General features: G+C 73.2%; 56 protein-coding genes (2 of these 56 running past the window's edge). 39 read left to right on the forward strand and 17 right to left on the reverse strand.

Going from position 1 to position 55,831, the window contains the following annotated elements:
- Together ABZS80_RS01405 and ABZS80_RS01410 are read left to right on the forward strand one after the other, a co-directional pair.
- On the forward strand, positions 1-239 hold the 3' end of the coding sequence (locus ABZS80_RS01405) for a hypothetical protein (RefSeq protein WP_355053894.1). It extends 823 nt beyond the left edge of the window; the window shows 239 of its 1,062 coding nt (coding positions 824-1,062); its start codon lies off the left edge, out of view; it ends in the stop codon at positions 237-239.
- 251 nt (positions 240-490) lie between these two features.
- A complete protein-coding gene (locus ABZS80_RS01410; RefSeq protein ID WP_355053895.1) occupies positions 491-1,483 on the forward strand; it encodes a winged helix-turn-helix domain-containing protein in 993 nt (330 codons plus the stop codon).
- Positions 1,484-1,491: 8 nt separating this feature from the next.
- Here the strand turns inward: ABZS80_RS01410 and ABZS80_RS01415 are convergent, their stop codons facing one another.
- Together ABZS80_RS01415 and cofD are read right to left on the reverse strand one after the other, a co-directional pair.
- Positions 1,492-2,577: a coenzyme F420-0:L-glutamate ligase gene (locus tag ABZS80_RS01415; RefSeq protein WP_355053896.1), complete on the reverse strand. Its 1,086-nt coding sequence runs from the start codon at positions 2,575-2,577 to the stop codon at positions 1,492-1,494.
- Complete coding sequence (gene cofD, locus ABZS80_RS01420; protein ID WP_355053897.1) at positions 2,574-3,521, reverse strand: 2-phospho-L-lactate transferase; 948 nt, start codon at positions 3,519-3,521, stop codon at positions 2,574-2,576. The genes ABZS80_RS01415 and cofD overlap by 4 nt, the downstream gene beginning before the upstream one ends.
- A 99-nt stretch (positions 3,522-3,620) precedes the next feature.
- Here cofD and ABZS80_RS01425 point away from each other — a divergent pair, with 99 nt between their 5' ends.
- From ABZS80_RS01425 to ABZS80_RS01450, 6 genes are all read left to right on the forward strand, one after another.
- Entirely contained in the window at positions 3,621-4,550 is a 930-nt protein-coding gene (locus ABZS80_RS01425) for a hypothetical protein (protein WP_355053898.1), read from the forward strand.
- An 81-nt stretch (positions 4,551-4,631) separates the two neighbouring features.
- Positions 4,632-7,139, forward strand: coding sequence for a bifunctional FO biosynthesis protein CofGH (locus ABZS80_RS01430; RefSeq protein WP_355053899.1), 2,508 nt, complete (start codon positions 4,632-4,634; stop codon positions 7,137-7,139).
- 153 nt (positions 7,140-7,292) lie between these two features.
- Positions 7,293-7,637 carry a hypothetical protein gene (locus ABZS80_RS01435; protein ID WP_355053900.1) on the forward strand — a complete coding sequence of 115 codons (345 nt, stop codon included), beginning with the start codon at positions 7,293-7,295 and terminating at the stop codon, positions 7,635-7,637.
- 90 nt (positions 7,638-7,727) lie between these two features.
- The gene (locus ABZS80_RS01440; protein ID WP_355053901.1) at positions 7,728-9,125 is read left to right on the forward strand and encodes a DUF4331 domain-containing protein; all 1,398 of its coding nucleotides are present in this window, start codon (positions 7,728-7,730) and stop codon (positions 9,123-9,125) included.
- A gap of 59 nt (positions 9,126-9,184) precedes the next feature.
- Positions 9,185-9,478 (forward strand): phospholipase, encoded by a 294-nt coding sequence (locus tag ABZS80_RS01445; protein ID WP_151465658.1) that lies wholly within the window; start codon positions 9,185-9,187, stop codon positions 9,476-9,478.
- A 491-nt stretch (positions 9,479-9,969) separates the two neighbouring features.
- The gene (locus ABZS80_RS01450; RefSeq protein ID WP_013284161.1) at positions 9,970-10,230 is read left to right on the forward strand and encodes a WhiB family transcriptional regulator; all 261 of its coding nucleotides are present in this window, start codon (positions 9,970-9,972) and stop codon (positions 10,228-10,230) included.
- A gap of 102 nt (positions 10,231-10,332) precedes the next feature.
- Here ABZS80_RS01450 and ABZS80_RS01455 read toward each other — a convergent pair whose 3' ends face one another.
- Positions 10,333-10,782, reverse strand: coding sequence for a metallopeptidase family protein (locus ABZS80_RS01455; RefSeq protein WP_091260118.1), 450 nt, complete (start codon positions 10,780-10,782; stop codon positions 10,333-10,335).
- A gap of 153 nt (positions 10,783-10,935) precedes the next feature.
- Between ABZS80_RS01455 and ABZS80_RS01460 the strand changes: the two genes are divergently transcribed.
- The gene (locus ABZS80_RS01460; RefSeq protein WP_355053902.1) at positions 10,936-11,307 is read left to right on the forward strand and encodes a DUF3499 domain-containing protein; all 372 of its coding nucleotides are present in this window, start codon (positions 10,936-10,938) and stop codon (positions 11,305-11,307) included.
- 235 nt (positions 11,308-11,542) lie between these two features.
- Here the strand turns inward: ABZS80_RS01460 and ABZS80_RS01465 are convergent, their stop codons facing one another.
- The 4 genes from ABZS80_RS01465 to ABZS80_RS01480 form a co-directional block, all read right to left on the reverse strand.
- Complete coding sequence (locus ABZS80_RS01465; RefSeq protein ID WP_355053903.1) at positions 11,543-12,919, reverse strand: FAD-dependent oxidoreductase; 1,377 nt, start codon at positions 12,917-12,919, stop codon at positions 11,543-11,545.
- Positions 12,919-13,653 carry a pyridoxamine 5'-phosphate oxidase family protein gene (locus ABZS80_RS01470; protein ID WP_355053904.1) on the reverse strand — a complete coding sequence of 245 codons (735 nt, stop codon included), beginning with the start codon at positions 13,651-13,653 and terminating at the stop codon, positions 12,919-12,921. Before ABZS80_RS01470 ends, ABZS80_RS01465 begins: the two co-directional genes overlap by 1 nt.
- Positions 13,638-14,984: an aspartate aminotransferase family protein gene (locus ABZS80_RS01475; RefSeq protein ID WP_355053905.1), complete on the reverse strand. Its 1,347-nt coding sequence runs from the start codon at positions 14,982-14,984 to the stop codon at positions 13,638-13,640. The genes ABZS80_RS01470 and ABZS80_RS01475 overlap by 16 nt, the downstream gene beginning before the upstream one ends.
- A 148-nt stretch (positions 14,985-15,132) precedes the next feature.
- Positions 15,133-15,645: an Lrp/AsnC family transcriptional regulator gene (locus tag ABZS80_RS01480; RefSeq protein ID WP_355053906.1), complete on the reverse strand. Its 513-nt coding sequence runs from the start codon at positions 15,643-15,645 to the stop codon at positions 15,133-15,135.
- 208 nt (positions 15,646-15,853) lie between these two features.
- On the opposite strand from ABZS80_RS01480, the gene ABZS80_RS01485 reads away from it, so the two are divergent.
- The 9 genes from ABZS80_RS01485 to ABZS80_RS01525 are packed head-to-tail and all read left to right on the forward strand — an operon-like array spanning position 15,854 to position 24,220.
- Positions 15,854-17,038 (forward strand): spermidine/putrescine ABC transporter substrate-binding protein, encoded by a 1,185-nt coding sequence (locus ABZS80_RS01485; protein ID WP_355053907.1) that lies wholly within the window; start codon positions 15,854-15,856, stop codon positions 17,036-17,038.
- Between the two features lie 5 nt (positions 17,039-17,043).
- Complete coding sequence (locus tag ABZS80_RS01490) at positions 17,044-18,213, forward strand: ABC transporter ATP-binding protein (protein ID WP_355053908.1); 1,170 nt, start codon at positions 17,044-17,046, stop codon at positions 18,211-18,213.
- Positions 18,210-19,121, forward strand: a complete 912-nt coding sequence (locus ABZS80_RS01495; RefSeq protein WP_355053909.1) for an ABC transporter permease — start codon at positions 18,210-18,212, stop codon at positions 19,119-19,121. Before ABZS80_RS01490 ends, ABZS80_RS01495 begins: the two co-directional genes overlap by 4 nt.
- A complete protein-coding gene (locus ABZS80_RS01500) occupies positions 19,121-19,957 on the forward strand; it encodes an ABC transporter permease (RefSeq protein ID WP_355053910.1) in 837 nt (278 codons plus the stop codon). Before ABZS80_RS01495 ends, ABZS80_RS01500 begins: the two co-directional genes overlap by 1 nt.
- Complete coding sequence (locus tag ABZS80_RS01505) at positions 19,954-21,375, forward strand: FAD-dependent oxidoreductase (protein ID WP_355053911.1); 1,422 nt, start codon at positions 19,954-19,956, stop codon at positions 21,373-21,375. Before ABZS80_RS01500 ends, ABZS80_RS01505 begins: the two co-directional genes overlap by 4 nt.
- Positions 21,375-22,577 (forward strand): saccharopine dehydrogenase C-terminal domain-containing protein, encoded by a 1,203-nt coding sequence (locus ABZS80_RS01510; protein ID WP_355053912.1) that lies wholly within the window; start codon positions 21,375-21,377, stop codon positions 22,575-22,577. The genes ABZS80_RS01505 and ABZS80_RS01510 overlap by 1 nt, the downstream gene beginning before the upstream one ends.
- On the forward strand, positions 22,574-23,587 hold the full coding sequence (gene speB / locus ABZS80_RS01515; protein ID WP_355053913.1) for an agmatinase: 1,014 nt from the start codon (positions 22,574-22,576) through the stop codon (positions 23,585-23,587). Before ABZS80_RS01510 ends, speB begins: the two co-directional genes overlap by 4 nt.
- A gap of 43 nt (positions 23,588-23,630) precedes the next feature.
- The gene (locus ABZS80_RS01520) at positions 23,631-23,912 is read left to right on the forward strand and encodes a type II toxin-antitoxin system RelE/ParE family toxin (protein ID WP_355053914.1); all 282 of its coding nucleotides are present in this window, start codon (positions 23,631-23,633) and stop codon (positions 23,910-23,912) included.
- Positions 23,909-24,220, forward strand: a complete 312-nt coding sequence (locus ABZS80_RS01525) for an XRE family transcriptional regulator (protein ID WP_355053915.1) — start codon at positions 23,909-23,911, stop codon at positions 24,218-24,220. The genes ABZS80_RS01520 and ABZS80_RS01525 overlap by 4 nt, the downstream gene beginning before the upstream one ends.
- 3 nt (positions 24,221-24,223) lie before the next feature.
- On the opposite strand, the gene ABZS80_RS01530 is transcribed toward ABZS80_RS01525, so the two are convergent.
- From ABZS80_RS01530 to ABZS80_RS01545, 4 genes are all read right to left on the reverse strand, one after another.
- On the reverse strand, positions 24,224-24,667 hold the full coding sequence (locus tag ABZS80_RS01530) for a hypothetical protein (protein WP_355053916.1): 444 nt from the start codon (positions 24,665-24,667) through the stop codon (positions 24,224-24,226).
- A gap of 100 nt (positions 24,668-24,767) precedes the next feature.
- Entirely contained in the window at positions 24,768-25,115 is a 348-nt protein-coding gene (locus ABZS80_RS01535) for a DUF779 domain-containing protein (RefSeq protein WP_355053917.1), read from the reverse strand.
- Positions 25,115-26,620: an aldehyde dehydrogenase gene (adh, locus tag ABZS80_RS01540; RefSeq protein WP_355053918.1), complete on the reverse strand. Its 1,506-nt coding sequence runs from the start codon at positions 26,618-26,620 to the stop codon at positions 25,115-25,117. Before adh ends, ABZS80_RS01535 begins: the two co-directional genes overlap by 1 nt.
- A 41-nt stretch (positions 26,621-26,661) precedes the next feature.
- Positions 26,662-27,945: a GAF domain-containing protein gene (locus ABZS80_RS01545; protein ID WP_355053919.1), complete on the reverse strand. Its 1,284-nt coding sequence runs from the start codon at positions 27,943-27,945 to the stop codon at positions 26,662-26,664.
- Positions 27,946-28,074: 129 nt separating this feature from the next.
- Here ABZS80_RS01545 and ABZS80_RS01550 point away from each other — a divergent pair, with 129 nt between their 5' ends.
- The 7 genes from ABZS80_RS01550 to ABZS80_RS01580 all read left to right on the forward strand — a co-directional run bounded on the left by ABZS80_RS01550 (position 28,075) and on the right by ABZS80_RS01580 (position 35,549).
- Entirely contained in the window at positions 28,075-28,935 is an 861-nt protein-coding gene (locus tag ABZS80_RS01550) for a hypothetical protein (protein WP_355053920.1), read from the forward strand.
- Positions 28,936-29,116: 181 nt separating this feature from the next.
- Positions 29,117-29,782: a response regulator transcription factor gene (locus ABZS80_RS01555; RefSeq protein WP_355053921.1), complete on the forward strand. Its 666-nt coding sequence runs from the start codon at positions 29,117-29,119 to the stop codon at positions 29,780-29,782.
- Positions 29,779-30,831, forward strand: coding sequence for a HAMP domain-containing sensor histidine kinase (locus tag ABZS80_RS01560; protein ID WP_355053922.1), 1,053 nt, complete (start codon positions 29,779-29,781; stop codon positions 30,829-30,831). The genes ABZS80_RS01555 and ABZS80_RS01560 overlap by 4 nt, the downstream gene beginning before the upstream one ends.
- 100 nt (positions 30,832-30,931) lie before the next feature.
- Positions 30,932-33,037 (forward strand): pyridoxal-phosphate dependent enzyme, encoded by a 2,106-nt coding sequence (locus ABZS80_RS01565; RefSeq protein WP_355053923.1) that lies wholly within the window; start codon positions 30,932-30,934, stop codon positions 33,035-33,037.
- Positions 33,034-34,155 (forward strand): D-alanine--D-alanine ligase family protein, encoded by a 1,122-nt coding sequence (locus ABZS80_RS01570; RefSeq protein ID WP_355053924.1) that lies wholly within the window; start codon positions 33,034-33,036, stop codon positions 34,153-34,155. The genes ABZS80_RS01565 and ABZS80_RS01570 overlap by 4 nt, the downstream gene beginning before the upstream one ends.
- Positions 34,152-34,787, forward strand: a complete 636-nt coding sequence (locus ABZS80_RS01575) for a M15 family metallopeptidase (RefSeq protein ID WP_355053925.1) — start codon at positions 34,152-34,154, stop codon at positions 34,785-34,787. Before ABZS80_RS01570 ends, ABZS80_RS01575 begins: the two co-directional genes overlap by 4 nt.
- Positions 34,788-34,868: 81 nt before the next feature.
- A complete protein-coding gene (locus tag ABZS80_RS01580; protein WP_355053926.1) occupies positions 34,869-35,549 on the forward strand; it encodes a hypothetical protein in 681 nt (226 codons plus the stop codon).
- A 50-nt stretch (positions 35,550-35,599) separates the two neighbouring features.
- Here ABZS80_RS01580 and ABZS80_RS01585 read toward each other — a convergent pair whose 3' ends face one another.
- Genes ABZS80_RS01585 through ABZS80_RS01595 form a run of 3 tightly spaced genes read right to left on the reverse strand, consistent with a single transcriptional unit; the run spans position 35,600 to position 37,904 of the window.
- Positions 35,600-36,589, reverse strand: a complete 990-nt coding sequence (locus tag ABZS80_RS01585) for a transporter (protein ID WP_355053927.1) — start codon at positions 36,587-36,589, stop codon at positions 35,600-35,602.
- Complete coding sequence (locus ABZS80_RS01590) at positions 36,586-37,476, reverse strand: ABC transporter ATP-binding protein (protein WP_355054187.1); 891 nt, start codon at positions 37,474-37,476, stop codon at positions 36,586-36,588. The genes ABZS80_RS01585 and ABZS80_RS01590 overlap by 4 nt, the downstream gene beginning before the upstream one ends.
- A gap of 11 nt (positions 37,477-37,487) precedes the next feature.
- Positions 37,488-37,904: a GntR family transcriptional regulator gene (locus tag ABZS80_RS01595; protein ID WP_151465217.1), complete on the reverse strand. Its 417-nt coding sequence runs from the start codon at positions 37,902-37,904 to the stop codon at positions 37,488-37,490.
- A 105-nt stretch (positions 37,905-38,009) separates the two neighbouring features.
- Between ABZS80_RS01595 and ABZS80_RS01600 the strand changes: the two genes are divergently transcribed.
- Complete coding sequence (locus ABZS80_RS01600; RefSeq protein WP_355053928.1) at positions 38,010-38,447, forward strand: hypothetical protein; 438 nt, start codon at positions 38,010-38,012, stop codon at positions 38,445-38,447.
- An 81-nt stretch (positions 38,448-38,528) separates the two neighbouring features.
- On the opposite strand, the gene gabT is transcribed toward ABZS80_RS01600, so the two are convergent.
- Complete coding sequence (gene gabT, locus ABZS80_RS01605) at positions 38,529-39,797, reverse strand: 4-aminobutyrate--2-oxoglutarate transaminase (RefSeq protein WP_355053929.1); 1,269 nt, start codon at positions 39,795-39,797, stop codon at positions 38,529-38,531.
- 63 nt (positions 39,798-39,860) lie between these two features.
- Positions 39,861-41,297, reverse strand: coding sequence for a gamma-aminobutyraldehyde dehydrogenase (locus tag ABZS80_RS01610; RefSeq protein ID WP_355053930.1), 1,437 nt, complete (start codon positions 41,295-41,297; stop codon positions 39,861-39,863).
- Positions 41,298-41,438: 141 nt separating this feature from the next.
- Here ABZS80_RS01610 and ABZS80_RS01615 point away from each other — a divergent pair, with 141 nt between their 5' ends.
- A complete protein-coding gene (locus ABZS80_RS01615; RefSeq protein ID WP_355053931.1) occupies positions 41,439-42,878 on the forward strand; it encodes an aldehyde dehydrogenase family protein in 1,440 nt (479 codons plus the stop codon).
- A 6-nt stretch (positions 42,879-42,884) separates the two neighbouring features.
- Here ABZS80_RS01615 and ABZS80_RS01620 read toward each other — a convergent pair whose 3' ends face one another.
- Positions 42,885-44,117 carry an SUKH-3 domain-containing protein gene (locus tag ABZS80_RS01620; RefSeq protein WP_355053932.1) on the reverse strand — a complete coding sequence of 411 codons (1,233 nt, stop codon included), beginning with the start codon at positions 44,115-44,117 and terminating at the stop codon, positions 42,885-42,887.
- Between the two features lie 80 nt (positions 44,118-44,197).
- Between ABZS80_RS01620 and ABZS80_RS01625 the strand changes: the two genes are divergently transcribed.
- The 12 genes from ABZS80_RS01625 to manA form a co-directional block, all read left to right on the forward strand.
- Complete coding sequence (locus ABZS80_RS01625; protein ID WP_355053933.1) at positions 44,198-44,611, forward strand: YbaB/EbfC family nucleoid-associated protein; 414 nt, start codon at positions 44,198-44,200, stop codon at positions 44,609-44,611.
- Positions 44,612-44,615: 4 nt separating this feature from the next.
- Positions 44,616-44,972 carry a hypothetical protein gene (locus tag ABZS80_RS01630; protein WP_355053934.1) on the forward strand — a complete coding sequence of 119 codons (357 nt, stop codon included), beginning with the start codon at positions 44,616-44,618 and terminating at the stop codon, positions 44,970-44,972.
- Positions 44,973-44,996: 24 nt separating this feature from the next.
- Complete coding sequence (locus ABZS80_RS01635; RefSeq protein WP_355054188.1) at positions 44,997-49,295, forward strand: toxin glutamine deamidase domain-containing protein; 4,299 nt, start codon at positions 44,997-44,999, stop codon at positions 49,293-49,295.
- A gap of 1 nt (position 49,296) precedes the next feature.
- Positions 49,297-49,731, forward strand: a complete 435-nt coding sequence (locus ABZS80_RS01640; RefSeq protein ID WP_355054189.1) for a hypothetical protein — start codon at positions 49,297-49,299, stop codon at positions 49,729-49,731.
- A 52-nt stretch (positions 49,732-49,783) separates the two neighbouring features.
- Positions 49,784-50,368 carry a DinB family protein gene (locus ABZS80_RS01645; protein WP_355053935.1) on the forward strand — a complete coding sequence of 195 codons (585 nt, stop codon included), beginning with the start codon at positions 49,784-49,786 and terminating at the stop codon, positions 50,366-50,368.
- A 28-nt stretch (positions 50,369-50,396) separates the two neighbouring features.
- Complete coding sequence (locus ABZS80_RS01650) at positions 50,397-50,738, forward strand: hypothetical protein (RefSeq protein WP_355053936.1); 342 nt, start codon at positions 50,397-50,399, stop codon at positions 50,736-50,738.
- Positions 50,735-51,406, forward strand: a complete 672-nt coding sequence (gene nfi, locus ABZS80_RS01655) for a deoxyribonuclease V (protein WP_355053937.1) — start codon at positions 50,735-50,737, stop codon at positions 51,404-51,406. The genes ABZS80_RS01650 and nfi overlap by 4 nt, the downstream gene beginning before the upstream one ends.
- 268 nt (positions 51,407-51,674) lie before the next feature.
- Positions 51,675-52,652, forward strand: coding sequence for a hypothetical protein (locus ABZS80_RS01660; protein WP_355053938.1), 978 nt, complete (start codon positions 51,675-51,677; stop codon positions 52,650-52,652).
- Positions 52,653-52,837: 185 nt separating this feature from the next.
- Positions 52,838-53,050 (forward strand): Trm112 family protein, encoded by a 213-nt coding sequence (locus ABZS80_RS01665; protein WP_151465048.1) that lies wholly within the window; start codon positions 52,838-52,840, stop codon positions 53,048-53,050.
- Positions 53,047-54,243: an SIS domain-containing protein gene (locus tag ABZS80_RS01670; protein WP_355053939.1), complete on the forward strand. Its 1,197-nt coding sequence runs from the start codon at positions 53,047-53,049 to the stop codon at positions 54,241-54,243. Before ABZS80_RS01665 ends, ABZS80_RS01670 begins: the two co-directional genes overlap by 4 nt.
- Before the next feature lie 28 nt (positions 54,244-54,271).
- Positions 54,272-55,285 carry a cation diffusion facilitator family transporter gene (locus tag ABZS80_RS01675; RefSeq protein WP_355053940.1) on the forward strand — a complete coding sequence of 338 codons (1,014 nt, stop codon included), beginning with the start codon at positions 54,272-54,274 and terminating at the stop codon, positions 55,283-55,285.
- Between the two features lie 2 nt (positions 55,286-55,287).
- Positions 55,288-55,831, forward strand: the 5' end (the start) of a protein-coding gene (gene manA / locus ABZS80_RS01680) for a mannose-6-phosphate isomerase, class I (RefSeq protein ID WP_355053941.1). Its footprint extends 608 nt past the window's final position; 544 of the gene's 1,152 nt are visible here — the first part of the coding sequence; it begins with the start codon at positions 55,288-55,290; the stop codon falls past the right edge of the window.

Here is a 55,831-nt window from a genome sequence, read left to right on the forward strand (position 1 = left end):
TCGGCTCGATCGACGCGGTCGGCAAGGGCTCGGTGCTGCTGGACGACCACCCGCACGGCGGCCCGGTGACCTCGCGGCACGTCCGGTTCCGGCACGACGTCGGCCCGGACGCCCGGGTGGCGGGGAAGCTGGTGGCCGAGCTGGCGCCGTTCCACCACGTGGAGGGGCTGGCCGAGCTGGACGGGCGCTGCTGGTACGTCACCGACGAGGACCACCGGGTGGCGCTCTGGGTCGGCTGAGCGGTCGCCGGACGACACCTCTACGGAGAAGAGCCGCAGACCCTCGTGGTGCCGTCCGGCCGGCCGGCGCGCCCGCTGACCGACAGCCGGTTCGGCGATGCCGTGCCCCGGCTGGGTGGGCAAGAGGAAGTCTGCCAACCCGGCCGGGCACCGTCGAGGTTTTTCATCCCACGCTTAAAGATGGAGATAAGTACCGGCGGGTACAGTGCTCCACGTGGCGGGCACTCTCTCTGTCCGCCCGGGAGAGCTCCATGCTGAAGGTCATTTTCTCCCGCGAGGACATCCTCCGGACCAGGGTGGCCCCTGCCGCGGACCCGGTCTGGGAACTGGTCCTCAGCCTGCACCTGCTCCGAGGGCGCGGGCGTGACCCGCTCCTGACCGAGTGGCGACGCACCGTGGCCCGCGGGCTGCGGACGGACACCACCGCCGAACGCTACCGCCTGCTGCTCGCGCTCAACCCGCCCCGCGGCTACTTCCCCGACTTCCTCACCCCGTACGCCAGCAAGGACGGCCTGGACGCCGGGCTGGAGGCGGTCCGCGGCACCCCGGCCGACCTGCTCCGCCGCGACCTCACCCGCCTCGCCGAGGAGAACGCGCCGCCGGCGTCGGCGAGCGCCCTGGCCCGCGGCGAGCCCGAGGTGCTGACCCACCTGACCGACTCGATGGTCCGGTACCAGTCGCTGGCCGTCACGCCGTACTGGTCGCGGATCCAGGCGGCCGTGGAGGCGGACCGGGCCCGCCGCGCCCGGGCCATGCTCGACGGCGGCGCCGAGGGGCTGCTGACCAGCCTGCGGCCGAGCATGCGCTGGGCCGACGGGGTGCTCGAGGTCCTCGACTACCCGGACAGCCGCGAGCTGCATCTCGACGGCCGGGGGCTGCTGCTCGTCCCCTCGTTCTTCTGCGCGCGCACCCCGGTCGCCCTCCTCGACCCGAGCCTGCCACCGGTGCTGGTCTATCCCGTCGACCGGCTCGGCGGCCTCATGCCGGAGGCGGGCGGGGACGCCGACGCCGCGCAGCGGGAGGCGCTGGCCGCCCTGCTGGGCCGGACCCGGGCGGCCGTGCTGGAAGCCGCCGACGAGGGCTGCACCACCGGCGAGGTCGCCCGCCGGCTGCGCATCTCGGCCGCCGCGGCCAGCCAGCACACCAGCGTGCTCCGCAACGCCGGGCTGCTGGTCAGCCACCGCGAACGCAACACGGTCCTGCACACGCTGACCCCGCTGGGCCGGGCCGTCCTCGACGCCTGAGTGCGAGGTCAGACGGCCAGGACGGCGCTGGCCGCGCTTCCCGGCGGCGGGGGGAGCAGCGCCGATGGGACGCCCTCGGCGGCCAGCGCCGTGCGCAGCCGTTGCAGGTCGGCGCCGAAACGGACCAGGTCCGCCGGATCGACCGGGGCCGGCGGCGTGCCGAGGACCAGGCCGGTGGCCCGCGCCGGCCAGCCGGGCACGGTGGCGACCAGTCCGGCGCGTACCTCGTCGTCGGTGACGTGGGTGAGGACGGTGCCGGGCGCGACCACGTCGGCGACGGCGGCGATCGCCCGGTCGACGGCGGCCGGGTCGGCCGGGGCCGGGCCGGGGCCGTCGGCCAGGGTGGCCGCCTCCCGCAGGCCGGCGGCGCGCGCCTCGGCGGTGCCGAGGGAGAACAGGTCCAGCGAGGCGTCCCGGACCAGCGCCCCGGCCCCCTCGTCGTCGTCCCGGGTCTCGCCCAGGTAGCCGCGGATCACCGCGACCGGCACCTGGTCGCACTTGCCCTTGATCAGCTCGCCGGCCGCGGCCAGCTCGTCCACGACGGCCATCTGGGTGAGCTGGAGTTCGTTGCCGTAGGGGTCGATCTCGCCCCGGTGGTCGCGGATCGCCGGCATGCCGGCCACCCCGAGCGCCACGTCGGTGAGCCCGTTGCGCCACGGCCGGCCCATGGTGTCGCTGACGATGACCGCCACGTCGAGGTCGTAGCGCTCGCGCAGCGTGGTGCGCAGCGCACGGGCGGAGGCGTCCGGGTCCTCGGGCAGCAGCACGAGCCGGGTCTTGTCCACGTTGGACGCGTCGATGCCGGCGGACGCCATGACGAACCCGTGGTGGGTCTGCACGATCCGGGTGGTGCCGCGGGTGGCCACCACACGGGCGGTCTCCCCGGCCAGCACCTCGTCCCGCGCGGCGAGCCGGTCGGGCCCGTCGGCCGGCACGTCGACCAGCCGACCCTCCGCCTTCGACACGACCTTGCTGGTCACCACGAGCACGTCGCCGTCGCGCAGCCAGGGCGCGGCGGTGGCGATCAGCGCCGCCAGGTCGTCGCCCTCGGTCACGTCGCCGATGCCGAGCACCGGCAGGATCTCCAGCCTCACATCAGCTCCAACGCGGCTCGGACCATCGCCACCGTCGCGGCCTCGTCGGTCATCCGCAGCGGCGCGGGGCGCACCGTCACCTCCGGCACCGCGGTGCCCTCGTCCTCGGGCGCGACCAGCCAGCCGTCGAGCAGGCCGCCGGCCGAGCGGGCGCCGTAGAGGCCGCCCACCCCGGCCGCGCTGCACTCGACGCCGAGTACGGACAGGCAGCGGTCGGCCATGCCGCGGACCGGCGCGCCGCCGATGATCGGGGACACCCCGACGACCGGGGCCGGCCCTTCGGCGATCGCGTCGCGCAGCCCCGGCACGGCCAGGATCGGCGCGATGCTCACCACCGGGTTGCTGGGCGCGACGAGCACCACGTCGGCGGCCCCGATCGCCTCCAGGACGCCGGGCGCCGGCTTCGCCGCCTCCGCCCCGACGAAGACGAACCGGTGCGTCGGCACGTCCGCCCGGTGGCGGACCCACCACTCCTGGAAGTGGATCGCCCGCTGGCCGCCGTCGAGATCGATCACCACATGCGTCTCCAGCCGGTCGTCCGTGGCCGGCAGCAGGCGTACGCCGGGCTGCCAGCGGGTGGCCAGCGCCTCGGTGACCTCGGACAGCGGGTAACCGGCGTTGAGCATGGTGGTGCGCACCAGATGGGTGGCGAGATCCTTGTCGCCCAGGCCGAACCAGGCCGGCTCGGCGCCGTACGCGGCCAGCTCGGACTTGACCGTCCACGTCTCGCCGACCCGGCCCCAGCCCCGTTCCGGGTCGGCGCCCCCGCCCAGCGTGTACATGACGCTGTCCAGGTCGGGGCAGACCTTCAGCCCGTGCAGCAGCAGGTCGTCGCCGACGTTGACCACGGCGGTCACCTCGGCCCCCACCTCCCGGGCGTACGCCCGGACGCCGAGCAGGAACCGGGCGCCCCCGATGCCGCCGGTCAGAACCACGATGCGCATGACGTCCATCCTTGCGCACGCGCCGCCGTCGATCGCCCGGTGGCCGGAGAGACTACGCTCACTCCGGCAACTGTCCGTTTTCGTCCCCAGGGGGAGTCCGTGACCAGCCCCGCCGAGCCCGCGTCCGGCGACACCACGCAGGCCAGCCAGTTGACCAAGCCACTGCGCGAACTGGCCGCGCTCGTCCTGCTCGGCGCGAACGCCGTGCTCCTCTTCGTCGGCCTGCTGCGCCTGCTGGTGCCGGTCGACGACTACAGCACGTTCAGCGGCCGGGCCGGGAGCACCTTCTTCGCCTTCGTCGGCCTGGAGTCCACCGTCCTGCCGGTGCTGGCCGTGCTGCTCGCCACCCACGTCCGCCCGGTGCTGCCGAGGGCCAAGCTGATCACCCAGGTGGCGCTGGTCGAGTACGCCGTCGCCGCGGTGTTCGGCGCGCTGACCCTCCTGATCTGGCTGGTCGGCCGGCTCGCCGACGGCAAGGTGCTGGACGCCTTCCTCGGCCTGCTCACCCGGGTGGCCTGGCTGGCCGTCTTCGCGGTCGCCGCGTTCGTGGTCTTCAAAATCTGGCGCACCCTCTACTACGTGGCGAAGCCGAAGCCGCAGCCCGGCGTCTACGGCCAGGCGCAGCCCGGCTGGCCGCAGCAGCCCGGCGGCTACCCCGCCCCGGGCGGGTACCCCGGCGCGCCGCAGCAGCAGGGTGGCTACCCGCAGCAGCCCGGCGCGTACGGCCCGGCCCAGCCGGCGCCGCCGTTCAACACCGCCCCGCCGCACGCGCCACAGTCGAGCCCGCCCTTCGGCGCCCCGCAGTCGATCCCACCGTTCGGCGCCCCGCAGTCGGGCCCGCCCCTCGCCGGCCCGCAGTCCGCGCCCCCGTACGGCGGTGCCCCGCACGTGGCGCCCCCGTTCGGCCAGCCGCCGTCGGCCGACCCGACGCAGGCGATCCCGCGCCAGCCGGCCGACCCCGGCCAGCCGGCCCCGCCGGACGACCGTACCCAGCGCTTCGACCGGGAGGACCCGAACTTCCCGCGCTGAGCCGCTGTCTTTCGCGGCCGCCCGCCCGTCTCCTCGTCGGGGGCGGGCGGGCGCCGACCGCCCAGCGCATAGGCTGGGCGGATGGTTGATCGCAGCGAGCCCGTGCCGACCGAGGCGAGCGTCCGGCGGGCCCTGGGCCGGGCCGCCACCGGCCGGGCGGTGGACGTGGCCGAGGCGAGCGCGCTGCTCACGGCGCGCGGCACGGCGCTGGACGAACTGCTCCGTATCGCGGGCGAGATCCGCGACGCCGGGCTGCGGGAGGCCGGCCGCCCGGGTGTCGTCACCTTCTCCAAGAAGGTGTTCATCCCGCTGACCCGGCTCTGCCGGGACCGCTGCCACTACTGCACCTTCGCCACGGTGCCGCACCGGCTGCCCGCCGCCTACCTGGAGAAGGACGAGGTCCTCGCCATCGCCCGGGAGGGCGCCGCGCAGGGCTGCAAGGAGGCGCTGTTCACCCTGGGTGATCGCCCCGAGGAGCGCTGGCCGGCGGCCCGGCGGTGGCTGGACGAGCGGGGCTACGACTCCACCCTCGACTACCTGCGCGCCTGCGCCGTGGCCGTGCTGGAGGAGACCGGCCTGCTGCCGCACCTCAACCCGGGCGTGCTGTCCTGGTCGGAGCTGCAACGGCTCAAGCCGGTCGCGCCGAGCATGGGCATGATGCTGGAGACCACCGCGACCCGGCTCTGGTCCGAGCCGGGCGGCCCGCACTACGGCTCGCCGGACAAGGAGCCGGCGGTGCGCCTGCGGGTGCTCGACGACGCCGGCCGGGTGGGCGTGCCGTTCACCACCGGGCTGCTGATCGGCATCGGGGAGACCCTGGCGGAGCGGGTCGACGCGCTCTTCGCCATCCGGCGCGCGCACCGGGAGTACGGCCACCTCCAGGAGGTGATCGTGCAGAACTTCCGCGCCAAGCCGGACACCGCGATGCGGGGGATGCCCGACGCGGAGCTGCACGACCTGGCGGCCACGGTGGCGGTGGCCCGGGTGCTGCTCGGCCCGAAGGCCCGGATCCAGGCCCCGCCGAACCTCATCGAGGGCGAGTACGACCTGCTGCTGCGCGCCGGCATCGACGACTGGGGTGGCGTCTCGCCGGTCACCCCGGACCACGTCAACCCGGAGCGCCCCTGGCCGCACCTGGACGAGCTGGCCCGGCGTACCGGGCAGGCCGGCTTCACCCTGCGCGAGCGGCTGACCGTCTACCCGGAGTACGTCCGGGCCGGCGATCCGTGGCTCGACCCGCGCCTGCTGCCGCACGTCACCGCCCTGGCCGACCCGGAGACCGGGCTGGCCGTCGAGGCGGCCCGCCCGGTGGGCCGGCCGTGGCAGGAGCCGGAGGAGGTGTTCGGCGGGCGGACCGACCTGCACGTCACCATCGACACCACGGGGCGGACCGGGGACCGGCGGGGCGACTTCGACGACGTCTACGGCGACTGGTCGGAGGTGGCCGCGAAGGTCACCGTGCCGGCGGCCGTGGCGAGCGACCCTGATCTGCGCGCCGGCCTGCGGCTGGCGGCCGAGGATCCGGCCGCGCTGCTGGACCCGGCGCACGAGGCGAAGGCGCTGGCGCTGTTCGGTGCGGACGGCCCGGCGCTGGACGAGCTGTGCCGGATCGCCGACGACGCGCGGCGGGACGCGGTCGGCGACGACGTCACCTACGTGGTCAACCGCAACATCAACTTCACCAACGTCTGCTACGTGGGCTGCCGGTTCTGCGCCTTCGCGCAGCGGGAGAGCGACGCCGACGCGTTCCGGCTCTCCGTTGCGCAGGTCGCCGACCGGGCCGAGGAGGCGTGGGCGGCCGGCGCCACCGAGGTCTGCCTCCAGGGCGGCATCGACCCGAAGCTGCCGGTCACCGGCTACGCCGACATCGTCCGGGCGATCAAGGCGCGGGTGCCGGGGATGCACGTGCACGCGTTCTCCCCCATGGAGATCGTCACCGCGGCCGCGAAGGCGGGCGTGCCGGTGCGGGAATGGCTGCTCCAGCTCCGCGAGGCCGGCCTGGACACCATCCCGGGCACCGCCGCGGAGATCCTCGACGACGACGTGCGCTGGGTGCTCACCAAGGGCAAGCTGCCGGCCGCCGCCTGGGTCGAGGTGGTCGGCACGGCCCACGAGCTGGGCATCCGGTCCAGCTCCACCATGATGTACGGCCACGTCGACCACCCCGGCCAGTGGCTGGCCCACTTCCGGGTGCTGGCCGGCCTGCAGGACCGCACGGGCGGCTTCACCGAGTTCGTGGCGCTGCCGTTCGTGCACACCAACGCGCCGATCTACCTGGCCGGCATCGCCCGGCCCGGCCCGACGTGGCGGGAGAACCGGGTCGTGCACGCGATGGCGCGGCTGCTGCTGCACGGCCGCATCGCCAACATCCAGTGCTCCTGGGTGAAGCTCGGCGACGCCGGCACCGTCGAAATGCTCCAGGGTGGCTGCAACGACCTGGGCGGCACCCTCATGGAGGAGACCATCTCCCGGATGGCCGGCTCGGGCAACGGCTCGGCGCGCACCGAGGAGCAGCTCCGGGGGATCGCGGCCGCGGCGGGCCGGCCGGTCCGCAAGCGGACGACCGCGTACGGTCACGTCGGCGCGTAGCGTCGAACCTTTCCCCGCCGCCGGCCGTACCAGTGGATGCCGGCGGCGGTTGCGGCGAGGACCGCCGCCGGCATCCCCAAGCCCGGGGCACCCGGCGGCGTCCGGGCCCCGGCCCAGTGTGGGCGCTGCGGCGCCGGCCCGGAAAGGTTGCCCATGACCAGTGATGAGCCGAAGCGGGACATTGATGAGCCGCAGTGGGCCATTGACGAGCCGCAGCCGGCCGCTGATGAGCCGAAGCGGCGGCCCTGGCCGCGACTGACCCGCCGGCAGACGTTGACCGCCGCCGCGAGCGCCACCCTGGGCGCCGCCGCACTCACCGTGCCGGGCCTGTCCGCCGCGCAGAACGCCCCCTCCGCGGCCCGGCGCGACGAGCCGATCGTGGTCCACCTCCGCGACGCGGCCTCCGGCGCCATGGACGTCTTCGTCGGCACGACCCGGATCCAGGTACGCGACCGCGGCCTGGCCGACCGCCTGGTCCGCGCCGCCGCCCGGCGCTGACCGCCCCCGCGCCACCGGCGCGGCTCTCCCGGCGCGCGGCTCCCGGCGCCGGTCCCGACTTCCGCTACCCCGACGAAGGTGTGGTCCGCCATGTCCTCTCACCGCGAGGCCCCGGAGATAGCCAAGGATCCGGTCGCCGACAGCTCCGACCTGTACGCGTTCGTCAGCCCGAGCCAGCCCGACACCGTCACGTTGATCGCCAACTACGTGCCGGTGCAGCTCCCCTCCGGCGGCCCCAACTTCTTCGAGTTCGGCGACGACGTCCGCTACGAGATTCACGTCGACAACGACGGCGACGGTAATCCGGATGTCACCTATCGTTTCGAATTCACCACGGAGATCACGAATCCGAACAGCTTTCTTTACAACACCGGGCCGATCGACTCGCTGGACAGCAAGAACTGGAACCGGCGCCAGTTCTACCGGTTGACCCGGATCGCCGACGGCCGGGAGCGGGTGCTGGCGCACAAGCTGCCGTGCCCGCCGTGCAACGTGGGGCCGCTGTCCACGCCCAAATACCAGGACCTGGTGCGGCAGGCGACGTTCCGGCTGTCGACCGGGGAGAAGGTCTTCGCCGGCCAGCGGGCCGACGGCTTCTTCGTCGACCTGGGCGCCATCTTCGACCTCGGCACGCTGCGCCCGTTCCAGCAACTGCACGTGGCCGGCAAGAAGCTGTTCAAGACCGAGGGCGAGCCGGTCAACGCGCTGGACCGGTTGAACGTGCACAGCATCGCCGTGCAGGTCCCGCTCGCCAAGGTCCGGCGCAAGGCCGGCCGGTACGGCTACGCCGACCGCGCCTCGACGATCGGCGTCTGGACGACGGCCTCCCGCCAGCAGGTCCGCGTCCTCGGCGACCGGGTGGCCGCGGACACGGCCGCCGGCCCCTTCACCCAGGTCTCCCGGCTCGGCAACCCGCTGTTCAACGAGGTCGTCGTGCCCATGTCCAGGAAGGACCTGTGGAACACGCTGCCGCCCACCGAGGACAAGCGGTTTGCCCAGTTCGTCGAGCAACCCGAGCTGGCCGCGCTGCTGCCCGCGCTCTACCCGGGCGTGTTCCCCAACCTGGACGCGCTGAACAAGTCGAAGAAGCCGCGGGCCGACCTGGTGGCGATCCTGCTCACCGGCGTGCCGGCCGGCCTGATCGACGGCTTCGCCAACACCACGGGCGACCTGCAGGCCGACATGCTGCGGCTGAACACGGCCATCCGGCCCAACCGCAAGCCGGACCGGTTCGGCGTGCTCGGCGGCGACCTGGCGGGCTTCCCGAACGGCCGCCGGGTGGGTGACGACGTGGTGACCATCGCGCTGCGCGCGATCGCCGGGGTGACCGTGCCGCTGGTCGACAAGACGTTCAAGCCGGACGCGGCGGCGACCGCGGTGACCCCGGGGCTGAGCGCCGCCGACGTGACCGCGCCCTTCCTGGGTGACTTCCCGTTCCTCGGCACGCCGTACGACGGGTTCAACAACCCGCCGGCGAAGAAGTCCTGAGCGGAGGGTCCGTGCACGACCATCACCACGCCCTCGGCCCCTCGCAGAGCGGCAGCGTCATGCTCGACCTGGGCGGCGAATCCGGTGCGCTGATCATCCATACCGGACGCGACCTGCACGGCCGCGAGATCGAGATCAGCCGGGCCGATCGGGACGAGCCCCGGACCCACTCGGCCGTACGCGAGCGGCACGTCCACGGCGGTGTCGTCCACTGCGCCGTCTACCCGGACCTGGCCGCCGGTCTCTATACCGTCTGGTGGGACAGCGCCACGCCGGCCGGCGCGATCTCCGTCACCGGCGGCGCGATCGCCGAATTCGTGTGGCCGGCCGGCTCACCTCCGGGCGCTGACTGACCGCTCAGCCCGCCGCACCGCCGCGCCCCGTCCACATGTTGGACGGGGCGCCGTCGGCGTTTCCGGGCTCGACGGGCGGTACCGCGCGGGTCGGGTTAACCTTGCGCCCACCAATGCTGATCTTGGACGGTGTCACGACGACCGCCCGGGTGCGGTCCGCCGGAAGCCTCCACCGGGGGCCGCCGGCGGTGTCCACACCGGTGCGCCACGGCAGAAAACTTGGGGCAACTCGCCGGGGAGGGCGTTACTCGTCCGGGGTCTGAATCGATAGGGCAGGTTGCGAGGGTCGGGCGGCCACCACGGCCGTCCGGACGTGTCGGGAGGGCGACTCCATTATCAAGTTTGGCTTGACGGAGCACGCATTACACGCGTGTAATTTGAATGGGGTTGTTCGCGCGGAACGCAACAAATTGTGACCGGACGAACAAGCACGCCTTTCGCGTGGGGGGTTGCAGCGGCGATGACGCCGGTGCGCGACAAGGAGGCAACGGATGGACGGCCAGCTCGAGGTGGCCGACCTGCTCGGAAACGCGCCGGAGTGGCAGGAGCGGGCGCTGTGCTCGCAGACCGACCCGGAGGCGTTTTTTCCCGAGAAGGGCGGCTCGACCCGCGAGGCGAAGCGCATCTGCTCGCGGTGTGAAGTGAAGACGGAGTGTCTCGAATACGCGCTCGGCCACGACGAGCGGTTCGGGATCTGGGGTGGGCTCTCCGAGCGGGAGCGGCGCAAGCTCAAGCGGCGCGTCGCCGCCTGACACGCGTACCGGACCGGGTGGTGGGGGCCGCCCGGGGTCCGGGGCCGACGACCCGGCCGGCGGGGGCCGGCCGGGACGCGGTAGCGGTCGGGCGGTGCCGGCTCAGGCCAGTTCGTCGGGGTCGACGCCGAGCAGGTTCGCCACCTGCTCGATGATCACGTCGTGCACCAGGTCCGCGAGGTCCTCACGGTCCATGGCGCGGAACTCCAGCGGCCGCCGGTAGAGCACGATCCGCGGCGGCACCTCCTGCCGGCCCGGGCGCCCGGGCAGCAGCCGGGCGAGCGGCACCTCGCCGTCCTCCAGCACGTCCGAGTCGTAGACGTTCAGATCCGGCGGGACGTCCTCGACGGCGAACTCGACCCCCGCCAGCTCCTTGGCGAAGCGGCGTTCGAGCGTCTCCACCGTGTCCAGCACCAGGTCGTCGAAGACCTCGGCCTTGGTCCGGGCCAGCGGCACGGTGGCCGGCACCAGCCGCCCCCGCAGTCCCCGCCCGTGGCGGTCGCGGTGGGTGCGCCGGCCGGAGCCGGGGCGGCGGTTTTCCGGGCTCGTCATGACGCACAGGGTAGCCCGCGCACCCGGGCCGCCCGCTGTGGCGCCGTCGGCCCGGCGCGCCGAGCCGCCGATCCGACGAATGTGATCACCACGACGGGCGTGTCGCAACGCGAAGCGGTGCGCCGCACCCGGTAATGGGGATACCCTGCCGCGGTGAGGTCACCACGGCGCTGCTCCCGTAACGGCTGCCCCCGGCAAGCGGTCGCCACATTGACCTATGTCTACAACGAGTCCACGGCCGTGGTGGGCCCCCTCGCCGCGTTCGCCGAGCCGCACACGTACGACCTGTGCGAGCCGCACGCCCGCAACCTGACCGCCCCGCGCGGCTGGGACGTGGTGCGCCACGAGGGCGAGTTCGAGCCGCCGCCGCCCACCACGGACGACCTGGTCGCCCTGGCCGAGGCCGTCCGCGAGGCCGCCCGCCCGGCACCGCCGCGCCCCCCGTCGAACGACGACCACGCGCCTCCCCAGGCCCCCCAACAGGGCCGCCGAGGCCACCTCCGCGTAATCCCCCCAAACCACTAACCCCCACCGCCCGGCCCAGGCCCGCCCCCGCGCGCGCGTCCGCCCCGCCCGGGTCTGCCCCCGGTGATCATGAAGTTATTGCCCCACGCCTCGGCGTGTCGTGGCAATAACTTCATGATCAACGCTCCGGGCCGCCCCGGCGCGTGGTTGATCAAGAGGTTTGCGTCAGGAATCGGGCTCGGGATGACCGAAACTTCTTGATCAACAGGGTGGGGCGGGGTGGCGGGGTGGGGGGTCAGTGGCCCAGGAGGTGGGTGAAGGCTTGGGCTCGGCGTGAGGGGCGGTTCTTGCGGGACTCCGCCTCGTCCGCCGAGAACATGACCTTCAGGCCGGCGTTGACGGCTAGCCAGCGCAGGGGTTCCGGTTCCCACTTCGGGGAGCGGTGGTTGACCCAGGGGAGGATGGTCAGGTCGGTCTGCTCGCCGCGGATCAGATCGGCCAGGGTACGGCCGGCCAGGTTGCTGGTGCCCACGCCGTCGCCGACGTAGCCGCCGGCCCAGGCCAGCCCGGTCGACCGGTCCAGGCCCACCGAGGCGGCCCAGTCCCGGGCCACGCCGAGCGGCCCGCCCCAGGTGTGCGTCACGGGCACGTCCGGCCCGAGCGCCGGGAAGAGTTCGCCGAGCACCCGGCGCAGCGCCGCGAAGACGCGGGGCTCCCGGTCGAAGTCGGGGCGGACCCGGGAGCCGTAGTGGTAGGGAGCGCCCCGCCCGCCGAACGCGAGCCGGCCGTCGGCGGTGCGCTGGCCGTAGATGATGACGTGCCGGTAGTCGGAGAACGTTTCCCGCTCGGCCAGCCCGATCTCCGCCCAGGTCGCCTCGGGCAGCGGCGCGGTGGCCACCATGAGCGAGTAGACCGGCGCCACGGCCCGCCGCTGGCCGGGCAGGGCCGGGGTGAAGCCCTCGGTGGCCCGGACCACCACGGGTGCGCGGACCACGCCGGCCGGGGTCACCGCTGCCCCGGGGCGCAGGGCGGTCACCGGGGTGCGCTCGAAGACGCGTACGCCCCGGCGCTCCACCGCCGCGGCCAGGCCCCGGACCAGCTTCGCCGGGTGCACGGCGGCGCAGTGCGGGGTGTACGTGCCGCCGCGTACCCCGTCGGCGTAGCAGCGGGCGGCGGCCTCGGCGGCGTCGAGCAGCACCAGGTCGGCGGCGTCGAGCCCGTGTTCGCGGGCTTCCGCCACGGCGGACCGGGCCCGGCCGAGCTGCACGTCGGTCCGGGCCAGCACCACCGTGCCGCCGGCCGTCCAGTCGCAGTCGATGCCCTCGGCGGCGACCACCCGGCCGACCTCGCGGACCGTCTCGTGCATGGCCCGCTGCATGGCGAGCGCCCGGTCCCGGCCGTGCCGGCGGGCCAGCGCCGGCAGGGAGGTGGGGAAGAGGGCGGAGCACCAGCCGCCGTTGCGGCCGGAGGCGCCGTAGCCGGCGATCTCCTTCTCCAGCACGACGATCCGCAGCGTCGGATCGGCCGCGGCTAGGTAGTAGGCCGTCCACAGCCCGGTGTAGCCGGCGCCGACGATCACCACGTCGGCGTCGGTGTCGCCGGGCAGGCCGGGGCGCGGGGTCAGCGGCCCGTCCACGCTGGACAGCCAGTACGACAGGTCCTGGTAGCGCATCACCACTCCGGTGGGGGCAGGTCGTGGCGCAGCCGCGGGTCGGGCTGCGGGGTCCCGTACGTCTCGACGACCGGCACCACCCCGGCCCACACCGGCCGGTGGAGGTCGTCCTCGGGGTCGTCGGGTGGGCCGGCGCTGATCTTCACCGAGCACTCGTCCAGCGGCAGGGCGAGGACCAGCGTGGCGGCCAGCTCCCTGGCCGAGGGCGGCCGGATCTCCGCCCAGCGGCCGGGGAGCAGGTGCTCGGATAGGCGGTGCAGCGCGGCCGCCTTCGCCTCGCCGGTGAGTGTCGTGAGGGTGCCGAGCACCATGGCGCAGCGGTAGTTCATCGAGGACTCGAAGGCGCTGCGGGCCAGCACCAGCCCGTCGAGCAGGGTGACGGTGAGGCAGGCCGGCGCGCCGGCGGCGAGGTGCCGGAACAGCCGGCTGCCGGTCGAGCCGTGCACCAGCACCCGCTCGCCGTCCCGGGCGTACGCGACCGGCAGGGCGTACGGCTGGCCGCCTTCGGTGACGGCCAGGTGCGCGACGCGGCCGGCGTCGAGGACGGCGTGCAGCGCCGCCCGGTCGTGGACGGCGAGGTCGGGCAGCCGGCGTACCCGGGTCCGCTCGGTGCCGCCGACGGCGGTCGCGGGTCCGGCGGCGGTGGGCGCGGTCCGGTCCCCGACGGTGCGGGGCCGGTCCCCGGTGTCCCGGGAACCGGCCCCGTCCGGGCCGCCGGTCAGAGGCGCGACCATGCCTCGGTCAGCACGGCGCGCAGGATCTGCTCGATCTCGTCGAACTGCTGCTGCTGGGCGATCAGCGGCGGGGCGAGCTGGATCACGGGGTCGCCCCGGTCGTCGGCGCGGCAGTAGAGCCCGGCCTGGAAGAGCGCGGTGGAGAGGAAGCCGCGCAGCAGCCGCTCCGACTCGGCGTCGTCGAAGGTCTCCCGGGTCGTCTTGTCCTTGACGAGTTCGATGCCGTAGAAGTAGCCGTCGCCCCGGACGTCGCCGACGATGGGCAGGTCGTTGAGCTTCTCCAGGGTGGACCGGAAGGCGCCCTCGTTGGCCCGGACGTGGCCGACCAGGTCCTCCCGGGCGAAGACCTCCAGGTTGGCCAGGGCGACCGCGCAGGAGACCGGGTGCCCGCCGAAGGTCACCCCGTGGGCGAACATGCCGGTCTCGGTGAGGAACGGCTCCATGAGGCGCTCGCTGGCGATCATCGCGCCGAGCGGGGCGTAGCCGGACGTGATGCCCTTGGCGGTGGTGATGATGTCCGGCTGGTAGCCGTAGCGGACGGCGCCGAAGTACTCGCCGAGCCGGCCCCAGGAGCAGATCACCTCGTCGCTGACCAGCAGCACGTCGTACGCGTCGCAGATCTCCCGGACGCGCTCGAAGTAGCCGGGCGGCGGCGGGAAGCAGCCGCCGGAGTTCTGCACCGGCTCCAGGAAGACGGCGGCGACGGTGTCCGGTCCCTCCCGCTCGATGGCCCGGCCGATCTCCTCGGCGGCCCAGCGACCGAACGCCTCGGGGTCGTCGCCGTGCTCGGGGGCGCGGTAGAAGTTGGTGTTCGGCACCTTGATGCCGCCGGGCACCAGCGGCTCGAAGTCGCTCTTGATGCTGGGCAGGCCGGTGATCGACAGCGCGCCCATGGAGGTGCCGTGGTAGGCGATGTAGCGGCTGACCACCTTGTACTTGTTCGGCTGGCCGGTGCGCTTGAAGTAGGCCCGGGCCAGCTTCCACGCGGCCTCGACGGCCTCGGAGCCGCCGGTGGTGAAGAAGACCCGGTTCAGGTCGCCCGGTGCCAGCGCGGCGATCTTCTCGGCCAGCTCGACGGCCTTCGGGTGGGCGTACGACCACAGTGGGAAGTAGGCCAGTTCGCCGGCCTGCTTGGCGGCCGCCTCGGCCAGTTCGGTCCGGCCGTGGCCGGCGTTGACGACGAAGAGCCCGGCGAGTCCGTCCAGGTAGCGGCGGCCCTGCGAGTCCCAGACGTACGCGCCTTCGCCGCGCACGATGGTCGGGACCTCGCCGGCCGAGTAGCTGGCCATCCGGGTGAAGTGCATCCAGAGGTGGTCGGTGGCGTTGGCCATGTCAGCCCCATCGGGTCTCGGGCCGGTCAGGGGTGACACCGGCCGCTCTGCCCACGGTTATCCCACAACCAATGCCGATCACGCAAGCATCAGGGGCGAACGACAACGGATTCAGCGCGCCGTGTTTGTCACGGCAACGGAATCCGTATCAGGCCGTTCCCCAGCTGTAGGTCTGCTTGCGCAGCTTGAGGTAGACGAACGCCTCCGTGGAGACCACGCCCGGCACCCCGCGCAGCCTCTGGAGGATCTCCAGCAGGTGCTCGTCGTTGCGGCAGACCACCTCGGCCAGCAGGTCGAACGACCCCGCGGTGATCACCACGTAGTCGATCTCCTCGAACTCGGCCAGCCGGTCGGCCACGCTCTCCAGGTCGCCGTCGGTCCGCAGGCCGATCATGGCCTGGCGGGGGAAGCCGAGCTGGAGCGGATCGGTCACCGCCACGATCTGCATGACCCCGGCGTCGAGCAGGCGCTGCACCCGCTGCCGCACCGCCGCCTCGGAGAGGCCGACCGCCTTGCCGATGGTCGCGTACGGGCGCCGCCCGTCCTCCTGGAGCTGCTCGATGATCTGCTTGGCCACGTCGTCGAGCAGAGCGTGACTCGCGCCTTCACGCACGGTCACGCGACGGCTGCCGTTGCCGTTCTCCAGTTGCCGATTGGCCATCGTCCGCTCCCCATGTCCGAATCCTCGTCCTGAGCGTAGTGCCCCGGCGCAGTCTGGCGTATTTCGTGGTCCATAGCTATTCCCGCAACGGAATCCCTTGTAAGGGAGGTCACCTCATGTCAGGATCAGTCGTCCATCGCCACTGACCCTCCCGCCGGCGCGCCACCCCCGTCCCGCCGCCGACGATGACCCCCCGAGGAGTCGTCACATGCGTAGTCCCCTCCGGCACCTCACCCGGCGCGGTCTGCTCACCGGGACCCTGGGCTCGGCCGCGTTGCTCGCCACGGCGGGCACCATGGCCGCCTGCGGGACCAAGGGCGCACAGCAGACCGAGGCCGGTTGCAAGAGCGACGACCTTTCCGCCACGGAGAAGAAGCTGGCCTTCTCGAACTGGCCGCAGTACATGGACGTGGACGAGAAGGACGAGTCCAAGCGTCCCACCCTGGACGCGTTCATCGCGAAGTCCGGCATCCAGGTGACGTACACCGAGGACGTCAACGACAACAACGAGTTCTTCGGCAAGGTGCAGAACCAGCTCGCCGGTTGTCAGACGACCGGACGCGACCTCATGGTCCTCACCGACTGGATGGCGGCCCGGATGATCCGGCTCGGCTGGATCCAGAAGCTGGACAAGGCGAAGCTGCCCAACGTCGAGGCGAACCTGCTGCCCTCGCTGCGCGGCCGCTCCTTCGACAAGGACAACCAGCTCGCCATCCCGTGGCAGTCCGGCCTGGCGGGGCTCGCGTACAACGCCAAGGTGGCCAAGGAGATCCGCACGGTCGACGAGCTGCTCACCCGCCCGGACCTGAAGGGCAAGGTGACCGCGCTGTCGGAGATGCGGGACACCATGGGCCTGCTGCTCCAGTCGAACGGGCACGACCCGGCCAACTTCACCCCGGCGCAGTTCGACGACGCGCTGAACAAGCTGAAGAAGGCCGTGGACTCCAAGCAGATCCGCAAGTTCACCGGCAACGACTACGCCCCCGACCTGGCCAAGGGCGACATCGCCGCCTGCATCGGCTGGTCCGGTGACGTGGTCCAGCTCGGCTTCGAGGACGAGAAGATCAAGTTCGTGGTGCCCGAGTCCGGCGTGATGCTCTGGTCGGACAACATGCTGGTGCCGAACAAGGCCGGCCACAAGGCCAACGCCGAAGAGCTGATCAACTACTACTACGACCCGGCGGTCGCCGCGAAGCTCGCCGCCTACGTCAACTACATCTGCCCGGTCCAGGGGGCGCAGGCCGAGATGGAGAAGATCGACCCGGATCTGGCCGCCAACCCGCTCATCTTCCCGGACGACGCGATGCTGTCGAAGTCCAAGGTCTTCATGGCCCTGGACGAGAAACAGGAGAAGGAGTACGAGGCCAAGTTCCAGCAGGTCATCGGGGCGTGAGAGATATGGCCACGAAAGCGCGGGAGCGCGAGACACCGGCCGGCGACCTGCGGCTGGCCAACCTGACCAAGCGCTTCGGCATCTTCACCGCGGTGGACGACCTCAGTCTCACCATCCCGCAGGGCTCGTTCTTCGCCCTGCTCGGAGCGTCCGGCTGCGGCAAGACCACCACCCTGCGGATGATCGCCGGGCTGGAGGAACCGACCAGCGGGCAGGTGCTGCTCGGTGACCGGGACATCGCCGGGCTGCGGCCGTACAAGCGGCCGGTGAACACGGTGTTCCAGAGCTACGCGCTCTTCCCGCACCTCGACATCCACGAGAACGTGGCCTTCGGCCTGCGGCGGCGCGGCATCCGCGCGGTGACCGACCAGGTCGAGCGGATGCTCGCCCTGGTGCAGCTCGAAGGGTACGGCCGGCGCAAGCCGGCCCAGCTCTCCGGCGGCCAGCAGCAGCGCGTGGCGCTGGCCCGGGCGCTCATCAACCACCCGCAGGTGCTGCTGCTGGACGAGCCGCTCGGCGCGCTCGACCTCAAGCTGCGCCGGCAGATGCAGATCGAGCTGAAGCGGATCCAGACCGAGGTCGGCATCACCTTCGTGCACGTCACCCACGACCAGGAGGAGGCCATGACCATGGCCGACACCGTCGCGGTGATGAACGCCGGCCGGATCGAGCAGCTCGGCGCCCCCGCCGACCTCTACGAGTACCCGGCCACCGCGTTCGTGGCGAACTTCCTCGGCCAGTCCAACCTGCTGGCCGGCGAGGCCGCCGGCCGCAGCGGCGAGGACGTGGCGGTCACCGCCCACGGCGCGCGCTTCTCGGTGCCCGCCGGGCGGGCCCGGACCGACCAGGGAACGGTCTTCCTCGGGGTACGTCCCGAGAAGCTGCACCTGGCCGGCAGCCCCGACGAGGTGCCCGCCGGCCACCAGCACGTCGGCGGGGTGGTCACCGACGCCTCGTACGTCGGGGTGAGCACCCAGTACCTGGTACGCACGGCGTGGGGCAGCGAGCTGTCCGCGTTCGCCGCGAACAGCGGGGCCGGCGGACGGCTGCCCGTCGGCGCCCCGGTGACCGCGCACTGGGACCCGCGGCACGCCTTCCTGCTGCCCCGGGCCGCCGGGGAGGACGACCAGACCAGCCCGGTGCTCGACGAGCCGCCGGTGGGTGCGCTGTCATGAGCGCCCTGGCCCACGTACCGACCCCGGCCGGGCAACCGGCCGCGCCGCCGGGGGTCCGCCGGGGGCGGCGCAGGCTGCTGCCGTACCTGCTGCTGCTGCCCGGCGCCGCCTGGCTGCTGGTCTTCTTCGTCCTGCCGCTGCTCCAGCTCGCCGCCGCGAGCCTCTACGACCCGAGCGGATCCTTGGCCACCGGCTACGCCATGACGGGCGAGGTCGGCAACTACTGGGACGCGCTGAGCGCGTACTGGCCGCAGTTCGCGCGGTCGTTCGCCTACTCGGCGATCGCGCTGGTGCTGGCCCTGCTCATGGGCTACCCGCTGGCGTACGCGATCGCGCAGAAGGCCGGCCGGTGGAAGAACCTGCTGCTGGTCGCCGTGGTCGCGCCGATGTTCACCAGCTTCCTGGTCCGCACCCTGGCCTGGAAGACCATCCTGTCCGACAACGGCGCTCTGGTCGGCCTGCTGCGCGACGTGCACCTGCTCGGGGCCGACGGCCGGCTGCTGGCCACCCCGTTCGCGGTGGTGCTCGGCCTGACGTACAACTTCCTGCCGTTCCTGGTGCTGCCGCTGTACGCGAGCCTGGAGCGGCTCGACCCCCGGCTGCTGGAGGCGGCGAGCGACCTGTACGCGAGCCCGCTGCGCGCCTTCCGCCGGGTCACCCTGCCGCTGTCGATGCCCGGGCTGATCGCCGGCACGCTGCTCTTCTTCATCCCGGCCACCGGCGACTACATCAACGCCGAGCTGCTCGGCACCCCGAACGAATACATGATCGGCAACGTCATCGACTCGGCGTTCCTGGTCCGGCTGGACTACCCGCAGGGCGCGGCGCTGTCGTTCCTGCTCATGGCGGCGATCCTGGCGATCGTCTTCGTCTACCTGCGCAAGGCCGGCACGGAGGAGGTGCTCTGATGAGGCGTTGGCTCGCCGACCGGTGGGTGATGGGCGTGGCGCTGCTCGTCCTCGGCTACCTGTCGCTGCCGATCATCGTGGTCGCCGGGCTCTCCTTCAACCGGCCGTCGAGCCGGCTGTCCTACGACTTCAACGAGTTCACCCTCGACAACTGGACCCACCCCTGCGCCACGTCCGACATGTGCGACGCCGTGGTGCGCAGCATGGAGATCGGCCTGATCGCCACGGTCGTCTCCACCGTCCTCGGCACGCTCATGGCGTTCGCCCTGGTCCGGCACGGCTTCCGCGGGCGGTCCGGGATCAACGGCCTGATCTTCCTGCCGATGGCCACCCCCGAGCTGGTGATGGGCACCTCGCTGCTCGCCCTCTTCGTGGCCGCCGGGGTGCCCCAGGGCTTCTGGACCATCGTCATCGCGCACGTGATGTTCTGCGTGTCGTTCGTGGTGGTGACCGTGAAGGCCCGGCTCGCCGGCATGGACCGGCGGCTGGAGGAGGCCGCCATGGACCTCTACGCCAGCGAGTGGCAGACCTTCCGCCGGATCACGCTGCCCCTGGTGCTGCCCGGCATCGTGGCCGCCGCGCTGCTGGCCTTCTCGCTCAGCTTCGACGACTTCATCATCACGAACTTCAACGCCGGCACCACGGTCACGTTCCCCATGTACGTCTGGGGCGCCGCCCAGCGGGGCATCCCGCCGCAGGTCAACGTCATCGGCACGGCGATGTTCGCGATCGCGCTGCTGCTGGTCGGTGCCAGCTCGCTGCGCGGCCGGCGGGCCCGGCGCGCCGCTCTCGCGGCACCCGTCGCCGCCGTCGGCGCTCCCAAGAGCGCGTCATGACACTTCCGCATACCGGCCGGGCGCTGGCCGACGCCGCGCCCGTCCCGTACTGGCTCGACCGGCCGGACCGCCCGGATCCGCTGCCGCCGCTGACCGGCGCCCACGACACCGACCTGCTGGTGGTCGGCGGCGGGTACTCCGGGCTCTGGACCGCGCTGCTGGCCAAGGAGGCCCACCCCGACCGGGACGTGCTCCTGGTCGACGCGGGCACCTGCGGCTGGGCGGCGTCCGGGCGCAACGGCGGGTTCTGCGCCGCCTCGCTCACCCATGGCCTCGCCAACGGGGCCGAGCGGTGGCCCGACGAGATCGCCGAGCTGGAACGGCTCGGCCGGGAGAACCTGGACGCCATCGCCGCCACGGTGGCGAAGCACGACATCGACTGCGACTTCGAGCGCACCGGGGAGCTGGCGGTCGCCGTCGAGCCGTACCAGCTCGCCGGTCTCGCCGAGGATGCCGACCTGGCCCGCCGGTACGGCCACGACGTCCGGCTGCTCGACCGGGACGAGGTGCGCGCCGAGGTGGCCTCGCCGACGTACCTCGGCGGGATGTGGGACCGGGACCGGGTGGCCCTGCTCGACCCGGCGAAGCTCGCCTGGGGGCTGCGCCGCGCCGCCCTCGACCTGGGGGTCCGCATCCACGAGCACACCCGGGTCACCGGGCTGGCCCGCGACGGCGGCGCGCTGCGCGCCGCCACGGCCGGCGGCCCGGACGCCGCACCCGGGGCGGTGCGGGCCCGGCAGGTGGTGCTGGCCACCAACGCGTTCCCGCCGCTGCTGCGGCGGCTGCGCGCCTGGCTGGTGCCGGTCTACGACTACGCGCTGATGACCGAGCCGCTGAGGCCCGCCCAGCGGGAGGCCATCGGCTGGCGCAACCGGCAGGGGCTGGCCGACACGGGCAACCAGTTCCACTACTACCGGATCACCGCCGACGGCCGGATCCTGTTCGGCGGCTACGACGCGGTCTACCACTACGGCAACCGGATGGCCCCCGAGCTGGAGCAGCGCGAGGCCACCTTCACGGCCCTGGCGTCGCACTTCTTCACCACCTTCCCCCAGTTGGAAGGGCTGCGGTTCAGCCACCGCTGGGGCGGCGTCATCGACACCTGCACCCGGTTCTGCGCGTTCTTCGGCACCGCCTATGAGGGGCGCCTGGCGTACGCGGCCGGGTTCACCGGGCTCGGCGTCGGGGCGACCCGGTTCGGCGCCCGGGTGATGCTCGACCTGCTCGGCGGGGAGGAGACCCCGCTCACCCGGCTCGACCTGGTCCGCCGCAAGCCGCTGCCGTTCCCGCCGGAGCCCATCCGGGCCACCGGCATCCATCTCACCCGCTGGTCGCTCGCCCGCGCCGACGCGCGGGAGGGGCGGCGCAACCTCTGGCTCCGTACTCTCGATCGTCTTGGACTGGGGTTCGACTCCTGATGCGTATCCTCCTCGTCGGCGCCGGTGGCGTCGGCTCCGCCGCCGTCGCCATCGCCGCCCGCCGTTCCTTCTTCGAGACCATGGTGGTCGCCGACCACGACCCCGCGCGCTCCGCGCGGGCGGTCGCCGGCCACGGCGACCGGTTCGTCGCCGCGACCGTCGACGCCTCCTCGGCCGAGGCCGTCGCCGCGCTCTGCCGGGAGCACCGGATCACCCACGTGCTGAACGCGGTCGACCCACGCTTCGTCATGCCGATCTTCGACGGCGCGTTCGCCGCCGGGGCGGACTACCTGGACATGGCGATGTCGCTGTCCCGCCCGCACCCGGACGCGCCGCACGCCGAGACCGGGGTGAAGCTCGGCGACGAGCAGTTCGCGGTGGCCGCCGCCTGGGCGGAGGCCGGCCGGCTGGCGCTCTGCGGCATCGGCGTCGAACCCGGCCTCTCCGACGTCTTCGCCCGCTACGCCGCCGACGAACTGTTCACCGAGATCGACGAGATCGGGGTACGCGACGGCGCGAACCTCACCGTCGACGGCTACGACTTCGCCCCCTCGTTCTCCATCTGGACCACCATCGAGGAGTGCCTGAACCCGCCGGTCGTCTGGGAGGCCGACCGGGGCTGGTTCACCACCCCGCCGTTCTCCGAGCCCGAGGTGTTCGAGTTCCCCGAGGGGATCGGCCCGGTCGAGTGCGTCAACGTGGAGCACGAGGAGGTGCTGCTCATCCCGCGCTGGGTGAAGGCGAAGCGGGTCACCTTCAAGTACGGCCTCGGCGACGAGTTCATCGAGGTGCTGAAGACCCTGCACAAGCTGGGCCTGGACTCGACCCGCCCGGTGCGCGTCCGCGGCGTCGAGGTGTCGCCGCGCGACGTGGTGGCCGCCTGCCTGCCCGACCCGGCCACCCTGGGCGACCGGATGCGCGGCAAGACCTGCGCCGGCACCTACGTGACCGGCACCGGGCCGGACGGCCGGCCGCGGCGGGTCTACCTCTACCACGTGGTCGACAACGAGTGGTCGATGGCCGAGTACGGCCACCAGGCCGTGGTCTGGCAGACCGCGGTCAACCCGGTCGTGGCCCTGGAGCTGCTGGCCACCGGGGCCTGGTCCGGCACCGGCGTGCTCGGCCCCGAGGCGCTGCCCCCGCGGCCCTTCCTCGACCTGCTCACCGGCTACGGCTCGCCGTGGGGAATGGAGGAGCGGTGACCCGCTACGGCCCGATGTACGGCCCCGACGTGACGTTCCTCGGCGTGCCGCCGTGCACCCTCGAAGAGCCGGTGACGTACGCCGACGCCGACGTCGTGATCGTCGGCGCGCCCTTCGACGGCGGCACCTCGCACCGGCCGGGCACCCGCTTCGGCCCGTCCGCCATCCGCCAGGCCTGCTACCTGCCGCACGACGGCTCCCGCCCGTCCCTGGCCCTGCGGGTGGACGCGCTGCGGGACCTGTGCGTCTACGACGCCGGCGACGTCGAGATGTTCTCCGGCGACATCGAGCGCTCGCTGGCCGCGCTGGAGACCGCCGTGCACGCGGTCGCCGCCGCCGGGGCGATTCCCATCGTGCTCGGCGGCGACCACTCGATCGCGCTGCCGGACGCCACCGGGGTGGCCCGGCACCACGGGCTCGGCCGGGTGTCCCTCGTGCACTTCGACGCGCACGCCGACACCGGGGACATCGAGTTCGGCTCGCTGCACGGGCACGGCCAGCCGATGCGCCGGCTCATCGAGTCCGGCGCGGTACGCGGTGACCGCTTCCTCCAGATCGGCCTGCGCGGCTACTGGCCGGGCCCCGAGACGCTGTCCTGGATGGCCGACCAGCGGATGCGCTCGTACGAGATGACCGAGGTGGTGGCACGCGGCCTCGACGAGTGCCTTTCGGAGGCGTTCGTGATCGCCACCGACGAGTGCGAGGGCGTCTTCCTCTCCGTCGACGTGGACGTCGTCGACCCGGGCATGGCACCCGGCACCGGCACCCCCGAGCCGGGCGGGTTCACCTCCCGGCAGCTCCTCGACGCCGTCCGCCGGGTCTGCTACGAGCTGCCGGTGGTCGGCGTGGACCTGGTCGAGGTCGCCCCGCCCTACGACCACGCCGACATCACCGCGTACCTCGGCAACCGGGTGGTGCTGGAGGCCCTGTCGGCGATCGCCCGCCGCCGCCGCGACGCCGCCGGCGGCGACCCCTGGAACCCGAGCCAGCCCCTCCTCGACGCCCGCTGACGCTCCTCCCCGCTGTTTAGTTCGGGCTATAGTTAGGGTGTGGGTGCTGACGCGGGACGCTGGTCGGTCGGTCCGGGTCACGGGCGAGGTCCGCCAATGGCTGCGTGATCTCCGGCGGAATGATCCCGCGCTTCGCCCCCGGTCAGGCCGGGACGTGGCGATCCGGGTGTTGTTCGTCTTCGACCCGTGGTCGCAGGCGGTGCTCCTGATCGCGGGCAACAAGGCCGGCAACTGGAGCCGCTGGTACCAGCAGAACATCCCGATGGCGGAGGTTGCGTACAAGGCTTGGCTCGACAATGAGCGCGAGCGAAGGGGGGAGTCGTGACGGAGTTCTACGACTGGGATGAGGTCCGTGCCGAACTCGGCGGCGACGACGCGGCCTACGAGGCGGAGCGGGCCCGGACCGAGGCCTGGGTGAGCGCCTTCCACCTGGCGGAGGAACGCAAGCGGCTGGGGCTCACCCAGCGACAGGTCGCCGAGCTCATGGGGGTCACGCCGGGCCGGGTCAGCCAGATCGAGAACGGCGACCTCGACGTGAACGAGGTGGCGACCTTGAGCCGCTACGCGACGGCCCTCGGCGCGAAGCTGCGCATCATCTTCGACTACGGGGACGATCTCCGCCAGATCGCCTGACCGTCAGCGCCGGGGGCAGCGTTGGACGAGGCGGAGCGGTTCGGTGGTCTGGGTGAGCGAGTTGGGCTCGACGACGAGGCGGGCCGTGGCCGTGGCGGGCCCGCCGCGGAAGGCGCCCCGGTCGGCCGGGATCGTCGCTGTCCAGGTGCCGGAGGTCCGGTCGTCGGTGCACGCCCCGATCACGCCGAACCCGAAGCCGGTGATCGAACCCCGGCGGGCCCGCTGGTCGAGGTGGACCTCGATGTACGCGAGGCCCCGCTCGGCGCCGCAGGCGTACCGGCCGCCGATGGTGGCGGTGTGCGCGGGGACGTCGGCGGCGCCGTACCAGTTGACGGAGATCCTCGGTGCCGGGGCGGCGACGGCGGCGCCCGGCGCGAGGCCGAGCGTGGCGGCCGTGGCGAGGGTGGCGAGGCCGGCGGCGAGCAGGGGCTGTCGGACCGGGCGCATGCTCGGGCTCCTGTCTGGCGGTGGTGGGATACTGCTCCGACGTGGACCGGCGTCAGCATCCCACCGGCGCGACGCCCGCGAGCTGGAAGATCTCGGACAGTCAGCGGGCCAGCTGGGAGCGGATGAGGAAGCGGACGCCCTCCGGGGCCTCCAGGGAGAAGCCGCTGCCCCGGCCGGGCACCACGTCGACCGTGAGCCGGGTGTGTTTCCACAGCTCCCACTGGGCGGTGGACATCCAGAACTCGACCGGCTCGGGTACCCCCTCGACCTCCAGCGCGGCGAGCAGCACGTCCGAGCCGCCGGTGCGGAACTCGCCGGCCGGATAGCACATCGGGGCGCTGCCGTCGCAGCAGCCGCCGGACTGGTGGAACATGATCGGCCCGTGGGCCGCCCGCAGCGACCGGATGAGACCGGCCGCCGCGGGCGTCAGGCTGACGGGGTCGCCCATCAGAAGAAGCCCAGCTTCTTGGGGGAGTAGCTGACCAGCAGGTTCTTGGTCTGCTGGTAGTGCTCCAGCATCATCTTGTGGTTCTCCCGGCCGATGCCGGACTGCTTGTACCCGCCGAACGCGGCGTGCGCCGGGTAGGCGTGGTAACAGTTGGTCCAGACCCGGCCGGCCTGGATGGCCCGCCCGGCCCGGTAGGCGGTGTTGATGTCCCGGGTCCAGACGCCGGCACCCAGGCCGTAGAGGGTGTCGTTGGCGGTCTTCACGGCGTCGTCCAGGTCGGCGAAGGAGGTCACCGAGACCACCGGACCGAAGATCTCCTCCTGGAAGATCCGCATCGAGTTGTCGCCCTCGAAGATCGTGGGCTGCACGTAGTACCCGCCGGAGAGTTCGCCGCCCAGGTCGGCCCGCTCGCCGCCGGTCAGCACCTTCGCGCCCTCCTGGCGGCCGATGTCCAGGTAGGACAGGATCTTCTCGAGCTGGTCGTTGGACGCCTGCGCCCCGATCATCGTGTCGGTGTCCAGCGGGTGGCCCTGCGTGACCTGCTGGGTCCGCGAGACCGCCGCGGCCAGGAAGTCCGAGTAGTGGCCCTGCTGGATGAGCGCCCGCGACGGGCAGGTGCAGACCTCGCCCTGGTTGAGCGCGAACATGGTGAAGCCTTCGAGCGCCTTGTCGAAGAAGTCGTCGCGGGACGCGCTGACGTCGTCGAAGAAGATGTTCGGGCTCTTGCCGCCCAGTTCCAGGGTGACGGGTTTGATGTTCTCGCTGGCGTACTGCATGATCAGCCGCCCCGTGGTGGTCTCACCGGTGAACGCCACCTTCGCGACCCGGGCCGAGGAGGCGAGCGGCTTGCCCGCCTCGACGCCGAAGCCGTTGACCACGTTGACCACGCCGGGCGGGAGCAGGTCGGCGACCAGCGAGAGCAGGTGGTGGATCGAGGCGGGGGTCTGCTCGGCCGGCTTGAGCACCACGGCGTTGCCGGCGGCGAGCGCCGGGGCGAGCTTCCAGACCGCCATGAGGATCGGGAAGTTCCACGGGATGATCTGCCCGACCACGCCGAGCGGCTCGTGGAAGTGGTACGCCACCGTGTCGTCGTCGAGCTCGCCGAGCGAGCCCTCCTGGGCCCGGATCGCCCCGGCGAAGTAGCGGAAGTGGTCGATGGCCAGGGGGATGTCGGCGGCCAGGGTCTCGCGTACCGGCTTGCCGTTCTCCCAGGTCTCGGCGATGGCGAGGGATTCCAGGTTCTCTTCCATGCGGTCGGCGATCCGGTTGAGGATGAGCGACCGTTCGGCGACCGAGGTGCGGCCCCAGGCGTCGGCGGCGCCGTGCGCCGCGTCGAGCGCCTTCTCCACGTCCTCGGCGGTGCCCCGGGCCACCTCGCAGAAGGTCTGCCCGGTCACCGGGGTGGGATTCTCGAAGTACCGGCCGCCGTGCGGCTTCACGTACTCGCCGCCGATGAAGTGGTCGTAGCGGGACTGCCAGTGGGTGGGGGCGTCGTAGCGCGTCACGGGTACCTCCGCCGTCCGTGGGGGGTGGATGGCGGAGGACGTTAGTTCCCGCGACGTTGCAGCAACGTTGCGCGCGGCAGGTCGTACTCCTCGGCGAGCTGGCGGGCCCGGGCCAGGGCGAGCGGCCGGCGCGGCGCGCCCGGCGGCAACGCCCGCGCCAGGGCCTGCCAGGCGACGAGGTCGTCGGCGCCGGTGGGCGTCGCGGTCCAGGCCGCGAGCAGCGCCGGGTCCGCGGCGGCCAGCACGGCCGCGCGGAGCTGGCCGTCGACCAGCCGCCGCAGTCGCGCCACTCCCGGCGCGTCCGACCCGGGCAGCAGGGGCCCGGGGTACGCCCGCAGCGCCCCCGCCGCGTCGCCGCGTTCGAGTAGTTCGGTGACGGTACGGAAGTCGGCGCGCACGGTCGGCCGCAGCCGGTAGGGGCGGGAGTCGAGCAGTTCGTCGCCGAGGGCCCGGCGCAGCCGGGACAGTTCGGCGCGCAGGGTGACCGGGTGCAGCCGGTCGTCGCCGTAGAGGTCGAGGCCGAGCTGTTCGCCGGTGCGGCCCTCGGGGTGGTCGAGGAGCAGCACCAGCAGCTCGCTGTGCCGCCGGCCGAGCCGGATCCGCCGGCCGCCGACGCGCAGTTCCGCCTCGTCCCGGCCGAGCGCGGCGACGTGCGCCACGCCGGGTTCGGCGGGGGCGGCGCCGGCCAGGAACGCCTCGGCGGCGCGGGCGGTGGCCCGGACCAGGGCCAGGCTCTGCGGGGTGGCCAGGTGGTCCCCGCCGGTGATGTCGACGGCGCCGAGCAGCCGGCCGGTGGTGGGGTCGTGGATCGGTGCGGCGGCGCAGGTCCAGCGCTGCACCGGCCGGACGAAGTGCTCGGTGGCGAAGATCTGCACGCTGTGGTCGACGGCCAGGGCGGTGCCGGGCGCGTTGGTGCCGGCGTGGGCCTCGTCCCAGCGGGCGCCGGGCACGAAGTTCATCCGCTCGGCGTGCCGGAGCACGCCGGGGTGGCCCTCCACCCAGAGCAGCCGGCCGTCGGCGTCGCAGACCGCCATGAGGTGCGCGCCGTCGAGCGCGATGCCGCCGAGCAGGTCGCGGAAGAGGGGGAGCACGCGGTTCAGGGGGTGGGCGGCGCGGTAGCTTGCCAGCGCGTCGTCGGTGAGGTCGACCGGGGCGGTGGTCTCCGGGTCGAGCAGCGCGGACCGTTCCCACGACCGGCGGACCACGTCGCGGACCCGGCCCGTGGTGGTGCCGGCGGTGAGGAACGCTTCGTGGGCGGCGCCGACCTGCGCGATCCGCTCGGCCGGATCGGCGCCGAATTCCAGGGCGAGCCACGGGTCAGCCATCGGCGACCTCCTCGCGCCCATGGTGACCCAGCTCACCGCCGATCGCCAAGCCGCCGCCTAACTTGTCATTGACAAGTTCTGCGGCGGCACTCAAACTTGACATCGACAAGATACGATCGGGAGGTCGGGATGGAACTCGCGACGGTCCGCAGGATGTGGCAGCTCATCGAACCCGTGCACGCGCTGGTCTACTACGCGCCCGAGCTGACCGAGGAGGCCGCCGGGCTCGGCCTGGCCACCGACGAGCGCTGGCCCGGCTACTTCGCGCTGCGCAGCGCCCCGCTCGGCGCGGCCGGCCCGAACCTGGTCGCCGCCACCTACTACAGCTTCAGCCCCCGGATGGTCGCCGGGTACGTGCCGGCCGTCTGGGCCGCAGCCGACCCCGCGAAGGTGCTCGCCGCCCGGCTGTCCGGCGTGGACCGTGCGCTGCGCGCCCTGCTCGGCGACCGGGTCGACTCGCCCGAGCTGGCCGAGGCCGCCACCCTGGCCCGCCGCGCGGTGCGCGCCGCCGACCTGGGCGGCCGTCCGCTGGCCGCCGCCAACGCCGACCTGCCCTGGCCGGACGCGCCGCACCTGGCGCTCTGGCAGGCGGCCACGATCCTGCGCGAGCACCGGGGCGACGGCCACATCGCCGCGCTGCGGACCGCCGGGCTGGACCCGGCCGAGTCACTGGTCTCCTTCGCCGCGGTCGGCGCCGCCCCCGTGGAGGTCTTCGCCAGCCGGCGGTGGACCGCCGACGAGTGGGCCGCCGCCCGCGACCGGCTGGCCGCCCGGGGTCTGGTCGACGGCGACGGGGTGGCCACCGAAGCTGGCCGCCGGCTCCGCGACGAGGTGGAGCGGCGGACCGACGAGCTGGCCGCCGCGCCGTGGCGGGCGCTCGGACCGGCCGTCGGCCGGTTCGCCCAGCTCGTCGCCCCGGTCACCCAGGCCGTGGTGGCCACCGGCCTGCTGCCGGCACAGAGCACCCTGGGGATCGCGCGCCCGCAGTGATCCGGCTCACACCGCAGCCGCGGGGGACCCCTCCGGCCCGGACGAACGCCCCAGACGGCACGACGGGCACCGCCCCCGGCCCGCCGGCGTGGAGGATTGCTCCGGCGGCGCTTACGGAACCCTTATCTCCTGCCTGGGACCGTATGCGGGACGGACGAGGAGCACAGGGGAGCGGACAGCGGTGCGGGTGTTGGTGGCGGACGACGAGCGGTTGCTGGCGGACACGGTCGCCGAGGGGCTGCGTCGGTTCTCGATGGCGGTCGACGTCTGCTACGACGGCGACGGCGCGCTGGAGCGGATCGGGGTCAACCGGTACGACGTGGCCGTGCTGGACCGGGACATGCCCGGTGCCACCGGCGACGAGGTGTGCCGCAGCCTGGCCGGCTCCGACGCGGGCACCCGCGTGCTGCTGCTCACCGCCGCCGCCGGCATCCGCGACCGGGTGGCGGGCCTCGGGCTGGGCGCCGACGACTACCTGACCAAGCCGTTCGCCTTCGCCGAGCTGGTGGCCCGGGTGCAGGCGCTGGGCCGGCGGTCCGCCCCGGCGGTGCCGCCCGTGCTGGAACGGCACGGGGTGGTGCTCGACGTGGCCCGGCACACGGTCACCCGGGACGGGCGACCGCTCGGCCTGAGCCCCAAGGAGTTCGCCGTCCTGCACGTGCTCATGCGCGCCGGCGGCCGCGTGGTCAGCGCCGAGGACCTGCTCGAACAGGCCTGGGACGAGTTCGCCGACCCGTTCACCAACGCGGTCCGGGTGACCGTGATGACCCTGCGCAAGAAGCTCGGCCAGCCGTCGGTCATCCACACCGTGCCGAAGGCCGGCTACCGGATCGGCGAGCCGGAATGAGCCCCCGCCGTCGTTTCCTCCTGGTCGGGGTGCTCGCCCTGCTCGTCGGCTACTGGCTGCCCGGCCTGGGCAAGTGGCTGCTCGGCCAGGTGTGGTGGCGGACCCAGCAGTTCTGCGACGTGCCGACGGTCGGCGTGGTCTGCGAGCCGGCCCGTCCGTTCGTCCCGCTGCTTCCCGGGCTGGCCGAGTTCGTGGTGCTGCTGGCCGGTGGCGTCGCGGTCTGGGGCGCCGCCCGGTGGTGCCTGCGCCCGGTGCGCGACCTCGCCGACCCGATCGCCGACCTCGGGCCGCAGAACCTCGGGCACCGGATCCGCCGCGGCGGCCGCGACGAGCTGGCCCGGCTGGCCCGCGCCATCGACGACATGATGGACCGGGTCACGGCCGGCTACGAGGGGCAGCGGCGGTTCGCCGCGAACGCCTCCCACGAGCTGCGTACGCCGCTGGCGGTGCAGCGGACGCTCATCGAGGTCGGCATGGCCCAGACGCTCACCGGCGAGCAGCTCGACCTGCTCACCGCCCAACTGCTGGCCACCAACGAGCGCAACGAGCGGCTCATCGAGGGCCTGCTCGCGCTCAGCGAGAGCGACCAGGGGTTGCGCTCCTCCACCCCGCAGCGCCTCGACGAGATCGTCACCACGGTGCTGGCCGCGTACGCGGACCGGGCGGCCGAGGCCGGGGTGACGGTGGAGAGCCGGCTGGCGCCCCGGGTCGTGCCGGGCGAGCGGGTGCTGCTGGAACGCCTGGTCAGCAACCTGGTGGAGAACGGCATCAAGTACAACCGGCCGGACGGCCGGCTCACCGTGACCGTCGGCGGTGACCCGGCGCTGACCGTCACCAACTCCGGCCAGGCCGTGCCGGGCGAGGCGGTCGCCGGCCTCTTCGAGCCCTTCCGGCGCCTGGCCCGGGACCGGACCAACCAGGGCGGCGGCGCCGGGCTCGGCCTGGCCATCGCCCGCTCGATCACCCAGGCGCACGACGGCATCATCGCCGCCCGGCCCGGCGAGGACGGCGGCCTGCGGGTCGACGTCCAGCTACCCGCCGTGCGCTGACCCACCCTTCCGACCTCCGGGAGCCGCCCTCACGGCATCCCGCGATGCCACCTGCCCGAAAAACGACCGACGGCGTGCGACGCCGGGAGAGGAGACCGCTGTGCCGACGCGTACCGAACGGGCCGCGACGCCGGCCGGCCGGGTGGTCTGGGCCGACGTGGCCAAGGGCGCCTGCATCATCCTCGTGGTGCTCTGGCACGTCATCGTCAAGCACTACCTGCTGATCGACTGGCGGATCGACCTGCCCGTGCCGGGCGCCTGGGGGTTGCTCGGCGAGCAACTGCTCCCGCTGCGGATGCCGCTCTTCTTCACCCTCTCCGGGATCTTCGCGGCGAACGCCGTCGCCCGGCCGTGGCACGTCGCCGGCCGCCCCCGGATCGCCCGGAACCTCCACCTCTACGCCACCTGGCTGCTGATCCACACCGCCCTGCTGGCCCTCGTGCCGGGCTTCCCGACCGACCGGGCCACCAGCCTCGGCGGCCTGCTCGCCCAGCTCACCGTCACGCCCTCCAACCTCTGGTACCTGTACGCGCTGGCGCTCTACTTCGCGCTGGCCAAGGCGCTGCGCCGGGTCCACCCGGCGGTGCTGCTGGCGGTCTCGGGCGCGCTCTCCGCCGTGGCGGCCACCGGCCTGCTGGACAGTCCCGGCAACCGGGGGCAGGTCTACCAGAACTTGGTGTTCTTCCTGGCCGGCGTGCACCTGCGGCCGCACCTCCAGCGCTGGGCGGCCGGCGCGAGCGCCCGCCGCCTGGCCGGGACCGCGACGGCGTACGCCGTCGCGCTGGCCGCCATGGCGCTGGCCGGCGCCGAGGGCTGGCCCGGCGTCCGGCTGCTGGTGTCGGTCGTCGCGGTGGCGTTCGGCGTCACGGCCGCGGCCCGGGCGGCCCGGCTGCGGGTGGTCGGCGGGGCGCTCGCCCGGCTCGGCCGCCGGACGCTGCCGATCTACGTGATCCACATGCCGGTGCTGGCCCTGCTGCACCGGCTCCTCGCCGGCCCGGTCGCCGACCTGAACCGACCGGGGCGGGCGCTGCTGGTGGCCGGCTACCCGGTGCTGCTCACCGCCGTGGTGCTGGCGCTCAGCCTCGCCGTCCACCGCGGACTCACGGCGGCCGGCGCGCGCTGGCTGTTCGACCTGCCGCGCCGCGCCGGCACCGACCACAACCGAGAAGGAGAGACCATGTCCCCCAGCCACGCTCCGGCCCTGCCGGACCGGGCCCGCGTCGAGGAGGCCGCCTGGTGGCTGTCCGGCCGGGTGGTGCGTACACCCGTGCTGAACTGCCCGGCGATCGACCGGCTGGCCGGCGCCCGGATCCTGCTCAAGGCCGAGAACCTCCAGACCGGAGGCTCCTACAAGATGCGCGGCGCGATGCTGGCGGTGGGCCGGCTCGCCGCGGACGGCCACACCGGCGTGGTCGCGCAGAGCACCGGCAACCACGCGGTGGCGGTGGCCCTCGCCGCCCGCCGGCACGGGCTGGCCGCGACCGTGGTGCTGCCGGTCGACGCGGCGCCGGTCAAGGTGGCCCGGGCCCGCGCCGCCGGGGCGCGGGTGGTCCTCGCCGGCACCACCGTCGAGGAGCGGCTGGCCGTCGCCCGGCAGGTCGCGGACGCCGACGGTCACCCGCTGGTCGACGCGTACGACCATCCGGACGTGGTGGCCGGGCAGGGCAGCGCCAGCCTGGAGCTGATCGAGGAGGCGGAGCGCGCCGGCACCCCGCTGGACGCGCTGGTGGTGCCCGTGGGCGGTGGCGGCGGCGTCGCGGGGGCCTGCCTGGCCGCCGCCGGGACCCCGATCGAGGTGTACGGCGTCGAGCCGGTCGGCTGCGACTCGCTGGCCCGCAGCCTCGCCGCCGGCCGGCCCACCCCGGTCGTCCCGGCCCCCACCATCGCCGACGGGCTCCGCCCGAGCTGCGTCGGCGACCTGCCGTTCGCGGTGGCGCGGGACGCCGTCCGGGGCGTCGTCCGGGTCGACGACGACGCCATCGCCGACGCGTTCCGGCTGCTCCTGCTGGAGCTGAAGGTGCTCGTCGAGCCGTCCGGAGCGGCCGGACTCGCCGGCGCGCTGCGGCTCGCCGGCGGCCCGGAGGACGGGCGGTACCGGACGGTCGGCGTGGTGCTGACCGGCGGCAATGTCGAGGCGGAACTGGTGGCCCGGCTGGCGGGGGGACCCGTCGCCGACCTGGCCCGGATGGAAGGGGTGGCGGCGTGAGAGCTGCGACGCGGATCGGTGTCCTGTTCGGTGGCCCGTCGGCGGAGCACGAGGTCTCCTGCGCCTCGGCGCTCGGTGTGGCCCGGGCCCTGGCGCAGCGGGGCCACCAGGTGGTCGCGCTCGGGATCACCCGCGCCGGCGGGTTGCGACTGGTGCCGGAGCCGGTGCTGGCCGAGCGCTGCGCGAGCGTGGGCGCCGGCCGGGCCATCGACGACCGGCTGCCGGTGACCGGCCCGGCCGTCGAGCTGCGGGCCGGGGCGCGCGCCGGCACGGTGGCGGTCACCGCGGCCGACGCGCCCGGAGCGGTGCATGCCGAGCTGGACGTGGTCTTCCCGGTGCTGCACGGCCCGTACGGCGAGGACGGCGTCGTGCAGGGGCTGCTCGAATCGCTCGGCGTGCCGTACGTCGGGTGCGGGATCCTCGCCTCCGCCGTCGGGATGGACAAGGTCGCGATGAAGCGGGCGCTGCGGGCCGAAGGGGTGCCGACCACCCCGCACGTCTGGTTCGACGCGCCGACCTGGCGGGCCGCGGAGGACCCGGAGAAGCTGGTCGTCGGGCTGCGCCGGCCGCTGTTCGTCAAGCCGGCACGGATGGGCTCGTCCATCGGGATCTCCCGGGTGGCCGAGGGCGACGACCTCGTGGCGGCCGTCGAGGAGGCGCTCCGGCACGACCACGTGGTGCTGGTCGAGCAGGGCGTGACTGGCCGAGAGCTGGAGTGCGGGGTGCTCGGCGGCTGGCAGCCGGAGGCGTCGGCGGTCGGCGAGGTCCGGGTCGAGGGCGGCTGGTTCGACTACCGGCAGAAGTACTTCGGCGACGCCGACCCGATGACCGTCCCGGCGCCGCTGCCCGACGAGGTCACCGAGCGGATCCGGGAGCTGTCCGTGCGGGCGTTCACGGCGATCGGCGGCTGGGGACTGGCCCGCGTCGACTTCCTCTACGACGAGGCGACCGGCGAGGTGTTCGTCAACGAGCTGAACACCCTGCCCGGCTTCACGGCGCACTCGATGTACCCGAAGGTGTGGGCCGAGTCCGGCGTCGCCTACCCCGAGGTGGTGGACCGGCTGGTGGCGCTCGCCTTCACCCGGCACGAGGCCCGGCCCCGGGGCGGTGGGGCATGATCCTGCTCTCCGATCCCCGGGTCGCCGCCGTGTCCAGCCGGGACGACGGCGATCCCCTGATCGACCTGCGGGGACTGCCGGAGCTGCGGCTGGACACCCGGGCCGCGGACCCCGCCGGGGCGTACGCCCGGGTGCGGCGCGGGGTCGCGGACCGGTTGCTGGCCGCGCAGCGCGCGCTGCCGGCCGGCCTGCGCCTCCTGGTGGTCGAGGGGTACCGGCCGTACCGGGCGCAGCTCGACATCTTCACCGGCTACCGGGACGAGCTGCGCCGGCGTTACCCGGACTGGCCGGCGGACCGGCTGCACCGGGAGACCACGAAGTTCGTCTCGCCGGTCGAGGTGGCGCCGCACAGCACCGGCGGGGCGGTCGACCTCACCCTGTGCGACGCCGACGGGGTCGAGCTGGAGATGGGCACCGCCCTCGACGCCACCCCGGAGGAGAGCGCCGACGCCTGCTTCACGGCGGCCCGGCACATCCCGGTGAGCGCGTGGCGCAACCGGCAGGTCCTGGTGGCCGCGCTCAGCGGGGCGGGGCTGGTGAACTATCCCACCGAGTGGTGGCACTGGTCCTACGGCGACCGCTACTGGGCGCTGCTCACCGCAGCGCCACACACCCGTTACGGTCCGTTGTGATCTGCCGTCCCGACTGAACGGTCCGGCCCTCCCGTCCGTACCACGCGTCGAACGAGACCACCGGACGACGGGAGAGACAACGTGAAGGTGCAGCGCAAGCACGTGCTGGCGGCGACCGTGGCACTGGCCGCCTCGGCGGTCGTCGCGGTGGGCACGGGGATGGGGTTCGCGGAGACCACCCCGACCGGCCAGTCGGCCTGTGCGGGGTCGGTGACCTTCTCGGCCGAGGGTGGGGCGCCGGCGGCCACCAGCGACCGCTTCCCCGTGGGCACCCGGTTGCGGGTGACCAACCTGGACAACCGCAAGGTCGCGACCGTCACGGTGACCGGCCCGTCGGGCAGTTGCGTCCTGCTCAACGCGGCGGCCATGGACCTGGTCCGCGAGCCGGGCAAGAACGTCATCCGCCGCAACCTGGTCGAACGCCTCGACGGCGGCGCCCCGGCGACCGGCGCGGCCGGGCCGGGTGGCGCCCCGGTCGGCGAGGCCCGGCCGGGCAACGCCCAGCCCGGCGGCGCGCCCGCCAGCGTCTGCAGCGGGGCGATCACCTTCTCCGCCGAGGGCGGGGCGCCGGCCGCCACCAGCGGGCAGTTCCCGGTGGGCACCCGGCTGCGGGTGACCAACCTGGACAACGGCAGGGCCGCGACCGTGACGGTCACCGGGCCGTCCGGGAGCTGCGTGCTGCTCAACGCGGCGGCCATGGACCTGATCCGGGAGCCGGGCAAGAACCTGGTCCGCCGCAACGTGGTGGAACTGCTGCGCTGAGCCGGCCCGGCAGGGTGGGTGGTGGCGTCCCACCCACCCTGCCCCAGGGCTCAGGCGATCCGGCGGATCCGACGTACGGCGAGGTAGAGCAACAGGGCGGCGAGGGCGACGAAGATGCCGGTCTCGATCCACTGGAACAGCCAGAACCGGTCCGCCGGCTGGTACAGCTCCCAGTTGTAGGCGCCGGGTCCGGCGCCGAGTTCCTCCCCGCAGCGGCGGCCATCCGGTCCCTGGCCGCCCGGCGGGCACATGATCCGGGTGTCGGCCGCCACCATCTTCCCGTCGGCGTTGCGCACCCCGTTGGCGAGGACCCAGTTGCCCCGGGACTCCTGCAGCGGTTCGGCTCCCTCGATCGGGAAGGTGAGGGTGCGGGCGGGCTGGTAGTGCGGTCTGGCCAGGATCGCCACCGCCGCCCGAACCCCGATGAACGCGGCCAGGGTGACGCCCATCGCGGGCAGCATCCGGCGCCAGAGGGTGCCGGCGAAGATGCCGAGTGCCACCGCGAAGAGGGTGTAGCCGATCGGGGCGATGCCCTGCAGGTCGAAGACGATGAAGCCGAGGCGGCCCTCGTGCGCGGCCTGGGTCAGCGGGCTGACCCACCAGGCCATGCCCAGTCCGTAGCCGATCGCCAGGGTCACCGTGACCACGACGACCAGGCCGAACTTCACCAGGGCCCACCGCGTCCGGCCGACGCCCTGCGTCCAGGCGAACCGGTGCGTGCCGTGCTCCACCTCCCGGGCGACCAGCGGGGCACCCCAGAACAGACCGACGAGCACCGGCAGGACGACGAGCAGGACCGCCACCAGGTTCAAACTCTGGTACCGGTTGGTGAACTGACGGAACGCCGAATCACAGCCGTTCGCCGTGGCCCGCTCGACCTCCGAACGCGCGAGCTGACTGACGCAGTCCGGCAGCCCGAGTTCGGTGAAGCTGTGCCGCATCGACACGCCGATCGGGATCATGAGGGCCGCCAGCGCGGCGAAGCCGAGGAGGGTGAAGAGCAGCTGCTTGCGGTGCTGCCGCCAGGCCAGCCAGATCATGCCGGCACCTCCCAGGCCGCGTGGCTCGTGGTGGTCTCGCCCTCGGCGAGGTAGGCCAGCACGAGGTCCTCCAGCGTCACGTCGTGCACGGTCCACTCCGGAGAGAGGACCTCGCCGCTCGTACGGACCAGCAGCGTCGACTGCCGGGCGGTGTGACTCGCCCGGACCACGGCCTCGACCCCGTCGATCGGTTCGCCGCCGTGCCGGGGCCCGACCAGCTGCCGGTGTGCGGCGACCAGGTCGTCGACCGCGCCCACCAGGTGCACCCGGGCGGCCTGCAGCACGACCAGGTAGTCGCAGACCCGTTCGAGGTCGGCCAGCAGGTGCGAGGAGAGCAGCACGGTCGTCTCGGAATCGGCGACGCTGCCCATCAGCGACTGCAGGAACTCCCGGCGCGCCAGCGGATCGAGGCTGGCGACCGGTTCGTCGAGGAGCAGCAGCCGGGGTCGCTTCGCGAGTGCGAGTGCGAGCGCGACCTGCGCCCGCTGGCCGCCGGACAGCTTGCCGACAGGCAGCTTCGGCGGGATGCCGAGCTGGGCCAGCCGGTTGCGGGCGAGCGCCCCGTCCCAGCGTTTGTTCATCCGGCGGCCCAGCTCCACCAGCTCGGCCGCGGTGAAGTCCCGGTAGAGCGGGGTGTCCTGAGCGACGAAACCGATCTCGGGCAGCACCGACGGGTTGGCGTACGGCGTTTCGCCGAAGATCCGCACCGCGCCGGCGTCCGGCCGCAGCAGGCCGACCGCGAGGTGCAGCAGGGTGCTCTTGCCGGCACCGTTGGGGCCGACGAGGGCGGCGATCCGCCCGGCGGGCAGGCGCAGCGAGCAGTCCCGCAGCGCCCAGGTTCTTCCGTACCGTTTGCCGAGCTGCTCGGCCTCCAGCGCGATCTCCATCAGCTGTCCTCTCATCCTGCTGAGGCGGGTTCGGCGCGCGTCGTGCCGGCGACGAGTGCGGCCCGCATGGTGGTCTCGACCAGGGCGGTGACGTCTTCCGGGGTGAGCCCTGCGGCGCGGGCGCGGTGCAGCCAGGCCACCAGCTCCTCGCGAAGCTCGGTCTGATCGGCCAGCGACGAGCCGGCGACGGTGTTGCGGACGAAGGTGCCGACGCCGGGGCGTCCCTCGACCAGACCTTCGATCTCCAGCTCGCGATACGCCTTCAGCACCGTGTTCGGGTTGATGGCCAGCGACTGCGCGACGTCGCGGACCTTCGGCAACTGGTCGCCAGCCGTCAGCAGCCCCACCCGCAGGGCCTGCTTGACCTGCTGGATCAGCTGCACATAGGTGTTCACCTTGGACCGGCCGTCCAGTACGAACTCGATCACGCGACGCCCTTCTATTGTCCTACGACAGTAGGACTATAGGACAGGACCCGCCGCCGTGGGGTCCCCTCGCCGGGAGTGTCGGAGGCGAGGCCTAGCGTGCCGGGCGTGGGCATCCTGACCGAATACTTCGCGGCCACCCCCGAGCGGGCGCGGGCCGCCGCCGGGACCGGGCCGGGCGACGACCTGGCGCCGCTGCGGTGCAAGAACGTCGAGCCGTTCGTGCTGGGCGGCGCGCTGTGGGAGGTGATCCGCGCGGACCGGCTCGGGTCGCCGCGCGCCGGGCTGCACGCCGGCGGGGAGCGGATCGACGGCCACGACGACGAGGGGCCGTACCTGGTCCGGCTGGTGCCGGACTTCGTCGCCGAGATGGCGGCGCTGCCGGACGAGCGCCTGCGGCCGGTGGCCGCCGAGTGGCGCACCGCCGAGGAGTGGATGGGCGAGCCGGAGATAGACCTGCTGGCCGAGCTGGTGACCGAGCTGCGCCGGGTGGCGCGGGCGGCGGGCGCGGAGGGGCTCGACGCCTACTGCCGGATGTGTCTGTAGGGCGGGGGAGGGTGGAACACCACGGGCGGCACCTGGGGGGGTCGACGCCCGTGGTGTTCCACGATCGAGGGCTGACCTCGGTCAGCCGAAGGCGGCCTCCAGGATGGCCAGGCCGCGGGCCAGCTCGTCGTCCGAGATGACGAGCGGCGGCAGGAAACGCAGCACGTTGCCGTAGGTGCCGCAGGTGAGGGTGAGCAGCCCGGCCGCGTGGCAGGCCGCCGAGATCGCCGCCGTGGCGGCCGGATCCGGGGTCAGCGAGCCCGGCTGGACGATCTCCACGGCGAGCATCGCGCCACGGCCGCGCACCTCGGCGACGCGCGGATCGCGGGCGGCGATGGCTCCCAGCCGGTCGGCCATGACGCTGCCGATCCGCCGGGCGGCAGCGGCCAGGTCCAGCTCGTGCATGGTCTCGATGGCCGCGAGCGCGGCCGCGCAGGCGATCGGGTTGCCCCCGTACGTCCCGCCGAGGCCGCCCACGTGTACCGCGTCCATCAGCTCGGCCCGCCCGGTGACGGCGGCGAGCGGCAACCCGCCGGCGATGCCCTTGGCCAGCGTGACCAGGTCCGGCTCGACGCCCTCGTGCTGGCAGGCGAACCAGTCGCCGGTCCGGCAGAACCCGGTCTGGATCTCGTCGGCCACGAACACCACCCCGGCGGCGGTCGCCCACTCGCGCAGCGCCGGCAGGAAACCCTCGGCCGGCACCACGAAACCGCCCTCGCCCTGGATCGGCTCGATCAGCAGCGCCGCCACGTTCTCGGCGCCGACCTGCTTCTCCACCATCTCGACGGCCCGCGCCGCCGCGGTCGCCCCGTCGAGGCCGCCGTCCCGCAGCGGATACGACATCGGCACCCGGTAGACCTCACCGGCGAACGGCCCGAACCGGTGCTTGTACGGCATGTTCTTCGCGGTCAGCGCCATGGTCAGGTTGGTCCGGCCGTGGTAGGCGTGGTCGAAGACCACCACCGCCGGTCGCCCCGTGGCGTGCCGGGCGATCTTCACGGCGTTCTCCACCGCCTCGGCGCCCGAGTTGAACAGCGCCGAGCGCTTCTCGAAGTCGCCCGGGGTCAGCGCGTTGAGCTGCTCGCAGACCGCCACGTACGACTCGTAGGGCGCGACCATGAAGCAGGTGTGCGTGAAGCGCTCGGCCTGCGCCCGGACCGCCTCGACCACCCTCGGCGCCGAGTTGCCCACGTTCGCCACCGCGATGCCGGCCGCGAAGTCGATCCACTCCCGCCCGTCGACGTCGGTGATCGTGCCGCCGCCCGCGCGGTCGACGTAGGAGGTGATCGTGCTCCCGACACCCCGGGCCACGGCCGCCCCACGCCGCTTGTGCAGTTCCTCGCTCGACACAGCTCAACCCTCCGTTCGCGACTGCGGGGCTCGCAAACCCGGCTCACTCCTCGCGCTCACCGATCAGCCCTCGATGTTGTGCATGACGTGCTTGATCCGGGTGTAGTCCTCCAGGCTGTAGACCGAGAGGTCCTTGCCGTGCCCGGAGTGCTTGAAGCCGCCGTGCGGCATCTCCGAGACGAACGGGATGTGGGTGTTCACCCAGACGCAGCCGAAGTCCAGCCGGCGGGTCATCCGCATGGCCCGGCCGTGGTCCCTCGTCCACACCGAGGCGGAGAGGCCGTAGTCCACGCCGTTCGCCCAGCCCACCGCCTCGTCCTCGTCGGAGAAACGCTGCACGGTGATGACCGGACCGAACACCTCGTCCTGGATGATCTCGTCGGCCTGGCGGACCCCGGAGACCACGGTCGGCGCGTAGAAGTAACCGCGCTCGCCGACCTGGGAGCCGCCGGTCTCCAGGTTCGCGTGATCCGGCAGCCGGTCCACGAACCCGCGTACCCGGCCGAGCTGGTTGGCGTTGTTCAGCGGGCCGTAGAGCACGTCCTCGTCGTCCGGCGCGCCGGTCTTCGTGTTGCGGGCCTGCTCGGCGAGGGCCGCCACGAAGTCGTCGTGGATGCCCGGCCCGGCGAGAACCCGCGTGGCGGCGGTGCAGTCCTGGCCGGCGTTGAAGTAGCCGCCCACCGCGATGGCCTCGGCCGCCGCCGCCACGTCCGCGTCGTCGAAGATCACCACCGGTGCCTTGCCGCCCAGCTCCAGGTGGGTCCGCTTGAGGTCCGGCGCGGCCGCCGCGGCGACCTCCATGCCGGCCCGCGTCGAACCCGTGATCGAGACGAACTGCGGGGTCGGGTGCGACACCAGCGCCCGGCCGGTGTCCCGGTCGCCGCAGACCACGTTGAACACGCCCGGCGGCAGGAACTCCGACGCGATCTCGGCCAGCAGCAGCGTCGACACCGGGGTGGTGTCGGAGGGCTTCAACACCACCGTGTTGCCCGCCGCCAGGGCCGGGGCGATCTTCCAGACCGCCATCATGAGCGGGTAGTTCCAGGGCGTGACCTGAGCGCAGACGCCGATCGGCTCCCGCCGCACGTACGAGGTGTGCCCGGCCATGTACTCACCGGCCGAGCGCCCCTCCAGCAGCCGGGCGGCGCCCGCGAAGAACCGGAACTGGTCCACCGCCGGCGGCAGCTCCTCGTCGGCGGTGAGCTGACGGGGCTTGCCCGTGTTGCGGACCTCGGCGTCGACCAGCTCGGCCGCCCGGGACTCGACGGCGTCGGCGAGCTTCAGCAGGGCCTTCTGCCGCTCGCCCGGGGTGGCGTCCCGCCAGGTCTCGAACGCGGCGGCGGCCGCCTTCATGGCCGCGTCCACGTCCGCCGCACCGGAGACCGGCGCCTGGGCGAAGACCTCTCCCGTGCACGGGTCGATCAGGTCGGCGAAGCCGCCGTCCACCGGGTCGACGTACTCGCCGTTGACGAAGTTGCGCAGCTGTTGCTGATCGCTCATCAGGTGTCTCCGAGGGGTGGCCGGGAGGAAGGTCAGCGGAGGTTATCGCAATCTGACTGCCATCTTGGCTACTGAATCCGAGGCAGACAAGGGTTTGGGCAACTGTTTCCGCGCGGCCTTGCGTGGTCTACGCTGCCGAGCGTGGAGCCGAGAGCCTTCTATGTCGCCGGCCGCCCCGCCCACGGCGAGGGTGAGCTGACCGTCACCCACCCCTACGACGGCCGCACAATCGGGCGTACCACCCTCGCCACGCCCGACCAGGTCGAAGCCGCCGTCGCGGCAGCCGCCGAGGTGGCCGCGGCGGCCGCGGCCCTGCCCGCGCACGCCCGCGCGGCCGCCCTCGACCACGTCTCCCGCCGGCTGGCCGACCGGGCCGACGAGGTCGCCGCCCTGATCACCGCCGAGAACGGCAAGCCGGTGAAGTGGGCGAAGGCCGAGGTGGGACGCGCGGTCTCCACCTTCCGCTGGGCCGCCGAGGAGGCCCGGCGCTTCTCCGGCGAGCTGCAACGCCTCGACACCGACCCGGCGGCCACCGGCCGCATCGCGCTGGTCCGGCGGGTGCCCCGAGGCCCCGTCCTGGGGATCGCGCCGTTCAACTTCCCGCTCAACCTCGTCGCGCACAAGGTCGCCCCGGCCATCGCCGTCGGCGCCCCCATCGTGGTCAAGCCGGCTCCGGCCACCCCGCTCTCCGCGCTGCTGCTCGGCGAGATCCTGGCCGAGACCGACCTGCCCGAGGGCATGTTCTCGGTGCTGCCGCTGCCCAACGAGCGCGCCGCCGAGCTGGTCGCCGACCCCCGGCTGCCCGTCGTGTCGTTCACCGGCTCCGGGCCGGTCGGCGCGGCCATCCGCCGGGCCGCCCCCGACAAGCACGTCACCCTCGAACTCGGCGGCAACGCCGCGGCGGTGATCTGCGAGGACTGGTCGTCCGACGGGGACCTGACCTTCGCCGCGCACCGCATCGCCACCTTCTCCAACTACCAGGCCGGGCAGTCCTGCATCGCCGTGCAGCGGGTGTACGTGCACGAATGGCTCTACGACGGCTTCCTGCCCCGGCTCGTCGCGGCCGTCGAGGAGTTGCGCACCGGCGACCCGACCTCCGAACTGACCGACGTGGGGCCGCTGGTGTCCGTCGAAGCCGCCGAACGCGTCGAGGCGTGGGTCGACGAGGCGGTCGCCGCCGGGGCCACCATCGAGGTCGGCGGGCGCCGGGACGGCGCCACCTACCCGCCCACCGTGCTCAGCGGGGTGCCGTCGTCGGCGAAGGTCTGCACCGAGGAGGTGTTCGGGCCGGTGCTGGTGGTCGCCCCGGTCACCGACGCCCAGGCCGCGTTCACCGCGGTCAACGACTCGGCGTACGGGCTGCAGGCGGGCGTGTTCACCCACAACCTGCAGACCGCGTTCCTCGCGGCCCGGACCCTGGAGGTCGGCGGGGTGATCGTCGGGGACGTGCCGTCGTACCGGGCCGACCAGATGCCGTACGGCGGGGTGAAGGGCTCGGGCGTGGGGCGGGAAGGGCTGCGCAGCGCCATGGACGACTACACCGAACCGCGGGTCATGGTGCTGACCGGGGTGAAGCTGTAGCGCCGCTCACCAGGTGCCGTCGTCGCGGACCCGGGCGGGAGCGCGACCGAGCAGCAGGGTGGTGAGGGCGGTGTCGATGTCGAGGCCGAGGAACCACTCGCCGGCCTGATCGAGCGCGAAGATCCGGCCGTGCTCGTCGACGGCGAGGATGCTCTCCTGCCGCTCGCTGCCGAGCGGGAACAGCCGGACGCCGAGCACCGCGCCGAAATCGCTGAGGGTGTCGGCGGTGTGGGCGCCGCGCAGCGGATTCGTGGTGAACCGGCTGATCCACACGTCCTCGCCCGGCCCCCGCCTGCGGCTGAGAATCGCCGGGAAGGCGGTGAGCGCCTGTTCGGCGGCCGGGAACGCCTCGTGACGGCGGTGCCGTCCGGCGATCTCGCGGGTCTCGGCCATGGCACCCATCGCGAGTGCCTCGTTGAACGCGCTGATCTGCCAGCCCGCATCCACGAGTGCATGCTGCACCGCGTCCGGGAAGCGGCCGGGCTGGATGACCTGCCGCGGCTCCGGGCGCCACTCCTCGGTGAATGCCAGATCGGACCACGGGAGGACGTTGAAGCGCACCAGGAAGGTGGTGCAGGAGTCGCAAGGAAGCTCCGCCGGGCCGCCGGCGGGATCTCCTGGTTCGCGGATGCGGAAGACCTCGAACCGGCTTGTGCCGAGGATCGTCCGGGCCTCGTCCAGTGTCAGCGGCGGAAGGTTCTCGGCGGCACGGAGATGGTCCCGCTCGTGCAGGACGTCGGAGACGACGATCATCTCGGCGTGCCGCTCGCCACCCCGGACCAGGTGGCCGGCGGGCAGCTCGTCCAGATAGGCCTGGACCAGCGGATGATGGCGCAGCTCGACGTCGCCCTTGGCGCCCTGCGCGACGTGCGTGCGACCGTCGACGCTGAGGTGGGCCGCCGCGCCGGGCGTGGGCAGCCTGGTGATCTCCCGGAGCAGTTGACCGGCCGGGTCGACGGTGCGCGGTGCGCGCGGCGCGGCGGGCCGGCGCTGCCGGAACATCTGCTCGACGTCGGCGACCGGCACGCGTGGCCAGGTTGACAGCTCGCCCGTCTCCTTGTCGATGACCGTGGTCGGCAGATCACCGGGAAGGGCCCGGGCCTGGGCGGCCACAGTGGACGTGACCAGGTAACCCAGGTCGAACTCCGCGACGAACGGCGTGCACGGGAATCCCAGGCGCTCGGAATCCCGTCGAGCCCAGACGGCGGCAAGTTGCTCGGCCTGCTGTCGTTCGATCACAGCCTGAAGTTACCGGACCCCACGGATTCCGTGGCGCCCGGTATGGTCGGCCCTACTGACGGTGACGGAAGGGGAGCGGCGTGGCCGAGAGCGCTGACCGGGACGCGAACCGCGCGCTGCGTGCGCGGTTCGACGAGGTGTACGGCCAGTACCAGCGACTTCGGTCCGGTTTGGACGAACTGCAGATTCGGCTCGCGGAGCTGCGGGTGACCGAGCGCTCCGACGACGGCCAGGTGACGGCGGTCGTGGGCGCCCGCGGCGAGCTGATCAGCGTCGAGGTCGCTCCCTCGGTGTTCCGCGACCGGGACGCCGGCGCGCTGAGCCGGAAGATCACCGACACCGTGCTGCGGGCGTCCCGCGCCGCGGTCACCGCGACCCGTGAGCTGGTCGCCGACTACCTGCCGCCCGGCTCGCCGTCGGTGGAATTCCTGCGTACCCATGACTTCGGGGCACTGCTGGGCCGTGCCGACGCCGTCCTGTCCCGCGGCGAGTGACGGCATGTCCCATGGGGAGATCTGGCTGGATCCTGTCCGGGCCCGGCGCGGGGGCGCCGACCTGGCCCTGGCCGGGGAGGCCGTCACCACCTCCCGCCGGGAGACGGGCGACCCGATCGCGGCGGCCGGCGGCCAGCGTCCGTGGGGCCGGGACGACATCGGTGCCGCCTTCGACAAGCACTACCAGGGCTACGCGGAAACCCTGCTGCGCGCCTGGGAGATTCTCGGCCGCTCACTCGAGGGGCTGGGCACCGACGTGGTGCGTTCCGTCGTCGCCACGGTCGAGACCGACCTGACCAACGCCCGCCAGATCGGCGAGGTCCCGCACCAGCAGCACAACCCGCACCGGCCCTGGCGCTGACCACCGGAGGATCCGCGCGTGAGCATGCTGCCCAGCCCGATCCCGCACCCGCTCGACCACTGCCCCTGGGACGTGCCCGGCTGGATCTACGAGGCGCTCGACTGGGTCGTCGGCGTGGAGTGGCCGGAGGGCAACGAACGGGCCGTCTGGGACCTGGCCGACCAGTGGTACGGCGTAGCAGACGTCCTGGCCGGCCCGCGGAACGACGCCACCACCGCTGCCGGTGAGGTCCGCAGCGGATACGGCGGCGTCGGCCTGGTGGCGCAGGCGTTCGACATCGCGTGGGGCAAGGTCGCCGAGGGCGAGGACGCGCCGCTGCACGTCCTCGTGACGGCGACCGGCGAGCTGGGCAAGCTGGTCGACTCGTGCGGCTGCGACATCGAGGGCGCCAAGCTCGAAGCCTGGATCGAGCTGGGCATCCTGGTCGTCGAGTTGCTCTCGCTCGCGGTGGCCACCGTGCTGACCATGGGCGCCGCGTCGCCGGCGGCCGGGGCTGCGATCACGGCCAGCCGCGTCGCGGTGCAGCAGATCTTCGAGCGGCTGGTGGCCCAGTTGGCCCGCAAGGCCGTCAAGGAGGGGCTGAAGGAGGCCGGCGAACGGGCCGCCAAGGAGGTCGTGAAGAGCGGTGCCCGCGGGCTCGCCCGCCGGGCCGCACTGGGCGGACTGGTGGAGGCGGGGCAGGAGGCCGGCACCAGCCTGGCGACCCAGGCGTACCAGAACTCCACGGGCCGGCGTGACGGCCTGGACCTGACCGACGTGGGCACGTCGGGGCTGGGTGGCTTCGCCGGTGGTGCGGCCGCGCCGCTGGCCGGCCTCGGGCGGCACGCGCACGGGCGGTTCGCCCAGGTTGGGGAGCGCCTCGGGCGGGAGATGGCCGGCGAGACCCTGGCCGAGAGCGCGGCGGGGCTCGCCACCGGTCAGGACCTGTCGCTGGAGGACATCGCCCGGGCGGCGGCCTCCGGCGCCAGCGGCTCCGCCACCGGACAGGCCGACAGCGCGCTGCACCACCGGCTCGACGAGAAGCTGTCCGGTCTTCCCGCGCAGCCGCTGGACCTGGGGCTCTCGCCGTCCACCGGCCTCATTCCCTCCCAGCGGATGCCGGAACCGGTCACGCTCCTCGGGGATCCCGCACCGGTGACCCATCCCGGGGCGGCCGACTCGGCGCCGGCGTCGAACCTTCCGTCGTCCCTCGTCGGCGGCGGGCCTCCGGCGCAGCCCCCGTCCGTCCAGGTGGCGGCAGGTGTCGGTGCTTCACCGGTTCATCCGGTGGACGTGGAGGTGACGACCGACGCTCCGAACGCGGCGGTGACGACGAACCCAGCCCGGCTGGAGACCACAGCGAGCCTGACGCTCTCGGCCGTGGCCGTCGAAGCGCCCGTTGCGGGAGCGCCCGGTGCCGACACCGCCGAGCCGAAGTCCGGTCCGGTCAAGACCCCTGGGCTGCCCGACTTCGGCACGCCGAACCACATGGCGCCGATGCAGGCGGCGGCCTCGCCGGGCATGGTGGATGCGTCTGCCACCGCTGCCCCACACGGGCTGGTATCGGTGCCATCGGACCAAACCGGGGTGAGCGCCACGACCGGGCGCACCGGGTCGCTGGCCACCCCGTCGGCGCCCCCGCACACCCCACCGGCCAACGACCCAGGACCGGGGTCGTCGGTCAGCGGACCAGACCCCCGGCCCGCGCCGAACCCCCGTTTCCCTCTACTGGAGGCGCTGGCTCCACAGCGCCCCGCGGCCGACCCTCCGTCGACGCTGCCCGGCCCCTTTGACCCGCTGCCGCCGCATGGGACGACGTCCCAGGAACGGGCCGCGCGACTCGCGGCGGACCGGGAAGCCCTCGACCGGCGCCGCTATCGGGGCTACCTCCAACACCAGCGAAAGCTGTATGAGGAGAACAGGCGGCAGGGCCAGCTCAGGGAACTGCGCGACCTGGCCGAGCAGCATTATGAAGCCGCGCGCTGGCTTCTCAGGCGGGCGCACGAGCTGCGCGAGGCGGGGCGACAAGACCTCGCCGACCAGCACGTCCGCGAGGGGCGGCGCAGGGAGCGGCTCCACTACCGAGCGGTCGACGCGGCTGAGGCAGTGCGTGCCGGCGAGCTGCTGCCCGCCGAGGTGATGGTCGAGGACGACCTCGACTTCTACCGGATCAACGACGATGTCGCCGACCTCGCGCTCGGTGCCGTGGAGACCGTGGACCACTCGGCGCTCACCGGCCACGGCCATCCACCGCCCATCGACCGCTCGCGCCGGTACGGCATCCGGGGCGGCCTCCGGCCACCGCTCGCGCTGCACCAGACCGACCTGGAGCGCCAGATGCCGCGCCACCCCGACGGCAGTGTGGTGCGGACCGCCGATCCCCGCCAGGGCGGGTGGTTCCAGCTGGCGAACGACGGTGGACCCGCCGCGGACGCCACCCGGGGCATCAACTGCCTGGACTGCACGTTGTCGCTCTTCGAGACCTGGATGCACGGCCGGCCGCGGGTCTCCGCTCCGCGTACCTTCGACGGCTACCTCCTCGGGGATGTCCGTCAGCCCGTGGGCGGCGAGGCGGACGGGCCTCGCCGGGTCGAGGAGACCACCGGCGGACGGTTCCAGAACCTCTGTCCGACCGCGCTGCCGGGAGCCCGCGACCGCGAGACGCGCGAGGTGATCGAGGGCGGTTACCGCGACCTGCACGGGCAGCTCCTGGCGGGTGGCCACGGCAGCTACGCGTTCCTCATCACCACCTACGAGGGCGGTGGGTCACACGCCTGGGTGGCGCTGAACCAGAACGGCATGATCCTCTACCTCGACCCGCAGGCCGGCCGGGTGGGGACACATCCGCTCTACACGCACAGCGGCATCCGCAACCCCCACAACGTGGTGGCGGTCGATGCCCTGGTGCTCGGTCCCGACGGTCGTCCGATGCCGCTGGTGGGCCGGCCACCGGGTGACTTCAACGTGCTGCCCGACCCGGTGGAACCACCGGCCCCGCCCCGACCGCTCGAACCGCCACCGCCGGCCGACGACGGCGATGCCCCGGACTTCAACCACGTCCACCTGCTCGGCGAATCCACCACCCTCCACCACCGGCCGGACGGCACCTCGTTCCCCGGCAGCGCTCCGGACGCGGAGCCGGAGGCGGCCCAGCTGCGGAACGCGCACCGTGACGCGCACGCCGACCGGATCGCCGCCGGGCTGTACGTGCGGGATGCGCTGGCCGCGAGCGGGAGCCTGGACGAGGTCTTCGCAGCCGGGGTGACACCGGTCGAGCTGGCACAACACGCCGACGTGCCGACGCTGCAACGGCTGGTGCCGGAGCTGGATGCGACGGCGGCCGCTGACCTGACGCGACTGCTCGCCGACCCACGCGCCAGGCAGATGCTCGACCACACGTGGGAGGCGCCACCCCGAGGCGAGGAGCTGCTGGCCGAAACCCTGGTACGGCAGCTCGCGCAACGCCCCGACCTGGTCCGGATGATCCTCTCGACACCGGAACTCGCCAACTCGCTGACCGCCCGCCCGGTCACCCTGCACCACCTGGCCACCCACCAGAAGGCGATCGACGTCCTCGGTGCGGCATTGAATGACATCGCGGAGCGGGGGCCAGTGGTGGTAGCACGAGAGGCTTCAATTAAGGCTGCGGCTACTCCTCTAACCGAGGAACAACGCCAAGTCAGTGCGTCGTGTGAGGTGGGAGGACGCGATCCGGTTCAACCCGGCTTCGACCAGGCCCGCCGCAACGACCCGGCATATCGTGGACAGTATCTTGATCAGCTCTACCGAGATGCAGCTCTCGTGCAGCCAGAAGTAACGAGTCTCGCGCGAAGCCTGGCATTGCGCTCGGCTGGGAAAGCGGAAGCGAAACCGAGGCCGGGGCCGAAGGACAGGCGGCGTGCCGAGGACAAGGTGGTGAAGTACGGCGGGGACGTGTCGTCGCTGACTGACCTGGCTGCCGCCAGTGTTTCCTTCAACGACCTGGCTGACTTGTACAGCGCTCTCGGGTCGCTTCATCGAGAACTGGGAAATGACATCGTCTATTTTGAAGACCGCCTAGTTGTGCCGCAGCAGAGCGGGTATCGCGACATCCTCATGATGTTGCGCACGTCGACCGGGCACATTGCCGAATTTCGTCTGCAGTTGAAAGCGCTTGATCGGGTAGCCGAGTGGGAACACGCGCTGTACGAGGTTGGGCGTGATCTGAAGGCGGTTGCCGGACACGAGGGTCGTAGCATGTCGACCATGGAGCGCGCGCTGCGGGGCGGTCTTCTCCACCAAGCCCGGCATTACTTCTGGGAAGCGTTGCAGATATCGATGGCGAGGGATCGCACGCGTGACTGACATGCCCGACCTGGAGCTGCCTGCCTACTTCAGCTACTACAGGTCCCCCGTGAAGATGGTGCCGACGACTGAGGGTGGCCTCATGGCCTGGCGGCTGTCGATCGACAGCGGCGGGTGGGAGCCGGCAACGGATCTCGTCGACGAGATCCTGTTCGCCGTTGGTGGAGAGGTCAGCGTCCTGACTGCGGATCAGTTCGTCCAGCGGACGGAGTACCAACGAGGTCGATACCTCAGGGGTGAGGGGCCCGTCTTCGCGCTCTACGAGACAGTGAAAGCCATCGCGGACGCCGCCGATGCGGAACGCCGACGGCCGACGGTCGAGGAGGCGGCGTTGATCAAGGGCATACATCGGCGGACGTTCGTGATGTTCGAGGAGCAGCTTCAGCAGGCCGGGGATCCCGGCGCCGACCCCACCATCGCCACTGCCGCGCCCTGACCCGCCTGCAAAATGCCTTGCAACCGCCGTCCCACGGCGAGAAGGTCCGGGCATGTCTGACGCGGGTACCAGCACCGACACTGATCGGCCCACTCCTCAGTTCGCCTGGTCGAACATGTTCGTCAGACCGGAGGACGACCCCCGTTCGGAGGGCGGGTTCGACGACGAGGTGAGCGTCCTGGTCAACTACCTGCGGGACCAGCGCCTCACCCTCGAACTCAAGTGCGCCGGCCTCGACGCCGAGCAGTTGGCTCGGCGCTCGGTCCCCCCGTCGCCCATGTCGCTGCTGGGGTTGGTCCGGCACATGGCGGAGGTGGAGCGGGGTTGGTTCCGCCGCACCATGGCCGGCGAGGACGCACCGCGGATCTGGCGGACCCCGGCGGACCCGGACGCCGACTTCCGCGGCGCGGTGGGCGACCCCGCCGTGGTCGAGGACGCCTGGGCGGCCTGGCGGGAGGAGGTCGCGTACGCGGAGCGGTTCGTCGCCGAGGCCCCGAACCTGGACGTCAAGGGGCGGCACGGCGACGGGGAGATCTCGCTGCGGGAGCTGCTGGTGCACATGATCGAGGAGTACGCCCGGCACAACGGCCACGCCGACCTGCTGCGCGAGCTGATCGACGGCCGCGTCGGCCAGTGACCCGGACAGGGTTGGCTACGGTGGGGCGATGACGGGTTCGCCGCGACGGCAGGCCGCCTCCTGGGCCGCGGGCCTGCTGATCGGGCTGGTGATCGGCCTGCTCACGATCGGCGGCGCCGCAGGCGCGGCCTTCGGGATCGGCATCGGCGTGGCCTTCGCGATCGCGCTGATCAACGCCCCTGCCCGCAAGCCCGGCCAGAATTCTGACCGGACCGCGGGGCCGCATGCCGAGGTGGCCCGCGTCTCGTACCGAGATCAGAGCATCGAGCCTGATGCCGACCGGCATCCCCGCCAGTCCGGTGGGCCGAAGCCGGGCCAGGGCGGTCCCGATGGTCCCCGCGATGCTGACGGGGAGGTCGGTCGGCCGTGACGGGCGGCGGAGTGCCGTACCGCCCGCCGGCCGACGTGGCGGAGGCGCTGCGCGTGCAGGAGGAGTTGCGGTCGAAGGTCGATCTGGTCGGGCCGGGGCCGACGGCGCCCGCGACGGTCGCCGGGCTGGACGTCGCCTACGCCGAGAGCGGTGACCGGCTCGCGGCGGCCGTCACGGTGCTGGACGCGACCACCCTCGCCGTGGTGGACGAGGCGGTGAGTGTGGGCCGGCCGGCGTTCGACTATGTGCCGGGGCTGTTCGCCTTCCGTGAGCTGCCCGCGTTGCTGGCGGCCCTGGACCGGTTGACCGTCCGGCCGGACCTGCTGGTCTGCGACGGGCACGGGTTGGCGCATCCGCGCCGGTTCGGGCTGGCCTGCCATCTCGGGCTGGTGACCGGGCTGCCCGCGATCGGGGTGGGGAAGACGCCGCTGGTCGGGGTCTGGGACGAGCCGGGGCGGGAGCGGGGCGCCTGGACGCCGCTGCGCGACGGCGGCGAGGTGGTGGGCCGGGTGCTGCGGACCCGCGACGGCGTGAAGCCGGTCTTCGTCAGCGTCGGGCACCGGATGAGTCTGGACAACGCGGCCGACCGGGTGCTGGCGTTGACGCCCCGCTACCGGCTGCCGGAAACAACCCGCACGGCCGACCGGCTCTGCCGCGCGTCGATGTGAATCTTGGACAGTTGCCGTTCGTGGCGAACGGTAAGTGTCCAAGATCTCCAGCCGCTCGTCGGCCGGCTGCCGCGCCGAGGGGCCACGGCGGCCCGGGCGACGAACGGCCGGAATTGATCATGCGGGCGGGCCGGGTCGCCTCGAGGATGGAGCGGGTGGCGCGGGGTGTCGCGGCACACATGCGGGGTGCTCGATGAGCGGGTGCCCCTCCAGGCCGGTAGTAACCTGACCGGCGGATCCCGTCCGGGGCGGAAGCGGTGAGGTGGAGATGTCGGTGAGGCGACACGCGGCGCGGTGGGCCACGGTCGGCGTGATGCTGGGCGGCCTGGTGGCCGGCGCGGCGTCCCCGGCGCTGGCCGCCGACGACCGGGTGGAGGTGCGCTCGGCGAGCCGCTTCACGGCCGGTGGCTCGGCGGGCACGGTGGCGGTCGAGGTGCGCAAGCGCACCGACGGCTGCGTGCTGCTCCGCACCGCGCTGGGGCTGCGGCTCGACGGCCTGCGGGCGGACCAGGTCCAGGTGCACGTGGCCAGCGGTGGCCGGTGGGTGCCGGTGCCGGTGTCCGGCGGTGGCGGCGCGGTCGCCACGGCGCAGACCTCACCCGCCAACCCGGGGCTCTGCAAGGGCAAGGGGATGACGGTCCGCTACCGGGTGGCCTTCCTGGCCGGCGCGACCGGCGGGCGGCTGGACGTGGTCGGCGAGGCGAGCGCCGCGAACGGTCGGGTCCTCGGCCGGTCCGCCGCCTCGGCCCGGGTGGTGGGTGCGGAGCCCACCGCCAGCCCGACGCCGTCCCGCAAGCCCTCGCCGACCCCCACCCCGAGCGCGGCCGCGACCACGCCGGCCGAGGACGCCACCACCTCGGCGGTGGCTGCCGCGCTCGACCCGGCCGACGGCACCGCGGCCGACGACTCGTCCTCCGGAGGTTCCCCGATCATGTGGTTCGGCATCGCACTGGTGCTCGTCGGCGTCGCGCTGATCGTGCTGCTGGTCCGCCGGAACCGTGCGGAGAAGACGGACGGGCAGCCGGGCGCCGGTCACCCGCCCGTCCCGCTCCCGCACGGCAGCACGACCTACCGCTCCGGCGCGCCCGCCGGTCAGGTGTACGGGCAGCAGCCGCCCGCCCCGACGCCGCGCCCGAGCGGGAGCGTCTACGGCGCCCCCACGGCCACGGCCGACCGGCCGGACGGCGAGCCGCCGGCCGCCGCGGGCGGCGACGCCACCACCGTGCTGCCCCGCGTGCCGCGCTGAACCGGAACCCGGCCGGCCGCCGGGGTTACGGTGACGGTGGGTGACGGTGACCTGACCGGGTCGCCGCGCACCGGCCGCCGGGTGTCGAGATGTGGCGAGGTGCCCGTGCCGGTTCGCCGATAAGATCGCGTGCGCCGGACGGCACCGCCGACCGGTGAGACCGCATACGTGGAAGGAGCCGCGCCGTGGCCCTGGACCCGCAGTTGCTCGAGATCCTCGCCTGCCCGGACACGCACCACGCCCCGCTCGACTACGACCCGCAGGCCCAGACGTTGACCTGCACCGAGTGCGGTCGGATCTTCGAGGTCCGGGACGACGTCCCGGTGCTGCTCCTCGACGAGGCGCGCGGCGGCCCCGCGGCGGACGACGCGCGCGGCGGCTCCGCGTCGCCGCGATGATGGAGGGCACGGCCGGGGTCAGCGGGCACCGGCACGCGGACGAGTCATTGCTGGACAATCCGGACCGGCTGGCCGAGCACGACCCGGGCGGGATGCTCCGGTTCACCGCCTCCGCCGGTGCCCAGGTCCGTGAGTCGGCGGCGCTGGCCGCCGAGGCGAACCTGACCGTCCTCGCCGATGAGGGCCGCCCGCGGGCGGTGGTCATCGCGGGCATCGGCACCGCCGGGCGCACCGGCGACGTGCTGGCCACGGTTGCCGGGCCGCGTTGCCCGGTGCCGGTGATCCCGCACCGCAGCGCCGGCGTGCCCGGCTGGGTGGGCGCGGCGGACGTGGTCATCGCGGTGAGTGCCTCCGGCCGCAGCCCCGAGGCGCTGGGCGCCGCCGAGGCCGCCCACCGGCGGGGTGCCCGCCTGGTCGCCGTCGGCGCCCCGGACTCGCAGCTCCAGTCGGTGGCCGAGCGGGCCCGGGCGCCGTTCATCCCGGTGCCCCGGCGCGCCCCGGCCCGGGCCAGCCTCTGGGCGCTCACCGTGCCGGTCCTGCTGGCCGCCCGTACGCTCGGGCTTGTGAAGGTCAACGAGGCGGATCTGGCCGAGACCGCGGCCCGGCTGGACGCCGACGCCGACCGGTGCCGGCCCACCGCCGAGTCCTTCGTGAACCCGGCGAAGTCGCTGGCCCTGGGCCTGTCCGGGTCGATCCCGATCGTCTGGGGCTCCTCCCCGCTGGCGACCGTGGCGGCCCGCCGGTTCGGTGACACGCTGTCCGCCAACGCCCGCTACCCGGTGGTCACCGGGGCGCTGGGCGAGGCGGGCCGAGGTCGGGTCGGCCTGCTCGACGGCGTCTTCGGTGGCCTGGTCGAGGGGGAGCGGGACATCTTCGCCGACCCCGGCGAGACCGACGGCGACGCCACCCGGCTGCGGCTGGTGCTGCTGCGCGACGGCGGCCTGAATGCCGAGGACGACACCGACGAGCCGCTGGCCGTGGAGGAGCGCCGCGCGGACGCGGTGCAGACCCTCGCCGAGCGGCGCGGGGTGCGCTGCGACGTGGTCACCGCGGAGGGCGGGTCCGCGCTGGAGCGGCTCGCCTCGCTGATGGCGGTCCCGGACTTCGCCTCGGTCTACCTCGCTCTGGCACACGGACTGGACCCGATGGCCGTGCCGGCCATCACCGAGATGAAGGAGCTGGCGAACCAGTGAGCACGTGCGGCATCGGGCGGGGAGAGGCATGAGCGCCAACGGTGGAACGAGGGCGATCGTGGCCGCCCTGGCGGCCAACGTCGGCATCGCCGTCACCAAGTTCATCGCGTTCCTGCTGACCGGCTCCTCGTCGATGCTGGCCGAGTCGATCCACTCGGTCGCCGACTCGGGCAACCAGGGCCTGCTGCTGCTCGGCGGCCGGCGGGCCAAGCGCGAGGCCACCCCGGAGCACCCGTTCGGCTACGGCCGGGAGCGCTACATCTACGCGTTCATCGTGGCGATCGTGCTGTTCAGCGTCGGTGGCCTCTTCGCGCTGTACGAGGCGTACCACAAGGCGCAGCACCCGGAGCCGATCACCGAGTGGCAGTGGGTTCCGGTGGCCGTCCTGGTGATCGCGATCGCCATGGAGAGCTTCTCGTTCCGGACCGCCATCCAGGAGTCCAACCAGATCCGGGGCAACCAGTCCTGGGTGCGGTTCATCCGCCGGGCCAAGGCCCCGGAGCTGCCGGTGGTGCTGCTGGAGGACTTCGGCGCGCTGATCGGTCTGGTCTTCGCGCTGTTCGGCGTGGGAATGACGCTGATTACCGGCAACGGCATGTGGGACGCGGTCGGCACCGGGATGATCGGTGTGCTGCTGGTGGTCATCGCGATCACGCTGGCCATCGAGACCAAGAGCCTGCTGCTCGGTGAGGGCGCGGAGCGCCACGATCTGGCCAAGATCGAGCGGGCCGTGACCGAGGGGCCGGAGGTCGAGCGGATCATCCACATGAAGACGCTCTACCTGGGCCCGGAGGAGCTGATGGTGGCTGCGAAGATCGGGGTGGCGCCCTGCGAGACCGCCGAGGAAGTGGCCCGGGGCATCAACGCCGTCGAGGCGCGGATCCGCGCCGCCGTGCCGATCGCCCGGGTCATCTACCTGGAGCCGGACATCTACAGCGTGGCGGCGGACCGCGCGGGCACCGGGCAGGCCGCGCCCACCGCCGTCCCGCAGGCCGACACGGAATCCGGCAGCGACGAGACCGCCGGACGGCCCGGGAGCTGACCGTGGAGCTGTTGCAGGGCCGGATCCGCGACTACGCCTGGGGTTCCCGCACGGGCATCGCGGAGTTGCAGGGGCGTCCGGTGCCGAGCGCCGGGCCGGAGGCCGAGCTGTGGCTGGGCGCCCACCCGGGCGCCCCGGCCACGGTGGACCGGGACGGCGCCCCGGTCGACCTCACCGACCTGCTGGTCGCCGAACCGGCGCACTGGCTGGGCGAGCGCCTGGTCGGCCGGTTCGGCACCCGGCTGCCGTTCCTGTTGAAGGTGCTGGCCGCGGACGCTCCGCTGAGCCTCCAGGCCCACCCGAACGCCGAGCAGGCCCGGGCCGGCTACGCCGCGGACGCGGACCGGGTGAACTACGTCGACCCGTACCACAAGCCGGAGCTGCTGGTCGCGCTGTCGGAGTTCGAGGCGCTCTGCGGGTTCCGCGACCCGGCCGGGTCGGCGGCGGCGATCGCGGCGTTCGGCGTACCCGCGCTGGAGCCGGTGGTGGCGGCGCTGCGCACCGGGCCGGCGGGGCTGCGGGAGGCCGTACGCCTGCTGTTGAGCT

It is taken from the genome of Micromonospora sp. NPDC005305 (assembly GCF_040607315.1).
In the GTDB taxonomy this organism is placed as follows: Bacteria; Actinomycetota; Actinomycetes; order Mycobacteriales; family Micromonosporaceae; genus Micromonospora.

Excerpts from the sequence above, each read along its gene's own strand:
- ABZS80_RS01410 (WP_355053895.1), top strand. The coding sequence starts at position 491 with ATGCTGAAGGTCATTTTCTCCCGCGAGGACATCCTCCGGACCAGGGTG.
- cofD (WP_355053897.1), bottom strand. The coding sequence starts at position 3,521 with ATGCGCATCGTGGTTCTGACCGGCGGCATCGGGGGCGCCCGGTTCCTG.
- ABZS80_RS01430 (WP_355053899.1), top strand. The coding sequence starts at position 4,632 with ATGGTTGATCGCAGCGAGCCCGTGCCGACCGAGGCGAGCGTCCGGCGG.
- ABZS80_RS01435 (WP_355053900.1), top strand. The coding sequence starts at position 7,293 with ATGACCAGTGATGAGCCGAAGCGGGACATTGATGAGCCGCAGTGGGCC.
- ABZS80_RS01440 (WP_355053901.1), top strand. The coding sequence starts at position 7,728 with ATGTCCTCTCACCGCGAGGCCCCGGAGATAGCCAAGGATCCGGTCGCC.
- ABZS80_RS01445 (WP_151465658.1), top strand. The coding sequence starts at position 9,185 with ATGCTCGACCTGGGCGGCGAATCCGGTGCGCTGATCATCCATACCGGA.
- ABZS80_RS01450 (WP_013284161.1), top strand. The coding sequence starts at position 9,970 with ATGGACGGCCAGCTCGAGGTGGCCGACCTGCTCGGAAACGCGCCGGAG.
- ABZS80_RS01455 (WP_091260118.1), bottom strand. The coding sequence starts at position 10,782 with ATGACGAGCCCGGAAAACCGCCGCCCCGGCTCCGGCCGGCGCACCCAC.
- ABZS80_RS01465 (WP_355053903.1), bottom strand. The coding sequence starts at position 12,919 with ATGCGCTACCAGGACCTGTCGTACTGGCTGTCCAGCGTGGACGGGCCG.
- ABZS80_RS01470 (WP_355053904.1), bottom strand. The coding sequence starts at position 13,653 with ATGGTCGCGCCTCTGACCGGCGGCCCGGACGGGGCCGGTTCCCGGGAC.
- ABZS80_RS01475 (WP_355053905.1), bottom strand. The coding sequence starts at position 14,984 with ATGGCCAACGCCACCGACCACCTCTGGATGCACTTCACCCGGATGGCC.
- ABZS80_RS01480 (WP_355053906.1), bottom strand. The coding sequence starts at position 15,645 with ATGGCCAATCGGCAACTGGAGAACGGCAACGGCAGCCGTCGCGTGACC.
- ABZS80_RS01485 (WP_355053907.1), top strand. The coding sequence starts at position 15,854 with ATGCGTAGTCCCCTCCGGCACCTCACCCGGCGCGGTCTGCTCACCGGG.
- ABZS80_RS01490 (WP_355053908.1), top strand. The coding sequence starts at position 17,044 with ATGGCCACGAAAGCGCGGGAGCGCGAGACACCGGCCGGCGACCTGCGG.
- ABZS80_RS01495 (WP_355053909.1), top strand. The coding sequence starts at position 18,210 with ATGAGCGCCCTGGCCCACGTACCGACCCCGGCCGGGCAACCGGCCGCG.
- ABZS80_RS01500 (WP_355053910.1), top strand. The coding sequence starts at position 19,121 with ATGAGGCGTTGGCTCGCCGACCGGTGGGTGATGGGCGTGGCGCTGCTC.
- ABZS80_RS01505 (WP_355053911.1), top strand. The coding sequence starts at position 19,954 with ATGACACTTCCGCATACCGGCCGGGCGCTGGCCGACGCCGCGCCCGTC.
- ABZS80_RS01510 (WP_355053912.1), top strand. The coding sequence starts at position 21,375 with ATGCGTATCCTCCTCGTCGGCGCCGGTGGCGTCGGCTCCGCCGCCGTC.
- ABZS80_RS01530 (WP_355053916.1), bottom strand. The coding sequence starts at position 24,667 with ATGCGCCCGGTCCGACAGCCCCTGCTCGCCGCCGGCCTCGCCACCCTC.
- ABZS80_RS01535 (WP_355053917.1), bottom strand. The coding sequence starts at position 25,115 with ATGGGCGACCCCGTCAGCCTGACGCCCGCGGCGGCCGGTCTCATCCGG.
- ABZS80_RS01545 (WP_355053919.1), bottom strand. The coding sequence starts at position 27,945 with ATGGCTGACCCGTGGCTCGCCCTGGAATTCGGCGCCGATCCGGCCGAG.
- ABZS80_RS01550 (WP_355053920.1), top strand. The coding sequence starts at position 28,075 with ATGGAACTCGCGACGGTCCGCAGGATGTGGCAGCTCATCGAACCCGTG.
- ABZS80_RS01560 (WP_355053922.1), top strand. The coding sequence starts at position 29,779 with ATGAGCCCCCGCCGTCGTTTCCTCCTGGTCGGGGTGCTCGCCCTGCTC.
- ABZS80_RS01575 (WP_355053925.1), top strand. The coding sequence starts at position 34,152 with ATGATCCTGCTCTCCGATCCCCGGGTCGCCGCCGTGTCCAGCCGGGAC.
- ABZS80_RS01585 (WP_355053927.1), bottom strand. The coding sequence starts at position 36,589 with ATGATCTGGCTGGCCTGGCGGCAGCACCGCAAGCAGCTGCTCTTCACC.
- ABZS80_RS01590 (WP_355054187.1), bottom strand. The coding sequence starts at position 37,476 with ATGGAGATCGCGCTGGAGGCCGAGCAGCTCGGCAAACGGTACGGAAGA.
- ABZS80_RS01610 (WP_355053930.1), bottom strand. The coding sequence starts at position 41,297 with ATGAGCGATCAGCAACAGCTGCGCAACTTCGTCAACGGCGAGTACGTC.
- ABZS80_RS01630 (WP_355053934.1), top strand. The coding sequence starts at position 44,616 with ATGTCCCATGGGGAGATCTGGCTGGATCCTGTCCGGGCCCGGCGCGGG.
- ABZS80_RS01635 (WP_355054188.1), top strand. The coding sequence starts at position 44,997 with ATGCTGCCCAGCCCGATCCCGCACCCGCTCGACCACTGCCCCTGGGAC.
- ABZS80_RS01640 (WP_355054189.1), top strand. The coding sequence starts at position 49,297 with ATGCCCGACCTGGAGCTGCCTGCCTACTTCAGCTACTACAGGTCCCCC.
- ABZS80_RS01645 (WP_355053935.1), top strand. The coding sequence starts at position 49,784 with ATGTCTGACGCGGGTACCAGCACCGACACTGATCGGCCCACTCCTCAG.
- ABZS80_RS01650 (WP_355053936.1), top strand. The coding sequence starts at position 50,397 with ATGACGGGTTCGCCGCGACGGCAGGCCGCCTCCTGGGCCGCGGGCCTG.
- ABZS80_RS01660 (WP_355053938.1), top strand. The coding sequence starts at position 51,675 with ATGTCGGTGAGGCGACACGCGGCGCGGTGGGCCACGGTCGGCGTGATG.
- ABZS80_RS01670 (WP_355053939.1), top strand. The coding sequence starts at position 53,047 with ATGATGGAGGGCACGGCCGGGGTCAGCGGGCACCGGCACGCGGACGAG.
- ABZS80_RS01675 (WP_355053940.1), top strand. The coding sequence starts at position 54,272 with ATGAGCGCCAACGGTGGAACGAGGGCGATCGTGGCCGCCCTGGCGGCC.